The sequence below is a fragment of the Streptomyces sp. NPDC051173 genome (assembly GCF_040689515.1).
GTDB lineage: Bacteria > Actinomycetota > Actinomycetes > Streptomycetales > Streptomycetaceae > Streptomyces.
Genome location: NZ_JBFBBD010000059.1, coordinates 1 through 44,376, shown reverse-complemented (window position 1 = coordinate 44,376; position 44,376 = coordinate 1). Strand labels below are relative to the sequence as shown.

Below are 44,376 nucleotides of genomic sequence, written 5' to 3'. Positions count from 1 at the left end.
GCAGCCTGTTGGCGATCCTCGTCGCTTCGCCGGCCAGGTCGTCGTCGAAACCCACGATCATCTCCATCTCCGCGACCGCCTCGTCGGCAAGCTCGCCCCCAGTTTCGGGAAGGGGCGGGGCTGGGGAACAAAGCCCGCCGCTGGGGGCACCTCCCAGCGGTAGCTGGGGGAGCAACGGACCCGCAGCCGGAAGGCCAAGGCGGAGCCAACGGCAAAGTCATGACCGTCATTCGATACGCACATGACACCGCCCCACCCACACCGCTACCTTCACAAGCGTCGCCGCAACACCCAGGAGCCGCCCGTGAAGACCGCCGAGAACGAGACCCGCACCGGCCTGCTGTGCAGCGTCGCCGCCTACACGATCTGGGGGCTCTTCCCCCTCTACTGGCCCCTGTTGGAGCCGGCCGGAGCCGGTGAGATCCTCGCCCACCGCATGGTGTGGTCGCTCGCGACCGTGCTCGTCGTGCTCACCGTGACCAAGCGCTGGGACTGGATACGGCCGCTGCTCCGGCAGCCGAAGCGGCTCGGGATGATCGCGCTCGGCGCGGGCCTGATATCCGTGAACTGGGGCGTCTACATCTGGGGCGTCAACTCCGGGCACGTCGTCGAGACGTCGATGGGCTACTTCTTCAACCCCCTGGTCAGCATCGCCTTCGGCGTCCTCGTGCTGCGCGAGCGGCTGCGGTCCCTGCAGTGGGTGGCGGTCGGGGTCGGCGCGGCCGCGGTCGTGGTCATGGCCGTCGCGTACGGGAAGCCGCCGTGGATCGCGCTGACGCTGGCCATCTCCTTCAGCACCTACGGCCTGGTCAAGAAGAAGGTCGGGCTGGGCGGCCTGGAGTCGATGGCGGCCGAGACGGCCGTGCAGTTCCTGCCCGCCCTCGGCTTCCTGCTGTTCCTGGGCGGAAGCGGCGGCAGCACGTACGCGAGCGAGGGCACCGGACACGCCCTGCTGCTGATGGGCACCGGCGCGATCACCGCCCTGCCGCTCATCTGCTTCGGCATCGCCGCCGTGCGGCTGCCGCTGTCGGTGATGGGGATGGTGCAGTACCTCGCGCCGGTCTTCCAGTTCGCCCTGGGCCTGCTGGTCTTCCACGAGTCGATGCCCGCGGAGCGGTGGGCGGGCTTCGCCCTGATCTGGCTGGCGCTGGCGCTGCTCACCTGGGACGCGCTGCGTACGGCCCGTACCGCCCGGGTCGCGCTGCGGGCCGCGCGGCGGAAGGCGGCGGCCAACGTTCACACAGAAATCACAGACGCCACACAGGCAACAGAAACACCTGAAGCCACAGCTCAGGGCCGGTAGGGCACGCCCGATATCCGGAAAGCGGTGTTCGGTGTCCGAAATCCGCCCTTGACTCCCCTCACAGGGGCCCCCAACATCATGGCCACGTCAAATGAGTCGGGAGCCCCCCATGCTTGAACTCCACGGACCGACCCGCAGACGCCGCGCCGTAGCCCTCCTGGCCACCGGCGCGGCCCTCGCCGCCACCCTCCTCGGCACGGCCTCCGGCGCGGCCGACGCGGTCCCCACCACCGCGACCGTCGCCGGAAGCACCTTCAGGACGAAGGCCGCCGCGCCCACCATCCCCGTCGCCAACGTCAAGGCCCACCTCAACCAGCTCCAGTCGATAGCCAACGCCAACAACGGCAACCGCGCGCACGGCCGCAGCGGCTACAAGGCGTCGCTCGACTATGTGAAGGGCAAGCTGGACGCCGCCGGATTCACCACCACCGTGCAGCAGTTCAGCGCCAACGGCGCCACCGGCTACAACCTCATCGCCGACTGGCCCGGTGGCGACACCGACCACGTCGTCTTCGCCGGCTCGCACCTGGACTCCGTCTCCGCGGGCCCCGGCATCAACGACAACGGCTCCGGCTCGGCCGGTGTCCTCGAAGTCGCCCTCGCCGTCGCCCGCGAGGGCTACAAGCCCGACAAGCACCTGCGGTTCGGCTGGTGGGGCGCCGAGGAGCTCGGCATGGTCGGGTCGCAGAACTACGTCGACAAGCTGTCCTCCGCCGACCGGTCAAAGATCGACGCCTATCTGAACTTCGACATGATCGGCTCGCCCAACCCCGGCTACTACGTCTACGGCTACGACTCCGGCCTCCAGAGCCTCTTCGAGAAGTGGTTCGCCGCGAAGAACATCGCCACCGAGGTCGACCACGAGGGCGACGGCCGCTCGGACCACGCGCCGTTCCAGAACGTCGGCATACCCGTCGGCGGGCTCTTCAGCGGGGCCGACTACATCAAGACCGACGACCAGGCGCAGAAGTGGGGCGGCACGGCGGGGCAGGCGTTCGACGCGTGCTATCACCGGTCGTGCGACACGTTTGCGAATCTGGACGACACGGCGCTCGGGACGAACACGGATGCGATCGCCGGGGCGGTCTGGTCTTTGAGCGGCTCGTAGGCAGCCGCCTGCGGCGGGCTTTTTCCCCTACCCGCCCCTTCCCGAACTGGGGGCAAGCCCCCAGACCCCGAAGCACGCTTCGCGCGCTGTCCTCAAGCGCCGGACGGGCTGGATATGCGGGCTACGGTCCGCACCATCCAGCCCGTCCGGCGTTTGAGGACACGCGGCGCAGCCGCGTTGGGGTCCGGGGTCTCCCCGGTTTCGGGAAGGGGCGGGGCTGGGGAAAAACCCGCCGCAGGCGCAAGCCGACCCGCTCACACCGCCACGTCACGCGCCGTGAACCTCGCCCAAGCCGCCGAGCCGAACACCGCCGCGTACAGCGCCTGAAGCCGCAGATTGTCCAGCAACTGGTCCCAGTACACCGGCTCCCGCAACAGATCCGAGAAGCTCAGCCAGTAGTGCGGGAAGAGATACGGCTGCACCGCGTGCAGCTGCGGGAACTGGTCGAGGATCTGGACCGTGATCAGCAGACCCACCGTCGTGGCCATGGCCGCGATGCCGCTGTTGGTGAGCGTGGAGACGAACAGGCCGACTGCCGCGACCCCGATCAGCGACAGCGCGACGACCCCGGCGATGGCCAGCGCGCGCAGCATCCCCTCCCCGAAGGACACGGTCGTCCCGCTGATGAGGGTGACCTCGCCCAGAGGGAAGAGCAGCGCCCCCACCGCCAGCGCGGAGAGGGTGACGATGAGGGTGGCCGCGAGGCAGAAGACCAGTGTCGACGCGTACTTGGCGCACAGCAGCCGGGTGCGTCCGGCGGGGGCGACGAGGAGATAGCGCAGGGTGCCCGAGTTCGCCTCCCCGGCTATGGAGTCGCCCGCGACCACGCCTATCGCCATCGGCAGGAAGAACGGCAGGGTCGCGGCGAGCGAGGTGAAGACGAGGAAGAGGCCGTTGTTGGTGACCTGGTTGATGAACGCCGGGCCGCCCCCGCCGCCCTCGTGACCGACCGTGCCACCGCCCCTGGTCTCGATCTTCACGGCGATGCCGACGAGCACCGGCACGGCCGCGAGCACGCCCAGCAGGGCGATCGTCCGCCACCGCCGGAACACCGTCCCCACCTCGCTGCGGAAGAGGGACAGCTGCCACAGCGGACTCACCGCCCGGGGCCCGGCCGCCGTCATGGTGTCAGCCCGCGACATCGAAGCCCTCCCCGGTGAGCGCCACGAACGCGTCCTCCAGCGAGGCGCGTTCGGTACCGAAGGCCCGGACCCGCACCCGGGCGTGGACGAGCGCGGCGCTGAGGTCCGCGAGGTCGGGCGGCGGGGTGCCCTCGGGCGGCTCCCCGGTGGGGAGTTCGCCGGTGACGCGGTCGTCCACGACGACGAGATCGGTCACGCCGTGCTCCTTGAGGACGCGCACGGCGTCCGCGGTGTCGGGGGTGGTGATGGCCAGCCGGCCACGCGTCGAGGAGGCGAGGTCCGCGACCGTGCCCTGGGTGAGCAGCCGCCCCTGGGCCATGACGGCGGCGTGAGTGCAGACCTGCTCGATCTCGTCCAGGAGGTGCGAGGAGAGGAAGATCGTGGTGCCCTCGGCGGCGAGCTCCCTGACGAGCCCACGGATCTCCCGCATGCCCTGCGGGTCCAGGCCGTTGGTCGGCTCGTCCAGGACGAGCAGTTCGCGCGGCTGGAGCAGGGCCGCGGCCAGCCCGAGGCGCTGCTTCATGCCCAGGGAGTACGCGCGTGCCTTCTTGCCGGCCGCGGCGACGAGCCCCACCCGGTCGAGCGCCGCGTCCACCCGGGCGGCACGGGTACGGGGATCGGCGGTCGGGTCGGCGGCGTCGAAGCGCACGAGGTTGTCGCGCCCGGACAGGAAGCCGTAGAGCGCCGGGCCCTCGATCAGCGCGCCCACCCGGGGCAGCACGCGGCGGGCGGCGCGCGGCATCGGCTCCCCCAGCACCTCGGCCGAGCCGGAGGTCGGCTCGATGAGCCCCATGAGCATGCGGATGGTGGTGGTCTTCCCCGAGCCGTTGGGCCCGAGGAAGCCGAAGACGCTCCCGCGCGGCACGGTGAGGTCGAGCCCGTCCACGGCGAGCTGGCCGCCGCGGTAGCGCTTGGTCAGGGAGCGGGTGTGGACGGCGGCGTCCGAAGACGCACGCCCGGAAGATCCTGGCACCCGTTCTCCTCTCGTCACACCGGTGCCGAGCACCCGCGGCCGGCCCCGTGGGACCGGCCGCGGGCCGTGCCTACTTCGCGGCCTTGATGAGCGCTTCCTTCGTCACCGCGCCCGCGTACACGTGGCCGTCGTCCGTCATCAGGACGTTGACGAGGCGGGTGCTGAAGACGTGGCCCGAGCCGAAGGGGCCCGAGACCTTGGTGCCGAGGGTGTCCAGGAGGGCACCGGCACCGCCGGCGTTCTTGCCGAGACCGCCCTTCGCGCCCTTGGCGTCCTTGACGCCCTTGGTCTCGCCGGCCGGCATCTTGAACTGGGCGATGGACGTCCAGCTCTTGCCCACCACGTCGAGGCCCGACAGCTCGGCCGGGGTGCCCTTGTGGTCCCGCTGCTGTCCCGCGCCCTCGGCCTTGTCCTCGGTGACCTTGGCGCCCTTGGGCGGCGTGAAGTCGAAGGTCTTCGCACCCGGTTTGGCGAAGTCCACCTTGGTGAAGGCCGCGTCGATCGCCGCCTTGCCGCCTCCCTTCGGAGAGAGCGTGAACTTCAGCGGCACACCGGTCTTGGCGTCCACCGCGATCCGGACCGCGTCCACCGTCGACTCCTGGGCCTTCGGCTTGACGACCAGCTGATAGGCGTCCCGCCCGGCCACCTTGGCCGTGCCGTCGACCGAGACCGCCGTCGAGTCGTCCACGGCGGCGAGGGCCTTCTTGGCCAGCTCCTGCGGCGACGCGCCCTTCAGCTCCGCCGGGCCCCCGTGTACCCCTTCATGGCCGCCGTCGCCCTTGCCGCGCGGGGCGGTGGAGTGGTGGACGGTGTTGCTGCCGCTGTCGTACGCCCAGACCTGGTCGCCGTTGCGGATCACGCTGTACTCCGCCGCGGACTCGACGATCGACACGCGCTGCTTGTCGGGGCCGTCGACGGCGACCCGCAGCGTGTGCGAACCCGAGGCGAGCTCGGTGAGCTTGGCCTGCGGGGAGACGTCCGCGCCGCCCGCCTTCCCGCCATGGCCCGCGCCCAGGGAGCCGAGCGAGGCGCCGCCCGGCAGCGACGGCAGGCCCAGGTCGGTGGTCACCTTCACCGAGCCGGACATCTGCTGCACGTCCGACTTGGCGACCTTGGCTATCAGGTCCTCCGCGCTGATCTTCGGCAGATCGGGGTCACCGCTCTTGGCCAGCGCCGGGACGAGCCCGATCGTGGCCGCCGCGAGGCCCGCCACCGCGACCGGAACGGCGTAGCGGACCGCTTTGCGGCGCCCCGGCGAGCGGGGGCCTTCCGGGCTCTCGGTGCCCTGGGTCGGTTCATTCCGTGCCATCAGCCATTACCTCCGTCGTCGGCGCCCCCCGGGCCGCTTCTCATTGTGGCCCTGCCGCTGGTTGGTGGAGCAGTGTCAATTCTGCTCAATGCGCTGCGGTCCGGCATCAGCCGACGGGAGCAACTCCGCGTACCTCTTGGGTATGACGGGGTGTTGGTGCGGGTTGCTGGCGCCTGCGGCGGGCTTTGTTCCCCAGCCCCGCCCCTTCCCGAAACTGGGGGCAAGCCCCCAGACCCCGAAGCACGCTTCGCGCGCTGTCCTCAAACTCCCCCAGCTACCGCTGGGAGGTGCCCCCAACGGGCTGGGCATGCGGGCTACGGTCCGCACCATCCAGCCCGTCCGGCGATTGAGGACGCGCCCGCAGGGCGCTCCCGCCGCAGGCGGCAGCGAACCCGCACCCAACCCCGGTCAACCAGCCCGGTGCACGACCGCGTCGCAGAGGTCTTCCAGAGCCGACTTCGCGAAACCCTCCGGCAGGGGGGCCAGGATCGCGCGGGCCTCCTCCGCGTAGCGCACCGTGTCGCGTCGCGCCTGCTCCAGCGCCGGGTGGGCGCGCAGGCGGCGCAGCACCTCGGCGTGCACGGCGTCGTCGGTGAGGTCGCCGTCGAGGAGCTCGCACAGCCGGCGGTCCTCCGCCGAGCCGCTCGCGGCCGCCTGGGCACGCAGGTGCAGCACCGGCAGCGTGGGGATGCCCTCGCGCAGGTCCGTGCCGGGCGTCTTGCCGGACTCGTGGGAGTCGCTGGCGATGTCGAGGACGTCGTCGGCGAGCTGGAAGGCGATGCCGAGCCGCTCGCCGTAGTGGGTGAGGATGTCGACGGTGTGCTCGTCGGCGCCGGACATCATCGCGCCGTACCGCCCGGAGACGGCGATCAGCGAGCCGGTCTTGCCCGCGAGCACGTCGAGGTAGTGCTCGATGGGGTCGCGGCCGTCGCGCGGACCGGCCGTCTCCAGGATCTGACCGGTGACCAGCCGCTCGAACGCCTCGGCCTGGATGCGGACGGCCTCCGGGCCCAGGTCGGCGAGGATGTACGAGGCCCTGGAGAAGAGGAAGTCCCCGGTGAGGACGGCCACGGAGTTGCCCCAGCGGGCGTTGGCGCTGTCGACGCCGCGCCGCACCTCCGCCTCGTCCATGACGTCGTCGTGGTAGAGCGTGGCCAGGTGGGTGAGCTCGGCGACGACGGCCGAGGGCACGATGCCCGGGGCGTGCGGGTCGCCGAACTGCGCGGCGAGCATCACCAGCAGCGGGCGGAACCGCTTGCCGCCGGCCCGGACGAGGTGCTGGGCCGCCTCGGTGATGAAGGGCACGTCGCTCTTGGTGGCCTCCAGGAGGCCCTCCTCGACGGCGGCCAAACCGGCCTGGACATCGGCTTCAAGAGCCTGGTCCCGCACGTTCAGCCCAAAAGGCCCGACGACGGTCACGAGGGGTACTCCTGTCTGCCTGCGAACACGGGGATTGTCGATGTGTCGCTGTCTCCACCGAAAGTCAGCGTATCCGGTCGGCTGTCGATCACCGTGGGCGCCTTCCCGGTCGACCGGACGTGTGCCCCGTTATGTACTCGCTCATCCCCCGGCGGCGGGCCTCCCGGCCCCTTGACACGGGCCCCTGCCGCGACCCGGCCACCCGTCGTCCGGCGACGGAAGGGTCCGGTTCCGGCCACTCCCGGAACCGGACCCGTCCGGCGGCGCGACCCCGCCTCACGAAAGGGCGCCCACCGCCTTCGCCAGCCGTGGCGACGCGTACTCCGTGCCGCAGACGAACCGCATCACCGGCCCGTAGCTCGCCGCCGCCGGGAGGCCCGTGAAGAACAGGCCCGGGACCGACGAGTGGTAGCCGGGGCCCAGCCGGGGGCCGCCCGCGCCGACCGCGAGCCTGGTCCGCAGGCCGTGGCCGAGGAAGTCGAGGGCGGCCAGGTCGACGTGATAGCCGGTCGCCGCGAGGACGTGGTCCGCGGCGAGCTCCCCCTCGGTGGACCCGTCGGGCCCGGCGAGGGCCAGCACCGGACGGCCGTCCTCCACCCTGGCCCTGACGATGTTCTTGCCCTCCGTGACCCGCACCCGGCCGATGAAGCGGTCCCGCAGCCACCAGGCGCCGAGCGGCCCGAGCACCCGCTGGACGAGGTATTTCCGGGCCGGCGCCGGGAGCTTGCGGAAGCCGTCCGCGTAGTACGAGAACGCGTACAGCGACCAGGCCCGCCCGAACGGGGTGTCCGGCTTCAGCGGCGACTGCCCGTCCGGCGCCGCCCCGAAGCGCACCGCGCCCCGGCGCCGCGCGAGCACCCGCACCGACGCGGCCCCGCCGTCCGCCAGCAGCACGGCGCTCTCCAGCGCCGACTGCCCGGCGCCGACGACCACGACGTCGCGCCCGGCGAACCGCGAGAGGTCCTCGTGCTGCGAGCTGTGCGAGACGGGGCCGCTCGCCGACGGGCCGTCCGGCACGGCCGCGGCCAGCTCGGCCGGCAGCCGCGCGAACCCGCTGAGCCCGGTCGCGACGACCACGGCGCGGGCCGCGAACTGCTCGCCGGAGTCCAGCTTCAGCTCGAAGCCGCTGGACCGGCGGTCCACGGACACCACCCGCACCTGCTCCAGGTCCGGCACCAGGCGCTCCTGGAACCACAGGCCGTAGCGGGCGAAGGTCTCGACCGGGATGGCGTCCCAGTCCGATTCGTACCGCCGCTCCCCCACGTCACGGCAGAAGTCGAGCAGCGTGTGCCCCGGTTGGGGCGCGTCGATGCTCGACGCCACCGGGGTGGACTTCAGCAGCATTCCGGCGGGCATGTGCTCCCGCCAGCTCACCATCGGCGAACCGAAGACACGGGTCGCTATGCCGTGTGCCCTCAGGTGGGCGGCGGTCGACAGTCCGTACGGACCGGCACCGATCACTACAACGGGAAGTGTCACGAGTCCCCTCCCAGGGCGTTGCTTGCTCGACTTGCTCGACTTACTCGGAGAGAGCGGCGGCACGCCTGGAGCGCCACAGCTGCCAGAGGTGCCGAACGCCCGGCCTGACGAACCGGGCGAGCATGGTGAAGAACGGCTTCATGTCGTCCCGGGCGGCCCAGGCCAGCTCCGTGCCGCTCGCCCGCGCGGGCGCGTGCGGGGTGGTGTAGCCGCTGCGGCGGTAGGCGGCGAGGGCCGGCAGGTCGATGTTCTCGACGACGAACCGGCGGCCCGCGAGCTGCTCCCCCTCGGGGACCTTGAGCCCGGTCAGGTCGAGGTGCTGGGCGCGGACGACGTCCACGCCCGCCTCGCTCTCGAAGAGGCGGAACTGGGCGCCCATCCGGGGGTTGAAGTCCAGGAGTTTGTAGCGGCCGTCACGCCGGTCGAAGCGCCAGTCCAGGTCGATGATCCCGCTGAAGCCGATCTGTTTGATGAACTGGGCCGCCATATCGGCCAGTTCGGGGTTGTCGACGACGTACGCGTTGGCCGTCATGCCCGCGTGCGGCGGCCAGGAGCGCACCTTGACGCCGGTGAACATCGCGAGCGGGGTGCTCTCCGCGTCGAAATACGCGTGCACGATCCAGTCCTCGGCCTGCTCGCGGGGGAGGTATTCCTGGAGGATCACCCCGGGCGAGGGGCCCCAGCCGCGCGCCAGGGCCAGCAGTTCGCGGGGGCCGGCGATCCGGGTGGTGCCGTGCACGGCGGGCCTGCGGCGCCGCTCGAACGCCTCGCGGTTCTTCGCCACCAGCGGGAAGCGGGCGCGCGCCGCGTACTCCTCGATCTCCTCGTACGAGGAGGGGAAGAGGGCCTCCGGGGAGGGCACCCCGTGCTCCACGCAGAGCTCGTGCAGCCCCTGCTTGCTCGCGAGACGGCGGGGCAACTCCCGGTCCACCGACGGGAAGAGGAAGCTCTCCGACAACTGCTCGGCGTGCTCGGCGACGAGGACGGCCGCCTCCTCGTCGGTGGGCAGCAGCACGGCGGGGCGGCCGATGGACCGGCCGATGTCCAGCAGCCCCTCGACGAGCTCCTCGGGGCGCTCGCGACCCGTGGTCGGCCAGACGAAACCACCACGCAGATAACGGGATACGGCGGCGGGGGTCCAGCGGTCCTCGGTGATGGCGTACATCGGGATCCCGAGTCTGCCGAGGCTGCGGATGGCGCCGACCCCGCCGTGGTGCAGGGGGTAGTCGCCGATCTTCATGATGAGCCCCGGAACGGACCGGTCCGCCGCGATGGGCGTGTGCCTGCTCGCCACCAGCATCCCCCTTGGCCACTCAGCCGCAGCGGCCCCCCACTGTGCGTGACCTGATTAAGGACGCTACTTCGGAATTACCGCTTCCAGCAAGGAATTACCGGACATTGCTCGCCCTTTAGTGAGCGGTCGGACAGCGGTTCGGGCGCGCTCGCCGGAGGCCGTTCCGAGCCGGTGCGGACGGCGTTCGAAGCGGTGCTCACCCCCTGTCCGCGCGCGCGGCGCGCACGCCCCTCACCACCCCTTTCGGTCACCCCTTGCCTGGTGGCCGCCAGCACGTAATGTGGGCACGGACGGTCACCAGACGTCCTGGAGAGAGCGAGGCAGCGTCCCATGCCCCAGCACAGCCCCCGCGAGCTTCCCGAAGGCGACCCCTTCGGCGCGGCCACCCTCCCGTACGGCGTCTTCACGACGCCCGACGCCCCGGAGCGCCGCCGGATCGGCGTCCGCCACGGCGCACACGTCCTCGACGCCGCCGCGGCCGCCGCCGCGCACGGCTCGGCGTACGCGGAGCTGCTGGACCGGCCGACGCTCAACCCCCTGCTCGCCGCGGGCCGCTCCGCGTGGCAGGGCGTCCGCGCGGAGATCCGCGGCTGGCTGGACGGGGAGCACTTCCACCCGCTGGACGAGGTGACGCTGCACCTGCCCTTCGAGGTCGCCGACTACGTCGACTTCTACGCCAGCGAGCACCACGCCACCAACGTCGGCCGCATCTTCCGGCCCGACGGCGACCCGCTCACCCCCAACTGGAAGCACCTGCCGATCGGTTACCACGGCCGGGCCGGCACGGTCGTGGTCTCCGGCACCGACGTGATCCGCCCCCAGGGGCAGCGGCGGACGCCGGACGGGCCGGTGTTCGGACCGTCGACGCGCCTCGACATCGAGGCCGAGGTCGGCTTCGTCGTCGGCACGCCCGCGCCGCCGAACACCCCGGTGCCCCTCGGCGACTTCCGCGAGCACGTCTTCGGCGTGTGCCTGGTCAACGACTGGTCGGCGCGCGACATCCAGGCGTGGGAGTACGTTCCCCTGGGCCCGTTCCTCGGCAAGTCCTTCGCGACGTCCGTCTCGGCCTGGATCACCCCGCTCGACGCCTTCGACGAGGCGCGCACCGCGCCGCCGGAGCGCACCCACCCGCTGCTGCCCTACCTCGACGACTCCGCGGCGGAGCCGGGCGGCATCGACCTGCGCATCGAGGTGACGATCAACGGCGAGACGGTCTCCCGGCCGCCCTTCGCCTCCATGTACTGGACGGCGGCCCAGCAGCTCGCCCATATGACCGTCAACGGCGCCTCGTTGCGCACCGGCGACCTCTTCGCGTCCGGCACGGTCAGCGGGCCCGACCCCGACCAGCGCGGCTGCCTGCTGGAGCTCACCGAGGGCAAGGGCCCCTGGCTGGAGGACGGCGACGAGGTCACCCTCACCGCCTGGGCTCCCGGACCGGACGGCGCCCGCATCGGCCTCGGCGAGGTCACCGGCAGGATCACCCCGGCGCGCACGTCCGGGTCATGACCGGCCGCGCCGCCTCGGACCTCACGCTGCCCGAGGAACTGCTGCTGCTCTCCTTCGATCCGGCCACCGGACGCAGGCTGTGCCGGCATCGCTTCCTCCAGTACGGCGTGGCCGGGGCGGTGCTCGTCGAACTGGAGCTGGCCGGGCGGATAGTGGAGGAGCACGGCCGCCCCACGGTGACCAACCCCGCGCCCCCGCGGGACCCCCTGCTGGCCGCGGCCTTCGCCACGCTGCCCGAGCCCGGCAAGGGCCGGGCCGGCCGGGGGCCCCGGGCGACCTCCTGGGTGCGCCGCACCTCGCGCGGCCTGGAGGAGCCCTGGCTGCGGCGGCTGGTGGAGCGGGGCGCGCTGCGCCCCGAGCGTGTGAAGGTGCTCGGCCTCTTCCCCGGTACGCGCTTCCCCGCGGGGTCCGCCGAGCGGACCACCGAGGCCCGTGAGCACTTGGCCGCGGCCGTCCGTACGGGCTTCGCCGAGCCGCGCGGCCGCGCCCTGGCCGCCCTCCTCGCCGCCACCGGCGCGGCCCGCCGCCTCTGCCCCGGCCCCGGCGGGCGGCCGACGCGCAGGGCGATGCGGCAGCTGGTGCGCGCGGAGTGGCCGGCGTTCGCGGTGTGGCGCAACGTGCAGCGCGACCGGTCCGCGGACGGCGGCTGACGCCCCTCCGGAGCGGTGGATCAGGACTGCTAATTTGTCGTGTCCAGATCCACTACGGAGGAGCGAGCGCACGTGCGCAAGGCAGTACAGATCACGGGGGCGGCGATCATCGCCGCTGTGCTGATGACCGGTTGCGGCAGCCAGAGCGACGACGGGGACAAGAACAAGTCCGCCTCACCGCCGCCTTCCGCGCCGGCCAAGCCCGCGGACCCGGCCGCCCAGGCCCCGGCCAAGGGCGGCACCGTCAAGGCCGCCGACCTCAAGGGTGGCTGGTCGAAGGGGAAGCTGATGGACAAGAGCATGCTGATCCTGTCCTTCTCCGGGAACATGGTGATGCTGAGCGGGAAGACGGCCTGCTCCGGCACCGTCGTCGACAGCACCCAGCCGGTCACCATCGACATCACCCACTGCCAGGACGGCAGCACCGAATACACCAAGGGCACCGTCAAGAGCGTGGACGCCAAGACGCTCACGGTGGCGTGGGCCTCCGGCAAGGAGGACGTCCTCACCAAGGCCGTGGACGCGGACGGCAAGCCCGCCGTCCCGGTGCCGGGCGCACCGGGCAAGCTCGGAGGCTGACACACACCGCTGCCCGGCACCCCCACGGGGTGCCGGGCAGCGCGTCCGCCGCCTCCGGCGGCTACCGCACGAACACCCCCGCCTGGCCCGCCAGATCGAGGAAGTACTGCGGGGCGACACCGAGGACGAGCGTGACCGCCACCCCGACTGCGATCGCCGTCGAAGTGAGGGCGCTGGGCACGGCCACGGTCGGCCCGTCGGCCTTCGGCTCGCTGAAGAACATCAGCACGATCACCCGGATGTAGAAGAACGCGGCGATCGCCGAGGACAGCACACCGACGATGACCAGCGGCGCCGCGCCGCCCTGCGCCGCCGCCTTGAAGACCGCGAACTTCCCGGTGAAGCCGCTGGTCAGCGGGATGCCCGCGAAGGCGAGCAGGAAGACCGCGAAGACGGCCGCGACCAGGGGCGAACGGCGGCCGAGACCGGCCCACTTGGACAGGTGCGTCGCCTCGCCGCCCGCGTCGCGCACCAGCGTCACCACCGCGAAGGCGCCCAGGGTCACGAAGGAGTACGCCGCCAGATAGAAGAGGACGGAGGAGACCCCGTCCGGGCTGACGGCGATGACACCGGCGAGGATGAACCCGGCGTGCGCGATCGAGGAGTAGGCGAGGAGCCGCTTCACATCCGTCTGGGTGACGGCGACGATCGCGCCCACCAGCATGGTGATGATCGCGACGCCCCACATCACCGGGCGCCAGTCCCAGCGCAGCCCCGGCAGGACCACGTACAGCAGGCGCAGCAGCGCGCCGAAGGCGGCGACCTTGGTGGCGGCGGCCATGAAGCCCGTCACCGGTGTGGGGGCGCCCTGATAGACGTCGGGGGTCCACATGTGGAAGGGCACCGCGCCCACCTTGAACAGCAGCCCCATCAGCACCAGCGCCCCGCCGATCAGCAGCAGCGCGTCGTTGCCCGTGGTCGAGGCGAGGGCGGGGTCGACCGTCCTGACCGTGCCGTCGATCACGTCGGCGATCCCGGCGTACGTGACGGTGCCTGCGTAGCCGTAGAGCAGCGCCACCCCGAACAGCAGGAAGGCCGAGGAGAAGGCGCCGAGCAGGAAGTACTTGACCGCCGCCTCCTGGGACAGCAGCCGCTGGCGGCGGGCGAGCGCGCACAGCACGTACAGCGGGAGGGAGAAGACCTCCAGCGCGATGAAGAGGGTCAGCAGGTCGTTCGCGGCGGGGAAGACGAGCATGCCCGCGACCGCGAAGAGCGCGACGGGGAAGATCTCGGTGGTGGTGAACCCCGCCTTGACGGCGGCCTGTTCGGCCTCGCCGCCCGGCACGGCGGCGCCCTGCGCGACGAAGGAGTCGACGTGCCTGCCGTGCGCCTTCGGGTCCAGCCGCCGCTCGGCGAAGGTGAACACCGCGATCAGCGAGACCAGGAGAATGGTCCCCTGGAGGAACAGCGCCGGGCCGTCGACGGCGACGGCGCCCATGGCGGCGGCGTGCGCCTTGCCGGTGCCGTAGCCTCCGGCGGCCAGGGCGACGACGGCGGCGAACGCGGCGACGAGGCCGAGGGCGCTCAGCACGGTCTGCGCCGGATAGCGCAGGCGGCGCGGCAGGAACGCCTCCACGAGGACGCCGAGGACGGCGGCGCCGAGGACGATCAGCGTCGGTGACAGCTGGGCGTACTCGATATGGGGAGCCGGGATCTTCTTCGCCGGGTCGGCCGACATCGTCCACAGGCTGTGGACGAATGCTGCGTGACTCACTTCGCGGCCTCCACATCGTTCGTCGGGGAAGTCGGCACTTGGGGCTTGGGATCGACCTTGTGCACCTGCGACATCGTCCGGCCGACCGCCGGGTCGATGATCTGCGTCAGCGGCTTGGGGTAGACGCCGAGGAAGAGCAGCAGGGCGATCAGCGGGCCGACGACGACCAGTTCGCGCACCTTGAGGTCCGGCATGCCCCTGACGGGCTCCCGCACCGGGCCGGTCATCGTGCGCTGGTAGAGCACCAGGACGTACAGCGCGGCGAGGACGATGCCCAGCGTCGCGACGATCCCGGCCGCCGGATAGCGGCTGAAGGTGCCGACCAGGACCAGGAATTCGGAGACGAAGGGCGCGAGGCCCGGCAGCGAGAGCGTGGCCAGGCCGCCCACCAGGAACGTCCCCGCGAGGACGGGCGCGACCTTCTGCACCCCGCCGTAGTCGGCGATGAGCCGGGACCCGCGGCGGGAGATCAGGAAGCCCGCGACCAGCATCAACGCGGCTGTGGAGATGCCGTGGTTGACCATGTAGAGCGTCGCGCCGCCCTGGCCCTGGGTGGTCATCGCGAAGATGCCGAGGATGATGAAGCCGAAGTGCGAGATCGACGCGTAGGCGATCAGCCGCTTGATGTCCCGCTGGCCGACCGCGAGCAGCGCCCCGTAGAGGATGCCGATCACCGACAGCACGATGATCACCGGGGTCGCCCACTTCGACGCCTCGGGGAACAGCTGGAGGCAGAAGCGGAGCATCGCGAAGGTGCCGACCTTGTCGACCACCGCGGTGATCAGCACGGCGACGGGCGCGGTGGCCTCGCCCATGGCGTTGGGCAGCCAGGTGTGCAGCGGCCACAGCGGGGCCTTCACCGCGAAGGCGAAGAAGAAGCCGAGGAACAGGGCCCGTTCGGTGACGGTCGCGATGTGCAGCCTGCCGTCCGCCCGCGCCTGGACGATCTCCTGGAGGGAGAAGGTGCCGGTGCCGAGCTGGTGCGCGGTGACGGCGTAGAGCCCGATGACGGCGGCCAGCATGATGAGCCCGCCGACGAGGTTGTAGAGCAGGAACTTCACGGCCGCGTACGAGCGCTGGGCCGCCGTCTCCTCCTCGGTCCGGCCGCCCGCCCGGTCGCCGAAGCCGCCGATGAGGAAGTACATCGGGATCAGCATGGCTTCGAAGAAGATGTAGAAGAGGAAGACGTCGGTGGCCTCGAAGGAGATCACCACCATCGCCTCGACCATCAGGATCAGCGCGAAGAAGCCCTGGGTGGGCCGCCAGCGCCGGTTGGGCGAGGGCCCTTCGAGCGGGTCGGCGTCATGCCAGCCGGCCAGCATCACGAAGGGGATCAGCAGCGCGGCCAGGGCGATCAGCACCACGGCGATGCCGTCGACGCCGAGGTCGTAGCGCACCCCGAAGTCCTTGATCCAGGCGTGCGACTCGGTCAGCTGGAACGGCTTCCCGGAGTCCGGGTCGAACCGGGCCAGTTGCACACCCGCCAGCGCGAGCGTGGCCAGCGCGAAGCCCAGCGCGAGCCATTTGGCGGCCGTGCGGCGCGCGGCCGGGACGGCGGCGGTCACGACCGCGCCGGCCGCGGGCACCGCGGCCGTGACCGTCAGCAGGGGAAAAGACATGATCAGACCGCCCTCATCAGCAGGGTCGCGGCGATGAGCAGGGCCGCACCGCCGAACATCGAGACCGCGTACGACCGCGCGTAGCCGTTCTGGAGCCTGCGCATCCGGCCCGAGAGCCCGCCCACGGAGGCGGCCGTGCCGTTGACCACGCCGTCGACCAGCGTGTGGTCGGCGTAGACCAGGCTGCGGGTGAGGTGCTCACCGCCGCGGACCAGCACGACGTGGTTGAAGTCGTCCTGGAGCAGGTCGCGCCGGGCGGCCCGGGTGAGCACGTTCCCGCGGGGTGCCGTGACGGGGACGGGCCCGCGTCCGTACTGCGCCCAGGCGAGCGCCACCCCGAGGACGAGGACGGCCATGGTGCCGATCGTGACGGTGAGCGCGCTGACGGGGGAATGGCCCTCCGCGTGCCCGGTGACCGGCTCCAGCCACTTCAGGAAGGTGTCGTTGATGCTGAACAGCCCACCGGCGAAGACCGATCCGACAGCCAGGATCACCATGGGGATCGTCATGGTGCGCGGCGACTCGTGCGGGTGCGGGGCGTTGCCCTCCGCGTCTGGCTGCCAGCGCTTCTCGCCGAAGAAGGTCAGGATCATCACGCGCGTCATGTAGTACGCCGTGATGGCCGCGCCCAGCAGGGCCGCGCCGCCGAGGATCCAGCCCTCGGTGCCGCCCTTGGCGAAGGCGGCCTCGATGATCTTGTCCTTGGAGAAGAAGCCGGACAGGCCGGGGAAGCCGATGATGGCCAGATAGCCGAGGCCGAAGGTGACGAAGGTGACCGGCATGTACTTCCGCAGGCCGCCGTAACGCCGCATGTCGACCTCGTCGTTCATGCCGTGCATCACCGATCCGGCGCCGAGGAAGAGCCCCGCCTTGAAGAAGCCGTGGGTCACCAGGTGCATGATCGCGAAGACATAGCCGACGGGGCCGAGCCCGGCGGCGAGGATCATGTAGCCGATCTGGGACATCGTCGAGCCCGCCAGGGCCTTCTTGATGTCGTCCTTCGCGCAACCGACGATCGCACCGAAGAGGAGCGTCACCGCGCCCACCGTGACGACCGCGGTCTGGGCGTCCGGCGCCGCGTTGAAGATCGCGCCGGAGCGGGTGATCAGATAGACGCCCGCGGTCACCATCGTCGCCGCGTGGATGAGGGCCGAGACCGGTGTCGGGCCCTCCATCGCGTCGCCGAGCCAGGACTGGAGCGGCACCTGGGCGGACTTGCCGCACGCGGCGAGCAGCAGCATCAGCCCGACGGCCGTCAGCTTGCCCTCCCCCGCGCCCGCCGCGTGCCCGAGGACCGGGCCGAAGGCGAAGGAGCCGAACGTGGTGAACATCAGCATGATCGCGATGGACAGGCCCATGTCGCCGACGCGGTTGACGAGGAACGCCTTCTTGGCGGCGGTGGCCGCGCTCGGCTTGTGCTGCCAGAAGCCGATCAGCAGATACGACGCGAGGCCGACGCCCTCCCAGCCGACGTACAGCAGGAGGTAGTTGTCGGCGAGGACGAGCAGCAGCATCGCGGCGAGGAAGAGGTTCAGATAGCCGAAGAAGCGGCGCCGCCGCTCGTCGTGCTCCATATAGCCGACCGAATAGAGGTGGATCAGCGTGCCCACCCCCGTGATCAGCAGGACGAAGGTCATGGACAGCTGGTCCAGCTGGAAGCCCACGTCCGCGCGGAAGCCGCCGACCGGCACCCAGCTGAAGAGGTGCGAGGTGAGCGTGCGGTCCTCGCGGCCCTTGCCGAGCAGATCGGCGAAGAGCACCACGCCGATGGCGAAGGACACCGCCGCGAGCAGCGTGCCGATCCAGTGCCCGGCGCGGTCCAGCCGGCGGCCGCCGCACAGCAGCAGGCCCGCGCCCAGCAGGGGTGCCGCGACGAGCAGTCCGATGAGGTTCTCCACGTCAGCGTCCCCTTACAGCTTCAGCAGGGCGGCGTCGTCGACCGAGGCCGAATGGCGGGAGCGGAAGACCGACACGATGATCGCGAGGCCGATCACGACCTCGGCGGCGGCCACCACCATCGTGAAGAAGGCGATGATCTGGCCGTCCAGATTGCCGTGCAGCCGGGCGAAGGTGACGAACGCCAGGTTGCAGGCGTTCAGCATCAGCTCGACGCACATGAAGACGACGATCGCGTTCCGCCGGATGAGCACACCGGCGGCACCGATGGTGAACAACACGGCCGCCAGATAGATGTAGTTGACCGGGTTCACTTCCTGGCCTCCTTCGCGTCCTCGCCGCGGCCGCGGCCGACCCACTCCGCGGACCGCTGCTCCAGGGCCGCCAGCTCCTCCAGCGCCTCGCCGGAGACGTCGCGGATCTGGCCGCGGGAGCGCAGCGTCGGATTGACGGTGAGCTCGGCGGGGGTGCCGTCGGGCAGCAGGCCGGGGACGTCCACGGCGTTGTGCCGGGCGTAGACACCGGGGGCGGGCAGCGGCGGCAGCTGCTTGCCCGCGCGCACCCGCTCCTGGGAGCGCTCGCGCTGGCCGGGGGCCTTCTCGGTGCGCTCCCGGTGGGTGAGGACCATCGCCCCGACGGCCGCGGTGATCAGCAGCGCGCCGGTGATCTCGAAGGCGAAGACGTACTTGGTGAAGATGAGCGCCGCGAGCCCCTGCACATTGCCGCCGGAATTGGCCTGGCCGAGCCCGGTGAAGTCCTTCAGTGAGGCGTTGGCGATGCCCGCGACCAGCAGGATGCCGAAGCCGAGCGCGCAGAGTCCGGCGAGCCGGCGCTGGCCCTTGATGGTCTCCTTCAGGGAGTCGGCGGCGGTGACGCCGACGAGCATGACCACGAAGAGGAAGAGCATCATGATGGCGCCGGTGTAGACCACGATCTGGACGACGCCCAGGAAATAGGCGCCGTTGGCGAGATAGAACACCGCGAGCACGATCATGGTGCCGGCGAGCGACAGGGCGCTGTGCACGGCCTTCTTCATCAGCACCGTGGACAGCGCGCCGATGACGGCGACCGTGCCCAGCAGCCAGAACTGCACGGCCTCACCGGTGGAGGCCATGCCCGCGGCGGCGAGGGGGGCGCTCATGCCGTCCCCTCCCCCGACTGCGCGGCGGCGGTCTCCGGCGGCTGCTCGCCCTTGGAGACGGCCACTTGCCGCTCCGTCCCCGGCGCGGCCTCCGTCACCAGACCGCGGTAGTAGTCCTTCTCGGTCATGCCGGGGAAGATCGCGTGGGGGGTGTCGACCATGCGGTCCTCCAGGCCCGCGAGCAGCTCCTCCTTGGTGTAGATGAGCGATTCGCGGCTGGAGTCGGCCAGTTCGTACTCATTGGTCATGGTCAGCGCCCGGGTGGGGCACGCCTCGACGCACAGGCCGCAGAGGATGCAGCGGAGGTAGTTGATCTGATAGACGCGGCCGTAGCGCTCGCCGGGCGAATAGCGCTCCTCGTCGGTGTTGTCCGCGCCCTCGACGTAGATCGCGTCCGCCGGGCAGGCCCAGGCGCACAGCTCGCAGCCGATGCACTTCTCCAGCCCGTCCGGGTGCCGGTTGAGCTGGTGGCGGCCGTGGAAGCGTGGCGCGGTGTGCTTCTTCTCCTCCGGATACTGCTCGGTCAGCCGCTTCTTGAACATGGCCTTGAAGGTCACGCCGAAGCCGGCCACGGGGTTCTGGAAGTCAGGCACCCTCGCCCTCCTTTCCGTCTCGGGGACCGTCACTCACAGTATTGACCCCGCCACTGACAATGAGCTCGCGCTCCTGGCGCGACGGCCTGCGCGGCACGGGCGGCAGGGTCTGGCCGGGCAGCGGGGGCACGGGGAAACCGCCCGCCATCGGGTCGAACTCCCCTTGCGGAGCAGCCCCTTCCGCCTCCTCGGCACCTTCAGCGTCCCGCTCCGCCTTGGCGCCGCGGTCGCGGAAGACGTCGGTCACGAAGGACAGCAGGAGGATCGCGACGACCGCGCCGCCCACGTAGAGCACGATGCGCTGGAAGTCGTAGTGCTCGTTGCGCATGGCCCGGACGGCGGCGACGAGCATCAGCCACACCATCGAGACCGGGATGAGGACCTTCCACCCCAGCTTCATGAACTGGTCGTAGCGCAGCCGCGGCAGGGTGCCGCGCAGCCAGATGAAGAAGAACAGCAGCAGCTGGAGCTTGACGACGAACCACAGCATCGGCCACCAGCCGTGGTTCGCCCCCTCCCAGAACGCCGAGACGGGGTACGGGGCCCGCCAGCCGCCCAGGAACAGCGTCACCGCGACGGCCGAGACCGTGACCATGTTGACGTACTCGGCGAGCATGAACATCGCGAACTTGATGGAGGAGTACTCGGTGTTGAAGCCGCCGACCAGGTCGCCCTCGGACTCCGGCAGGTCGAACGGCGCCCGGTTGGTCTCCCCGACCATCGCCACGATGTAGATGATGAACGAGACCGGCAGCAGCAGGACGTACCACCGGTCGTGCTGCGCGTCCACGATCGCCGAGGTCGACATCGACCCGGAGTAGAGGAAGACCGCCGCGAAGGAGACGCCCATCGCGATCTCGTACGAGATCATCTGGGCGCACGACCGCAGGCCGCCGAGCAGCGGATAGGTCGAGCCGGAGGACCAGCCCGCGAGGACGATGCCGTAGATGCCCACCGACGCGGTGGCGAGGATGTAGAGCACGCCGATCGGCAGGTCGGTGAGCTGCATCGTGGTGCGGTGGCCGAAGATCGAGATCTCGTTGCCCGCCGGGCCGAAGGGGATCACGGCGATCGCCATGAAGGCCGGGATCGCCGCGACCACGGGCGCCAGGATGTAGACGACCTTGTCGGCCCGCTTGACGACCACGTCCTCCTTGAGCATCAGCTTGATGCCGTCCGCGAGGGACTGGAGCATGCCCCAGGGGCCGTGCCGGTTGGGGCCGATGCGCAGCTGCATCCACGCGACGACCTTGCGTTCCCAGACGATCGAGAACAGCACCGTCAGCATGACGAACGCGAAGCAGAAGACGGCCTTGACGACGATCAGCCACCACGGGTCCCGGCCGAACATCGACAGGTCCTCGGCGGCCAGTGCGTATGCCTTCACTACCGTGCCTCCGGTGTCTCGGTTCCGGTGCCGTCACCGGCGGCAGCGGCGATGCGTACGAGCTCGCCGGGGCGGGCGCCGGTGCCGTCGGTGACCCCGGTTCCCACGGAGTTGAGCGGGAGCCACACCACCCGGTCCGGCATGGGGGTGATCAGCAACGGCAGCCGCACGCTCCCGGCCGGGCCGGTCACGGCCAGCACGTCGCCGTCGCGCGCCCCCGCCTCGGCGGCGGTCGCGGCGGAGAGCCGGGCGACCGCGGCGTGCCGCGTACCGGCGAGCGCCTCGTCGCCCTCCTGGAGGCGCCCCTGGTCGAGGAGCAGCCGGTGGCCCGCGAGCACGGCCTCACCGGCGCCGGGCGGCGACAGCGGGCGCCCCGGCTCGGCGGGGTCGGCCGCGTGGGCGCCGTCCCAGGGGCCGAGGCGGTCCAGCTCCGTCCGCGCGGCGTCGACGTCCGGCAGGGCGAGGGCCACGCCCATCGCGTCGGCCAGCATGTGCAGCACCCGGACGTCCGGCGGCACATGATGACGCGTCAGCTGATCGAGCTTGATGGCGACCTCGAAGGGGCGGGCACGGCCCTCCCAGTTGAGGAACGTGCCCGCCTTCTCCTCGACCGCCGCGACCGGCAGCACCACGTCCGCCCGTTCCGTCACCTCGCTCGGCCGCTGCTCCAGGCTCACCAGGAAGCCGATGCCGTCCAGCGCGGCACGCGCGCGTGCCGGGTCCGGCAGGTCCGCGACCTCCACCCCGCCCACCAGCAGGGCGCCCAGCTCGCCGGTGGCCGCGGCCTCGACGATCTGGCCGGTGTCCCGGCCGGTGCCGCGCGGCAGGCCGGCCACCCCCCAGGCGGCCGCCGTCTCCTCGCGCGCCCGCGGGTCGGTGGCCGGGCGGCCGCCGGGCAGCAGGCCGGGCAGCGCGCCCGCCTCGATCGCGCCCCGCTCGCCGGCCCGGCGCGGGATCCACACCAGGCGCGCCCCGGTGGCACCCGCGGCCGCCAGGGCCGCGGTCAGCGCGCCCGGCACGGCCGCCAGCCGCTCGCCGACGACGATCACCGAGCCGTCCGCGCGCAGCGCCCCGGCCGCCGCCTGCCCGGCGGCATCCAGCCCGGTGGCGTCCGCCAGCGCCCGCAGCCACTCCGGCTCCGTGCCCGGCGCGGCGGGCAGCAGCGTGCCACCCGCCTTCAGCAGACCGGGAGTTGTGTGCGTGGCGAGGGAGAAGACGCGCTGCCCATGCTTGCGGTGCGCCTTGCGCAGCCGCAGGAAGACGCCGGGCGCCTCCTCCTCCGCCTCGAACCCGGCGAGCAGCACGGCGGGCGCCTGCTCCAGCGTCCGGTACGTGACCCCCGTGCCGTCCAGGTCCCGGCCCCGCCCGGCGACCCGCGCCGCGAGGAAGTCGGCCTCCTCGGCGCTGTGCGTACGCGCCCGGAAGTCCACGTCGTGCGTGTCGAGGGCGACGCGCGCGAACTTGGCGTAGGCGTAGGCGTCCTCGACCGTCAGCCGCCCGCCCGTCAGCACGCCCGCCCGGCCGCGCGCGGCGGCCAGCCCACGGGCCGCCGCCGCCAGCGCCTCGGGCCAGCTCGCGGGCTCCAGGGTGCCCCCGGCGCCGCGCACCAGCGGGGTGGTGAGCCGGTCCGGGCGCCGCGCGTAACGGAACGCGAAGCGGCCCTTGTCGCACACCCACTCCTCGTTGACCTCCGGATCGTCGGCCGCGAGGCGGCGCATCACCTTGCCGCGCCGGTGGTCCGTGCGCGTCGCGCAGCCGCCCGCGCAGTGCTCGCACACCGACGGCGAGGAGACGAGGTCGAAGGGCCGGGAGCGGAAGCGGTACGCCGCCGAGGTGAGCGCGCCCACCGGGCAGATCTGGATGGTGTTGCCGGAGAAGTACGACTGGAACGGCACGTCCTCGCCGGTGCCCACCTGCTGGAGCGCGCCCCGCTCCAGCAGCTCGATCATCGGGTCGCCCGCGATCTGCTGGGAGAAGCGGGTGCAGCGCGCGCACAGCACGCAGCGCTCGCGGTCGAGGAGCACCTGGGTGGAGATCGGCACCGGCTTCTCGAAGGTCCGCTTGCGGCCCTCGAAGCGGGAGTCGGCCTGTCCGGCGGACATCGCCTGGTTCTGCAGCGGGCACTCGCCGCCCTTGTCGCAGACGGGGCAGTCGAGCGGGTGGTTGATGAGCAGCAGCTCCATCACGCCGCGCTGCGCCTTCTCGGCGACGGGCGAGGTGAGCTGGGTCCGTACGACCATGCCGTCGGTGCAGGTGATGGTGCAGGACGCCATCGGCTTGCGCTGGCCCTCGACCTCGACGATGCACTGCCGGCAGGCCCCGGCGGGGTCGAGCAGCGGGTGGTCGCAGAACCGCGGGATCTCGATGCCGACGAGCTCGGCGGCGCGGATGACCAGCGTCCCCTTGGGCACGGAGAGCGCGATGCCGTCGATGGTGACGGAGACCAGGTCGTCCGGGGGCACCGCCGCGTTCCCTCCCCCGGAGGAAGCCGGCGTGGTGACGGTCATGCGGATACCTCCTGGTGGTTCCCGTCCGCCCACGCCGTGGACTTCGCGGGGTCGAAGGGGCAGCCCTTCCCCTTGATGTGCTGTTCGTACTCCGCGCGGAAGTACTTCAGCGAGGAGAAGATCGGGCTCGCGGCGCCGTCACCGAGCGCGCAGAAGGACTTGCCGTTGATGTTGTCGGCGATGTCGGACAGCTTGTCCAGGTCCGTCATGCGGCCCCGCCCGGCCTCGATGTCACGGAGCAACTGCACGAGCCAGTACGTGCCTTCGCGGCAGGGCGTGCACTTGCCGCAGGACTCGTGGGCGTAGAACTCGGTCCACCGGGTGACGGCCCGCACCACGCAGGTCGTCTCGTCGAAGCACTGGAGCGCCTTGGTGCCGAGCATGGATCCGGCGGCACCCACCCCCTCGTAGTCCAGGGGGACGTCGAGGTGCTCCTCGGTGAGCAGCGGGGTCGAGGAGCCGCCCGGGGTCCAGAACTTGAGCCGGTGGCCGGGGCGCATGCCGCCGCTGATGTCGAGGAGCTGGCGCAGGGTGATGCCGAGCGGCGCCTCGTACTGCCCGGGGCCCGCGACATGGCCGCTGAGGGAGTAGAGCGTGAAGCCCGGGGACTTCTCGCTGCCCATCGAACGGAACCATTCCTTGCCCCGGTTGAGGATCGCGGGAACCGACGCGATGGACTCGACGTTGTTCACCACAGTGGGGCAGGCGTAGAGACCCGCCACCGCGGGGAAGGGGGGCCGCAGCCGGGGCTGGCCGCGCCGCCCTTCGAGGGAGTCGAGGAGGGCCGTCTCCTCACCGCAGATGTAGGCGCCCGCCCCCGCGTGCACGGTGACGTCGAGGTCGAGCCCGCTGCCGAGGACGTCCCGGCCGAGGTAGCCCGCGTCGTACGCCTCGCGCACGGCCTCGTGCAGCCGCCGCAGCACGGGGACGGTCTCGCCGCGCAGATAGATGAAGGCGTGCTGGGAGCGGATCGCGTAACAGGCGATCAGCATGCCCTCGATGAGGGCGTGCGGATTGGCGAAGAGGAGGGGGATGTCCTTGCAGGTGCCCGGTTCCGACTCGTCCGCGTTGACGACGAGGTAGTGCGGCTTGCCGTCGCCCTGGGGGATGAACTGCCACTTCATCCCGGTCGGGAAGCCCGCGCCGCCCCTGCCGCGCAGCCCGGAGTCCTTCACATAGGCGATCACGTCGTCGGGGGTCATCGCCAGGGCCTTGCGCGCGCCCGCGTAGCCCTCGTGCCGCAGATAGGTGTCCAGCGTCCAGGACCGCGGCTGGTCCCAGAAGGCGCTGAGCACGGGCGCGAGCAGCTTCTCGGGGTCGGCCCCTCCCCCGGCCGTGGGCCGGGGGGTCCCACCGTTCGCGGGTGCCATGGTCATTCCTCCCCCTCCTCGGTGTGCTCCGCGGGCCCCGGCCCGTGCGCGGCTCCGTCCGGCGCGGGCGCTCCGCGCGGCGGGCCGACGTGGGCGGCCGGGGCTCCGCCCCTGGCCAGGCGCAGGCCCGCGAGGGTGGCGGGCCCGGCGGCACCGGACGCCTCCACGGCGCCCGGTCGCGGATCGGGGAAGCCGGCCAGGATGCGGGCCGTCTCCTTGTAGGTGCACAGGGGCGCGCCGCGGGTCGGCTCCACCCGGCGCCCGGCACGCAGGTCGTCGACGAGGGCCTTGGCGCTCTGAGGGGTCTGGTTGTCGAAGAACTCCCAGTTGACCATCACCACGGGCGCGAAGTCGCAGGCCGCGTTGCACTCGATGTGTTCGAGGGTGACCTTGCCGTCGTCCGTGGTGCCGCCGTTGTCGACGCCCAGGTGGCGGCGCAGGGCGTCGAAGATGGCGTCACCGCCCAGCACCGCGCACAGCGTGTTGGTGCAGACGCCGACCTGGTAGTCGCCGCTCGGCCCGCGGCGGTACATCGAGTAGAAGGTCGACACCGCCGTGACCTCGGCGACGGTCAGTTCGAGCACCTCGGCGCAGAAGCGCAGGCCGGTGCGGGTGACGTGCCCCTCCTCGGCCTGGACGAGGTGCAGCAGGGGCAGCAGCGCGCTGCGGCTGTCGGGATAGCGGGCGATCACCTCCTTGGCATCGGCCTCCAGCCGGGCCCGTACATCGGCGGGGTAATCGGGAGCGGGGAGTTGTGGCATCCCCAACTGGACGTCACTCACTGCTGCACCCCCTCGTTCTCCCCCAGAGCTGACGCCTGGGCGGTACCCCCACCGCCCACGCGGCGCAGAGGTGCGGCCTTCGCGGTCGTCCGCGGCCCGGCGGCCGCGTGTGCGTCGCTCACCGGTCGACGCCTCCCATCACAGGGTCGATCGACGCCACCGCGACGATGACGTCGGCCACTTGGCCGCCCTCGCACATCGCCGCCATGGCCTGGAGGTTGGTGAAGGACGGGTCGCGGAAGTGGACCCGGTGGGGACGGGTGCCGCCGTCGCTCACCACGTGGACGCCGAGCTCGCCCTTGGGGGACTCCACCGCCGCGTACGCCTGGCCCGGCGGCACCCGGAAGCCCTCCGTCACCAGCTTGAAGTGGTGGATCAGGGCCTCCATCGAGGTGCCCATGATCTTCTTGATGTGGTCGAGGGAGTTGCCGAGGCCGTCCGGGCCGAGGGCCAGCTGGGCGGGCCAGGCGATCTTCTTGTCGCCGACCATGACCGGGCCGGGCGCCAGCCGGTCCAGGCACTGCTCGACGATCCGCAGCGACTGCCGCATCTCCTCCAGGCGGATGAGGAAGCGCCCGTACGCGTCGCAGGTGTCGGCGGTCGGCACGTCGAAGTCGTAGGTGTCGTAGCCGCAGTAGGGCTGCGCCTTGCGGAGGTCGTGCGGGAGGCCGGCGGCACGCAGGATGGGGCCGGTCGCGCCGAGCGCGAGGCAGCCGGCGAGGTCCAGATAACCGACGTCCTGCATCCGGGCCTTGAAGATGGGGTTGCCGGTGGCGAGCTTGTCGTACTCCGGCAGGTTCCTGCGCATCTTCTTCACGAACTCGCGCACCGCGTCCACCGCGCCCGGCGGCAGGTCCTGCGCGAGCCCGCCGGGGCGGATGTACGCGTGGTTCATCCGCAGGCCGGTGATGAGCTCGTAGAGGTCCAGGACCATCTCGCGGTCCCGGAAGCCGTAGATCATGATCGTGGTGGCGCCGAGCTCCATGCCACCGGTGGCGATGCACACCAGGTGGGAGGAGAGACGGTTCAGCTCCATCAGAAGCACGCGGACGACCGTGGCCCGGTCCGGGATCTGCTCCTCGATGCCCAGCAGCCGCTCCACGCCCAGGCAGTACGCCGTCTCGTTGTAGAACGACGTGAGGTAGTCCATGCGCGTGACGAAGGTGGTGCCCTGGGTCCAGTTCCGGTATTCGAGGTTCTTCTCGATGCCGGTGTGGAGATAGCCGATGCCGCAGCGGGCCTCGGTGACGGTCTCGCCGTCGATCTCCAGGATCAGCCGGAGCACTCCGTGGGTGGAGGGGTGCTGGGGACCCATGTTGACGATGATGCGCTCGTCGTCGGCCCGTTTCGCGGCCGTGGCGATCTCGTCCCAGTCGCCGCCGGTGACCGTGTAGACGGTGCCCTCGGTGGTGTCGCGCGGGCTTGCGGGGGGAGTGCTCATCAGTTGTACGACCTCCGCTGGTCCGGAGCCGGGATCTGGGCGCCCTTGTATTCGACGGGGATGCCGCCGAGGGGGTAGTCCTTGCGCTGCGGGAAGCCCTGCCAGTCGTCCGGCATCATGATCCGCGTGAGCGCCGGGTGGCCGTCGAAGACGAGGCCGAAGAAGTCGTACGTCTCGCGCTCGTGCCAGTCGTTGGTGGGATAGACGTCCACGATCGAGGGCACGTGCGGATCGGCGTCGGGGGCGCTCACCTCCAGCCGGAGCAGCCGGTTGTGGGTGATCGAGCGCAGGTGGTAGACCGCGCGCAGCTCCCGCCCCTTGTCCTCGGGGAAGTGGACGCCGCTGACGCCGGTGCACAGCTCGAAGCGCAGCGCCGGGTCGTCGCGGAGCGTGCGGGCGACGCGCGGCAGGTGCTCGCGGGCGATGTGGAAGGTGAGCTCGCCGCGGTCGACGACGGTCTTCTCGATGGCGTTCTCCGGGAGCAGCCCCTGCTCCTCCAGCGCCCCTTCGAGCTCGTCGGCGACCTCGTCGAACCAGCCGCCGTACGGCCGGGACGTCCCGCCCGGCAGCCGTACGGTCCGGACGAGCCCGCCGTAGCCGGTGGTGTCGCCGCCGTTGCGGGTGCCGAACATGCCGCGCTGGACGCGGATGGCCTCGCCCGTGTCACCGCGCTGGCCGGGGAGGTTCTGGGCGTTGACGTCCTTGTCGGGATTCACGCCGTTCTTCGGATCGCTCACCGCAGCAGACCCTTCATCTCGATCAGCGGCAGGGCCTTGAGGGCCGCCTCCTCCGCCTCGCGGGCGGCCTCCTCGCGGTTCACGCCGAGCTTCTCGCCCTGGATCTTCTTGTGCAGCTTCAAGATCGCGTCCAGCAGCATCTCGGGGCGCGGCGGGCAGCCGGGCAGGTAGATGTCGACCGGCACGACGTGGTCGACGCCCTGGACGATCGCGTAGTTGTTGAACATGCCGCCGCTGGAGGCGCAGACGCCCATGGAGATCACCCATTTCGGGTTGGGCATCTGGTCGTAGACCTGACGCAGCACCGGCGCCATCTTCTGGCTGACCCGGCCGGCCACGATCATCAGGTCCGCCTGGCGCGGTGAGCCGCGGAAGACCTCCATGCCGAAGCGGGCGAGGTCGTAGCGCCCGGCGCCGGTGGTCATCATCTCGATGGCGCAGCAGGCGAGTCCGAAGGTGGCCGGGAAGACGGACGCCTTGCGCACCCACCCGGCGGCCTGTTCGACGGTGGTCAGCGCGAAACCGCTGGGCAGCTTCTCTTCGAGTCCCATGGTGTGGTGCCCCCTAGTCCCATTCCAGGCCGCCGCGGCGCCAGACGTAGGCGTAGGCGACGAAGACGGTGAGCACGAAGAGCAGCATCTCGACGAGCCCGAACAGCCCCAGGGCGTCGAAGGTGACGGCCCAGGGGTAGAGGAAGACGATCTCGATGTCGAAGACGATGAAGAGCATCGCCGTCAGGTAGTACTTGATCGGGAAGCGCCCGCCCCCGGCGGGCTGCGGGGTGGGCTCGATGCCGCATTCGTAGGCCTCGAGCTTGGCGCGGTTGTACCTCTTGGGCCCGATGAGCGAGGCCATGACCACGGAGAAGATCGCGAAGCCTGCTCCGAGGGCTCCCAGTACGAGGATGGGCGCGTAGGCGTTCACCGCTCCTCGCTCCTTCCAGTCGACTTCCGACAGACGCTGACTGCTGGCTGACCGGACCCCGGCGGGCGCGCCGCCCCTGGGGGTCACCGCGAAGATCACCCCTATGTGAGGCAGTTCACAAGCCCGGGTCGCCTGCATCCTATGCCCGCCGGTCTGTGATCTGCGACACGGGGTACGCGCCCGCGTTTGTGATCTCCACCACCTGACGAACGATCATCAAGTCGGATGAGCACCGATCTTCGTACACGAAGCGGTCGAGTGATCACGAGAGGTGACAATTGACGGCCGCAGCGCTGGTCGGAGGGGTGTGGCTTTATCAAGCCGTGGCCACTGCACGCAAATTGGCATCAGTGATCGTCAGCTGATATAGGGATGCCGTCCGCTGAGCCGGCGACAGTCGACGGGGCGTCGGCCGCCGCTCCGCGCCCCGGTTCACGAGCGCGCGGCCGGGGGCGGGTGGGGCGTGACCTGCGCCACGCTCCGGGAGGTTCGGGACCCCGTTTCCGCGGGTAGCCTCGACACGCGAGTCGTAAAGGTGATATGCCCGCCGTCGATCATCCCCGGCGGCCAAACCCCGTGCTGAGGCGGCTGTTCACGCCCGGCGCGCCGCGGGCCGCCGTGACTTCGCCGTGATCAAATGCCCGAATTATGGTCGCGGGCATGCCAATTGTGACGCACGTCACCTTTATTGAACTCAACCTGCGCGGCCTGATAGTCCGTTGTCCCATGTCCCCGAACGCGCATATAACCAGCCACCGGAAGCCCCGCCGTACGGCCACCCAGTCGTGGGTCGTGCGCACGGGTGTTGCCGGTGGCGTCCTCAGCACCCTGGCCGTGGCCGGCGCCGGTTCCGCCACCGCCGTCGAGAAGCCCACCGAGGCCACGATGGAGATGCCGGCGATCAACGCGACGATCTCCTCCTCCATCGCACAGAGCGCCGCTGCCACCCAGCAGACCGCTTTCGGCTACCAGGAGAGCGCGCAGCAGGACAAGGCCGCCGACACCGCCAAGGACGCCTCCAAGCAGGCCAAGGACGAGGCCCAGCGCATCGCCGACGCCGCGGAGAAGAAGGCCGCCGCGGAGAAGGAGAAGCGCGAGCAGGAGGAGGCCCGTGCCTCCCGCGCCACCGAGCGCAAGAGCCTCAGCACCAAGTCCGCCACGGGCTCCTCGGACGAGGCCGCCTCCGCCGCGTCGTCCTCCTCCTCGACGTCCACCGGCAGCGGCAGCACGGCCACGCTGATCTCCTTCCTCCAGGCGCAGCTGGGCAAGGCGTACGTGATGGGCGCCACCGGCTCGTCCTCGTACGACTGCTCCGGCCTGGTCATGACCGCGTACGCGCAGATCGGCATCGACCTGCCGCGCGTCTCCCAGGACCAGTCGGCGCACGGCACCCAGGTCTCGCTGAGCAACCTGCAGCCGGGCGACATCCTCTACTGGGGCGCCTCCGGCAGCGCGTACCACGTCGCCGTCTACATCGGCGGTGGCAAGTTCATCGGCGCGCAGAACCCGAGCTCGGGTGTCGTCGAGCGCGACCTCAGCTACGACATGCCCACGGGCGCGGTGCGCGTGCTGTAGTCAACGGGCTGCTTCCGGAAGGGCCGTCACTCCCCACCGCTCGGGGAGGACGGCCCTTTCGCATGCCCCCGGACGCGCGGACCGCCCGCCGTACGGGGGCTGTGGCGCACGGCGAGCGGTTGCTTGCCCTTATTTTTCCGCCAAGCGGACACGCCGAAACGGCGCGATACCCACCTGAAAGGGTGAATTCCTCCGTGCCTTGGCCTAGCCGATGGGCTAGGGGTGCCCACGGGCACGCCGTCGCCACCATCGGAACGACGACCAGGCGCGGCGACGCGGCCGACGGACACCCTCGGGCCTCGGCCACACGTGTAAGCCGAGCCGGTCCGCGAAGTCGTACACGAGCTCCGCGGCCAGGGGTTCGGGGATCTCGACCAGGGTGCTGGAGTTGAAGCAGAGCCAGTACTCGGCGTTTCCGCCCAGCCGCCCGATGCGGCCGAGGGCGTAGTACGTCGCCTTGATCACCGCCGCACCACCGTTCCGTTGCCGGTGGTACGGGGTCTGCGCGGGACGGTTCTCATACGTCGCCTCCCAACAGTGGGGTGGTCGCACCTCACGCCCGTCCGTGGCCTGGCCATCCTCCGGAGCGCCCCAACGGGCGTGCAGATGGCTGCACTTCGGGTCTTCCCGGCGTGCGGTGCGGTGTTGGGAGGACCATAGGGCAAGCCGTCGACCTCCTGCTACCCAAACGGTAGAACTGGTTCGACCTCTCCTGTCGCTCACCCCGCCAACGTGACAGCATGAGCACGTACTTGAGGAGGGGGCATGCCGCCGAGGACAGCACCAACCGCTCGACAACAGCGCCTGGGCACCGAGCTGCGAAAGCTTCGGGAGCACGCGGGGATGACCGCCCCGCACGCCGCGGAGCAACTGGGCACCAACCGGACCGGTATCAGCAATATCGAAGCGGGCCGTTTCGGCGTGAGCCCGGAACGCGTGAGAGCTCTTGCACGGATCTACGCGTGCGCCGATCAATCCTATGTCGATGCATTGGCCCGTATGGCAGAGGAACGTGGCAAAGGCTGGTGGGAGGAGTACCGGGGCGCCGTATCAGTGGGTGCCCTCGACCTTGCGGAGCTTGAGCATCACACGATCAGCCTGCGCACCGTTCAGATTCTCCACATGCCGGGCCTCCTGCAAACCGAGGACTACGCCAAGGCCGTCTTTTCGACGGCGATGCCCAGGCCCACACCCGCAGACCTGCGACGCAGGCTGTCCTATCGAATGCGGCGACGGGACGTTCTCGACAAGCCCACCCCGCCGACCTGCACGTTCCTGATCCACGAGGCCGCCATGCGCGCGGAATTCGGCGGGCCGAAAGTCGCGCGACGCCAGCTTGAGCACGCCATAGAGGCTTCGGAGCGGGACAACATCACCGTGCGCGCCATCCCATTTTCCGCCGGAGGAATTCCAAGCGCCGGGCTGTCGACCGTGTACGCGGCCGGACCGGTACCCCAGCTCGATACGGTGCACCTTGACGTCGCTCACGGCAGTGCTTTGCTGGATGCGGAAGCCCATCTCGCAAACTATCGTGCGATCTTGGATCGCACGGAAGAGATTTCCCTCAGCACCGAAGGCACGCGCGACCTGTTGCACGCAATCGCTCAACGACTTTAAAGGCGAAGCATGTCGGATATACAGTGGCAGAAGTCCTCATTCTCCACCGAGGGGAATGACTGCATGGAAATCGCCAGATCGGCCGAGGCGATCCTCATGCGCGAGAGTGACACGCCCGACCTCATCGTCACCACGAGCCCTCAGAAGCTCAGGGCGTTCCTCCTCGGCGCAAAAGCCGGGGAATTCGATCACCTGATCTAGCGAAGCGGCGACCGACAGAGGCTCCCACCACACCAGTGGGAGCCTCCGCGCATTCCGTCGCACCCGTTCGACGTAGAACCCTTGCGACGCCTCGCGGCGCAGCGCTACGTTCTCCCCGCAACCGCTCGGACGTGGCTCGTCGGGTACAGCCACGCCCGGACTCTGTTGCGCAACTCCCCTTGCCTGTCTCCTCGTTGCAGGGGGGTGCTTCCCGAGGCGCCGCGCCCCTCCCCCACCCCGGAGGGGCGCGGCGCCCCCACTCACGCGAGATTGCGCAGGGCTGCTGATGACACTGAACACAGCGCGCGTCGCGCCACCTGGAACCCGCGTTCGCGGGCTGGCGCGCATCACCGACGAGAACGGTCGACTGCTGTACCTGATCCGCACCGACGAGCCGGAATGGACCCTCCCCGGAGGGCTCGGGCTCCCGGGGGAACCGGCGGTCGACGCGCTCGCTTATCACGTACGCCACGCACTCGGGGTGCAGGTAACCCCCAGAGCCCTACTGGCACTTGAGTCAAGCGGACAGCCCGGCGAATCCTCGTACCTGATCGACTGCGGCACGCTGAGCGCGGAGGAAATCCGCACCCTCCAGTTGCCCCTCACCACAAGGACGGCAACCCGCGAGTACGCGGCCTACGGCTTTGCCGAACCGGCCGAACTCGCGACTCGCCTACACCCGTCCCACCGCCGCCTCCTGGACGCGGCCACCACCTGCACGACATAGCCGGCCAGGCCAACCAGGCCCGGCCACAGCCACAGCCACAGCCACAGCCACAGCCACAGCCACACAACGATGGGGCCGCCAGGGTCCTCCGTGACCCGGCCGCCCCATCGTGGCCGCCACCCCCACCCTCATGGATGCGCCCGCGAGAGAAGGCCCGGATCCGCCAAGCCGAATACGGCGCGGACTGCTCGATCGCAGTTGCGAATCGGACGCACGCGCGGGTGTATCCGTTCTCGACGAGCCGCGCCGAATAACAAAAGTTTTGTTAATCTGGGCCGTATGGCGACCTCCCCCACCCCCGGCGAAGGACCCGTCCGGCCGGTGTCCGTCTCCCTGCACGAGGGCACCATCGCGGCGCTCAAAGCACGCACCGGCAAGCGCGGCATGTCCGCCTATGTCGAGGCCCTCATCCAGCGCCAGTTGGAGCGCGACCGCTTGCGTGAGCTGATCGAAGACGCGGAAGCCCAGCACGGCCCGGTCGACCAGGCGGCTGTCGAGGCGAAGCGAGCGATCTTGCGTGGCGGGACGGCTGCCCCGGCGGACGCCGCGTGAGCGGGACGCTCGTCCTGGACTGCGAGGGACTGTCCAAAGTCGTACGTCGCAGCCCCGAACTCACGGAGTGGCTGGTCGCGGCCGAAACCGAGGACATCCGCGTGGTCACCAGCTCCGTCACCCTCGTCGAAGCACGCGATCCCAGGGTCAGCCAGGCCCGGTTCGACCAGGCCGTCTCACGCGTGAACATCGTCCCGCCCACCGAGGCCATCGCCCGCCGGGCCAGCAAGCTTCTCGCCACAGCCGGGTTGCACGGGCACAAGTACGCGCTGGACGCGATCGTCGCCGCCACTGCCCTTGCCTCGCCCGGCCCGGTCACCGTCCTGACATCGGATCCCGAAGACCTCCTGACGCTCTGCGGCCCGGGCATCAACGTGATCAAGGTCTGACCCACGGCGGCGGGCGGCCGGGGCAGGCGCCCGCCGACAGGGTGGGTCACGCCGTCACGACCGCGGAGCCACCTTGCTCAGCCCATTGATGATCCGGTCCATCGCGTCGCCGCCCGTCGGATCCGTCAGGTTCGCCAGCATCTTCAGCGTGAACTTCATCAGCAGCGGGTGCGTCAGGCCGCGCTGCGTGGCGATCTGCATGACCTTCGGGTTGCCGATGAGCTTCACGAAGGCGCGGCCGAGCGTGTAGTAGCCGCCGTAGGTGTCCTTGAGGATCTTCGGGTAGCGCTGGAGGGCCAGCTCGCGCTGGGCGTACGAGGCGCGGGCGTGCGCCTGCACGATGACGTCCGCGGCGATCTGGCCGGACTCCATGGCATAGGCGATGCCCTCGCCGTTGAACGGATTGACCAGCCCGCCCGCGTCACCGACCAGCAGCAGGCCACGCGTGTAGTGCGGCTGACGGTTGAAGGCCATCGGGAGGGCGGCGCCGCGGATGGGGCCCGTCATGTTCTCCGGGGTGTAGCCCCAGTCCTCCGGCATCGAGGCGCACCACGCCTTGAGGACCTCGCGCCAGTCCAGCTCCTTGAAGGAGTCGGAGGTGTTGAGGACGCCGAGGCCGACGTTGCTCGTGCCGTCGCCCATGCCGAAGATCCAGCCGTAGCCGGGCAGCAGCCGGTCCTGCGGGCCACGCCGGTCCCACAGCTCCAGCCACGACTCCAGGTAGTCGTCGTCGTGCCGGGGCGAGGTGAAGTACGTACGGACCGCCACGCCCATCGGGCGGTCCTCGCGCCGGTGCAGGCCCATCCCGAGCGACAGGCGCGTGGAGTTGCCGTCGGCGGCGACGACGAGCGGGGCGTGGAAGGTGACCGGGGTCTTGTCCTCGCCGAGCTTGGCGTGCACCCCGGTGATCCGGCCCGTGCGGTCGTCGATGATCGGCGCGCCGACGTTGCACCGCTCGTGGAGCCGGGCGCCCGCCTTCTCCGCGTTCCGCGCGAGCTGCTCGTCGAAGTCGTCGCGCTTGCGGACGAGTCCGTAGTCGGGGAACGAGGCGAGCTCCGGCCAGTCCAGCTGGAGGCGCACGCCACCGCCGATGATGCGGAGGCCCTTGTTGCGCAGCCAGCCGGCTTCCTCGGAGATGTCGATGCCCATCGAGACGAGCTGCTTGGTCGCGCGCGGCGTCAGGCCGTCACCGCAGACCTTCTCGCGCGGGAACGCCGTCTTCTCCAGCAGCAGCACGTCCAGCCCGGCCTTGGCCAGGTGATACGCGGTGGCGGAGCCGGCCGGGCCTGCACCGACGACGATCACGTCGGCGGTGTGTGCGGTGGGGGACTCGGTCACGGTCGGCTCTCCGTTCGGCGAAGGACTCGGTCCCCCGAGTCTATGAGCCGGTCCTCGGCGAACGAGCCCCGGCCTCGGCGCCTATGGAGTGGCGCGCCCCAAAGGGGCGCGGGGAACTGCGCGACAAGCCCCCACCGGACCCGCGGACGAAAGGGGCGAAGCCCTGGAGAAGGCAGGCCGTACCCCGCCCCCGGTCACCCCAAAGGCTTGGTGCCCCGGTGCAGGGCCACCACGCCGCCCGTGAGGTTGCGCCAGGCGACGTCCGTCCAGCCCGCCCGCTGGAGGCTCGCGGCCAGCGCCGGCTGGTCGGGCCAGGCGCGGATCGACTCGGCGAGGTAGACGTACGCGTCCGGGTTGCTGCTCACGGCCCGGGCGACCGGCGGCAGCGCGCGCATCAGGTACTCGGTGTAGACCGTGCGGAACGGCGCCCAAGTGGGCTGGCTGAACTCGCAGATCACCACGCGCCCGCCCGGCTTCGTGACCCGCAGCATCTCGCGCAGCGCGACCTCGGTCTCCTGCACGTTGCGCAGGCCGAAGGAGATGGTGACGGCGTCGAACACGCCGTCCGCGAACGGCAGCCGGGTCGCGTCACCGGCGGTGAACGGCAGCCACTCGGTGCGCTTCTTGCCCTCGCGGAGCATGCCGACGGAGAAGTCGCACGGGACGACGTACGCGCCCGCGGCGGCGAACGGCATGGAGGAGGTGCCCGTACCGGCCGCGAGGTCCAGCACCTTCTCGCCCGGACGGGCGTGCACGGCCTGGGCGACGGCCTTGCGCCACAGGCGGGCCTGGCCGAGTGACAGCACGTCGTTGGTCAGGTCGTATTTGGCCGCCACGTCGTCGAACATCGCGGCGACTTCGTGCGGCTGCTTCTCCAGGGATGCTCGGGTCACGCACCCCATTCTTCACCGCGCGCCGTGGAGCTGCCGCGCGGGGTTCTCGCGTGCGCCGCGCCTGCGGCGGGAGCGGCTTACCGAGGATCCGCCAAAAGAGCTGGACGGGGACGGCTCGCGGACGGCCGACGCCAGCGACGCGGTCCCGGAGACCCCCGCCCCCCGGAACCCTCAGGAAACCCCCCGGTCCCTGCGGTTCACGCCGCGAGACAGCCGCAACGGCCGCCCCCGCGCCACCCATCCTGCCGGGCACAAGGGGAGTGATCACTTCCGTTAACACCGTCCTGACGTGCGGCGCGACCGAATTTACGGATCACTGACGGCCGATTCCAGCCCGGGCCGAGAGCCACACGATCCCCTTCAGAGCTCGACCAGGGCGGCCAGGTCGATCGCGATGGGGAAGGGCCGGTCGGTCTCCAGCTTTCCCACGTGACATGGGCGCTCGGGGCACGGGATGTACTCGCCCCGCTCCCGGTGGAGCCAGTACTCGTGCACTTCGGGGAGGCCGCCCTCGCCCCGCTCCACTCGCCAGTAGTACGGGACGCCGGCCGCCGCGTACATGGCCGGTTTACGGACACGGTCATCCTGACGCGAGCCTGGAGACACCACCTCGACCAAGAGGACGGCCTTCTCCACGGGGATGCACTTGGTCTCGAAGAGGTCGAGGCCACGCTTGTCATAGACGACGATGTCAGGAACCGGCGGGTTGTACTTGTCGATCAGCACACACTGCTCGGAGTCGGCCAGATAGGGCTCGCGCAGAGCATCGTCCAGACACCTCTCGATCCTCCCACGCACCCGGTTGTGCCACCACACCGTCCTCCCCCGAACCACGACCACTCCGTCCACGAGTTCCCAGTCGAACGGCAGCTCCAGGTCTTCGACCTGGTCGACCGTCCAGCCCTCTTCGGGCGGGAACATCCAGTTCTCAGGGGTGGCCTTGTCCAGCCGTTCTGCGATCATCACTGCTCCCATGGACGCAAGCGTGGACGCCGGTACGGATCGCGGTCCTACATACGACGGTAGCGTCACCCGAAGTAATGAACGGCCTTCCCCGGGAGAACCGCGGTCAAGCCCGACGATGCACCAGTCGCCCGCCCACCACCGTGGCGACGCACCGGCCGTCCTCGGTGAACGCGGCGAGGTCCGCGCGCCCGCCCTCGGTGACGGCCACCGAACGGGCCCGGTCGAGGACCGCGACGCCGTTCCGCGCGGCGGCCGCCCGCAGCTCGGGGCCGTCCGCATGCTCGGCCAGCACCGCGGCGGCACCCCGCTTCAGCACCTCGTGGACGCGCTCGCGCGGGCTGGGTGCCTGCGGCAGCGGGCCCTCGTGCACCAGCGCGGGGCCCAGCGTGCCCGGCCACGTCCGCACCCGCGCGTCCGGGAACCACTCCCGGATCTCCGTGAGCGGGCCGACCGCCACGATCCGGTCACCCTCGACGGCAATGCCGCCGTCGGCGACCGGCTCCGCGTCCCACGTACGGCGCACGGCCGACGCCGCGTGGATCGTCAGCACGACATCTCCGGTTCAGCTCGTCGCGACGATCTTCAGCTCGGGGTGTGCGGTGCCCCCCGCGATCGCCGTGGACGACAGGTGCGAGACCACACGGTCGTCGACCGGGTCGTTCGCCGGGTCGTCGTGCACCAGCAGGTGCTCGTACGTCGTCGCACGCTGCGCCGGGACCCGCCCCGCCTTACGGATCAGATCGATGATCTCCATCCGGTTCGAACGGTGCTTCGCACCCGCCGAGGAGACCACGTTCTCCTCCAGCATGATCGAGCCGAGGTCGTCCGCGCCGTAGTGCAGCGACAGCTGGCCGACCTCCTTGCCCGTCGTCAGCCACGAACCCTGGATATGCGCCACGTTGTCCAGGAACAGCCGGGCGATCGCGATCATCCGCAGATACTCGAACAGCGTCGCCTGCGTCCGGCCCTTGAGATGGTTGTTCTCCGGCTGGTACGTGTACGGGATGAACGCCCGGAAACCACCCGTGCGGTCCTGCACCTCACGGATCATCCGCAGGTGCTCGATCCGCTCCGCGTTCGTCTCACCGGTGCCCATCAGCATGGTGGAGGTGGACTCGACACCCAGGGTGTGGGCGAGCTCCATGATCTCCAGCCAGCGCTCACCCGACTCCTTCAGCGGCGCGATCGCCGTCCGCGGCCGCGCCGGAAGCAGCTCCGCACCCGCACCCGCGAAAGAATCCAGACCCGCCGCGTGGATCCGGCGGATCGCCTCCTCCGCACTCACCCCGGAGATCCGCGCCATGTGATCCACCTCGGACGCACCCAGGGAGTGGATCACCAGCTGCGGGAACGCCTTCTTGATCGCCGCGAAGTGCTCCTCGTAGTACTCCACCCCGTAATCCGGGTGATGCCCGCCCTGGAACATGATCTGCGTGCCGCCCAGCTCCACGGTCTCCGCGCAGCGGCGCAGGATGTCGTCCATCCCCCGCGTCCAGACCTTGTCACTCTTCGGCGGGGCGTAGAACGCACAGAACTTGCACGCTGTCACGCACGCGTTCGTGTAGTTGATGTTCCGCTCGATGATGTACGTCGCGATGTGCTCCACACCCGCGTACCGCCGACGCCGCACCGCATCCGCCGCCGCACCCAACGCATGCAACGGCGCCGAACGGTACAGCTCCAGCGCCTCCCCCGCACTGATCCGGCCACCCGCAGCGGCACGCTCGAGGACGGACTGAAGGTCGGCGTTCTCGGTCACCGGGCGTCCCTTCGGAGGGGGTTTGACACGACCGGGCCAGCGTACGCCAGCGCTGTGACAGAGCCGATGGCGGCCGCCGACGGTCACCCTCCGCGCCCGGTGCGTGTCGCACCGGGACCTTCGTCCCCCTGCGCGGGGACCGATGACTCCGATTTTCAGCCTATGACTCAATTCACGAGGTCTCCGAGGAACCCCGACGCCGCTATTGCCCATCCACCAGGACGGAACAAACCGTCATGTCCTTCGGGGCAGCAGCATCATCCGGAGCGACGAGATGACGCACTCACCCAACGGGGCCTACCGGTCCCACGGCCACCGCCGAGCCTCCCGCGCCAAACGATGGATCATCGTCGTGGCGTCCATAGCCGTGCTCGGGCTGATCGCCTGGCCCGTCATGAGCTATTTCGAGATCCCGCCCTTCACGGACAAGGGCAAGCCCGTCAGCTTCGGCCAGGTGCCGAGCGGCGGCGGGCAGGCCGGCGGGACCGGCGGCGACCAGCCCGCGGACTCCAAGGTGTCGATGCCCACGGGCCCGGCCGCCGACTTCAAGATCGCCAGCACGCTGAGCAACGGCACGCACGTCGGCGTCGTCTCGTACGACGGCAAGAAGTCCGGCTTCAAGGGCAAGGTCTGGGTCTGGGCGCCCAAGGAGTACGAGGACCCGAAGTTCGCCAAGAGCGGCTTCCCGGTCCTGGTCGCCCTCCCCGGCGGCCCCGGCTTCCCGGCCAACTACTGGATGGACGACAACCTCAAGCTGGAGTCGTCGATCTCCAAGTGGTACTCCGAGGGCAAGAGCAAGCCCTTCCTCCTCGCGATGCCCGTCCTCAACCCCAAGCCGGACGACGGCGGGCTCTACTGGGACGGCAGTGACATCCCCGGCCAGCCGAAGATGGGCACCTGGCTCACCGAGGACGTCCCGGACCTGATGAAGCAGAACTTCCGGACGATCAACTCGCGCGACGGCTGGGCCTTCATGGGCTCCTCCTCCGGCGGCTTCTCCGGCCTGAAGGCCGTGCTCAAGCACCCGGACAAGTTCAAGGCCGTGATCGCCTCCGGCCCGGACATCGTCCCGGACTCCCCGCTGTGGAAGGGCCACGAGCAGGAGAAGAACGAGAACAACCCCGAGCTGCTGGCCAAGGCCCTGATCGCCGCCAACAAGCCGGGCCAGGACGTCTATCTCGCCTTCCAGTACGGAACGCTGGAGAAGAGCGTCATCCCGAAGGTGGACCAGTTCATCAAGACCTACGGCAACAAGGGTCCGATCCACACCCGCCTCCAGGTCATCCAGGGCGGCAAGCACGACGCCAAGACCTATGTCGAGGGCATGGGCGAGGGCAGCATGCAGTGGATCAGTGAGCACCTGGAAGGCCCGGTGCCCTCCTCCTGACGACACCGGCCCGCGGGCCCCGGCCGTTCCACCGGGGCCCGCGGGCCCGAGGCCGCTACGCGAAGCCCTGACCCCGATCCCGGGGTCAGGGCTTCAGCAGTTCCACCCGGACGTCGGCGGGGAAGCCCGTCGTCGGTCCCGTACGTCGGGCGAACTCGGTGACGCCCGCGAGCTGCTCCGGCCCGAAGCGGAAGTCGAGGGTCGTGAAGTAGCGCTCCAGCAGCTCCGCGTCGAACGCCTCCCAGCGCGCGGCCTGCTCGGCGACCTTGCCGACCTCCTCCAGGGAGAGGTCACGGGAGGCGAGGAACGCCTCGTGGACGTCGGCGACGATGTGCGGCGCGCGGGCCAGGTAGTCCTTGCGCACGGCCCAGACCGCGAAGACGAACGGCAGCCCCGTCCAGTCCTTCCACATCTGCCCCAGGTCGTGGACCTCCAGACCGAGCCGCGGCGCGTCGTGCAGCGAGGCCCGCAGCGCGGCGTCCCCGATCAGCACGGCGGCGTCCGCCTCCTGCATCATCAGGCTCAGGTCGGGCGGGCAGGTGTAGTAGTCGGGCCGCACGCCGTACTGCTCGGCCAGCAGCAGCTGCGCCAGCCGCACCGAGGTGCGCGACGTGGAGCCCAGCGCGACCCGGGCGCCGTCCAGCTCGGCCAGCGGCACCTGGGAGACGATCACGCAGGACATCACCGGGCCGTCGCAGCCCACCGCGATGTCGGGCAGGGCCACCAGCTCGCCGGCGTTGCGGAGGTACTCGACGAGGGTGACGGGCCCGATGTCCAGATCGCCGCGGACCAGCCGCTCGCTGAGCTTCTCCGGGGTGTCCTTGGTGAGGTCCAGGTCGAGCAGCGTGCCCGTGCGGGCGAGCCCCCAGTAGAGGGGCAGGCAGTTGAGGAACTGGATATGGCCGACGCGGGGGCGGCCGCCGTGCCGGCCCGAGGCTGAGTCCGAGGATGAATTGTCCACATCCGGAGGCTAGCCCCGTGCCGCCGGAAGGGGCGGGGCGGGGGGCCTCTCGGCAGGTGCCCGACCGTCGATCTTTTCCGGCTGCCACGCCCGGAAAACCATCCAACAGCGTGATCTTCCACTCTTTCGCAGCAAGAACCTCGCGTGCTAGGCTCGCCGCAAGTTGCAGTTTGGTTTCCCTTGCAGTACAGAGCCTGCGGAGCATGTGACCCCGCAGGCTTTTGTAGTTTTCAGACTTCTCGCAGGTTCTGGAGCAGGGCAACCCTTTGGCCCAAGGAGGGCTTATGGCTACCGGAACCGTGAAGTGGTTCAACGCTGAAAAGGGCTTTGGCTTCATCGCCCAGGACGGCGGGGGCCCCGACGTCTTCGTCCACTACTCCGCGATCAACGCCGCTGGCTTCCGCTCCCTCGAGGAGAACCAGCAGGTCACCTTCGACGTCACGCAGGGCCCGAAGGGTCCGCAGGCGGAGAACGTCACCCCGGCCTAAGTCCTCGGATCTCCTGATCCGGCGGCTTGACCGTCCGACCGATCGCGGTCGCTATTCGCAGTACCCAAGGAGCCTTGTCCGCTTCCGTTCCGACGGAAGGGGGCAGGGCTCCTGCCTTTTGCCCCCCTGCCCTGATTTTTTCGATTCAGCTTTTCTTTTGCACTCTTTCTTTCGTTTTTGTTCATCCTGATGTCTTGGGCGTGCCCTCTCCCGCCGGACCGGCTTGAATTACCCCATGAGTCGCACGATCACCGTGCACCACGTCAAGGCCGCTCTCGGCGGAGCCCGACGGCTCGGCATCGACACCGTTCCCCTGCTGAACAGCGCGCGGATCCCGCCTCCCCTCCTCGCCGACGAACGGGCCCGGGTGACCCCCGAGCAGTTCACCCTGCTGCTCAAGGAGCTGCGGCGGGCCACCGGTGACGAGTTCCTCGGCCTCGGCCCCGCCCCCAGCAGGCCGGGCACGTTCGCGATGATGTGCTACGCCTGTTCCGGCTGCCGCGACCTCGGCACGGCCACGGAGCGCGGCATCCGCTTCTACGGGCTCTTCCCCGGCGGCCCGGACCTCGCGCTGGAGCGGCGGCCCGGGGAGGCCGTCCTCACGGTCCGCAGCGATCTGCGGCACATCCCCGAGAGCGGCTTCCTCGCCGAGTCCCTGATGGTCGTCTGGCACCGGATGGCCGCCTGGCTGACCGGCCGGCGGATCACCCTGCGCTGGGCGGAGTTCGCCCACCCCGCCCCGCCGTACGCCCGGGAGTACGACCTCCTCTTCGGCTGCCCCGTCCGCTTCGGCGCGCACCGCACCGGCACCGGCTTCGACCCGTGCTGGCTGACCGCCCCCGTCGTGCAGGACGAGGCGGGCCTGGAGGCCCTGCTCCGGCGCGCGCCCGCCGACCTGCTCGGCCGGCGCGAGTACGGCACGACGGTCGCCGAGCAGGTGCGGCGCTCCCTGGCGCGGGCGCTGCGCGAGGGCCGGGCCGTCCGGCTGCCTGAGGTGGCGCAGACAGCGGCCCGGCTGGCGGTGAGCCCGGCGACGCTGCGCCGCCGGCTCCAGGACGAGGGCACCTCGTACCGCGGGCTGAAGGACCAGGTGCGGCGGGAGGCCGCGGTGCGCAGCCTGGCGGAGGGGCGGGAGCCGATCGCGCAGCTGGCGGCGCGGCTGGGCTTCTCGGAGTACACCGCCTTCCACCGGGCGTTCCGCCGCTGGACGGGTACGACCCCCGGCGCGTACCGCCTCCTGGGGCCAGGGGTGCGGCCGGGTCAGCAAAGCTGAGCTCCCGGGTCACCGCGTCACTGACCCGTCGGTCACTACGGTCGCCACAACTGACCCGGCACCACCGACAGTCGGGAGAGTCCGCATGCACCTGCGTTCCACCGCCCTCGCCGCGGTCGCCGCGCTGTCCTTCTCGCTCGGCCTCACGGGCACGGGCACGGCGGCGGACGGGCCCGGGGCCGCGTCCCCGGGCGACGTCGTCAGCTCCGCGCCCACCTCCTTCCACCCGCTGCCCGGCCAGCCCACCGACACCAGGGCCTGGCACATCACCTACCGCTCCACCACCGCCAAGGGCACCCCCAACGTCGTCTCCGGCACGGTGATCGTGCCCCAGGACGGCAGAACGGGGCCGCGCCCGCTCGTCTCCTACGCGGTGGGCACCGTGGGGATGGCCGACGAGTGCGCGCCCTCGGCGGGCTTCCCCGACGGCACCACCGCCGAGGCCAACCTCATCCAGCAGCTCACCCTGCGCGGCTGGGCCGTCGCCGTCACCGACTACGAGGGGCTGGGCACCCCCGGCGACCACACCTACGCCGTCGGCCGCTCCGAGGGCCACGCCGTCCTCGACGCGGCCCGCGCCGCCCTGCGGCTGCCCGGGACGGGGCTCGCCGCGAACTCGCCCGTGGGCATCATGGGCTACTCCCAAGGCGGCCAGGCCAGCAGCTGGGCCGCCGAGCTGCACGACTCGTACGCCCCCGAGCTCAACCTCAAGGGCACCGCGACCGGCGGGGTCCCCGCCGATCTGATCAGGACCGCCGAGCACAACGACGGCAACATCGGCGCCGGCCTCGTCCTCATGGCGGCCGTCGGCCAGAACGCGGCCTACCCGGAACTCCGGCTCGACAAGTACCTCAACGACCGCGGGCGGCACTACGTCGAATTCCTCAAACACCACTGCGTGACCGTCAACACGGTCGCCGGCCTCTTCAAGCGGATCTCCGACGTGACGGTCAGGAACCCGCTCGACGCACCGGACTGGCAGCGCGTGCTGCACGCCTCGGACCTCGGCTCGCACGCGCCCGACCGGCCCGTCTACCTCTACCACGGGGTGATCGACGAGCTGATCCCGTACGCGATCGGGCAGAAGCTGCGCGCCGACTGGTGCGGGAAGGGGGTGCCGGTGCAGTGGCACGGGCTGCCGCTGGGCGAGCATGTGCTGGGCGCGATCACGGAGTCGGTGCCGGCGGCGAACTGGCTGGCGTCACGCTTCGCGGGGACGCCGGCGGTGGGTAACTGCTATCACCGCGGCCAGGTGGCCTCGCGGGTCGTAGTCGAAGCGCAGCGCCGTCACGTCCGGCAGCCCGTCGCCCAGGACCACCAGCTCGGTGACCCGGCCGCCCCGGGTCCGCAAGCGGTAGCGCCGCCCGGCGTGGCGCC

The 44,376-nt window shown here is 70.7% G+C and carries 43 protein-coding genes; 15 read left to right on the top strand and 28 right to left on the bottom strand.

Annotated features, from left to right (window positions below; translation table 11 throughout):
* Positions 1-304: 304 nt before the first annotated feature.
* Both rarD and AB0435_RS25715 read left to right on the top strand, forming a co-directional pair.
* A complete protein-coding gene (gene rarD / locus AB0435_RS25720; protein WP_366428057.1) occupies positions 305-1,303 on the top strand; it encodes an EamA family transporter RarD in 999 nt (332 codons plus the stop codon).
* Positions 1,304-1,412: 109 nt separating this feature from the next.
* Positions 1,413-2,411 carry a M28 family metallopeptidase gene (locus AB0435_RS25715; protein ID WP_366005352.1) on the top strand — a complete coding sequence of 333 codons (999 nt, stop codon included), beginning with the start codon at positions 1,413-1,415 and terminating at the stop codon, positions 2,409-2,411.
* A 254-nt stretch (positions 2,412-2,665) separates the two neighbouring features.
* Here the strand turns inward: AB0435_RS25715 and AB0435_RS25710 are convergent, their stop codons facing one another.
* The 6 genes from AB0435_RS25710 to AB0435_RS25685 all read right to left on the bottom strand — a co-directional run bounded on the left by AB0435_RS25710 (position 2,666) and on the right by AB0435_RS25685 (position 9,973).
* Positions 2,666-3,553 carry an ABC transporter permease gene (locus AB0435_RS25710; protein WP_366005353.1) on the bottom strand — a complete coding sequence of 296 codons (888 nt, stop codon included), beginning with the start codon at positions 3,551-3,553 and terminating at the stop codon, positions 2,666-2,668.
* Entirely contained in the window at positions 3,540-4,526 is a 987-nt protein-coding gene (locus AB0435_RS25705) for an ABC transporter ATP-binding protein (RefSeq protein WP_366005354.1), read from the bottom strand. The genes AB0435_RS25710 and AB0435_RS25705 overlap by 14 nt, the downstream gene beginning before the upstream one ends.
* Positions 4,527-4,596: 70 nt before the next feature.
* Positions 4,597-5,835 (bottom strand): DUF2092 domain-containing protein, encoded by a 1,239-nt coding sequence (locus AB0435_RS25700; RefSeq protein WP_366005355.1) that lies wholly within the window; start codon positions 5,833-5,835, stop codon positions 4,597-4,599.
* A 408-nt stretch (positions 5,836-6,243) separates the two neighbouring features.
* Positions 6,244-7,254: a polyprenyl synthetase family protein gene (locus AB0435_RS25695; protein WP_366006536.1), complete on the bottom strand. Its 1,011-nt coding sequence runs from the start codon at positions 7,252-7,254 to the stop codon at positions 6,244-6,246.
* Between the two features lie 276 nt (positions 7,255-7,530).
* On the bottom strand, positions 7,531-8,733 hold the full coding sequence (locus AB0435_RS25690) for an NAD(P)-binding domain-containing protein (RefSeq protein WP_366428056.1): 1,203 nt from the start codon (positions 8,731-8,733) through the stop codon (positions 7,531-7,533).
* 40 nt (positions 8,734-8,773) lie between these two features.
* The gene (locus tag AB0435_RS25685; protein ID WP_366006540.1) at positions 8,774-9,973 is read right to left on the bottom strand and encodes an ATP-grasp domain-containing protein; all 1,200 of its coding nucleotides are present in this window, start codon (positions 9,971-9,973) and stop codon (positions 8,774-8,776) included.
* A 384-nt stretch (positions 9,974-10,357) separates the two neighbouring features.
* Here AB0435_RS25685 and fahA point away from each other — a divergent pair, with 384 nt between their 5' ends.
* The 3 genes from fahA to AB0435_RS25670 all read left to right on the top strand — a co-directional run bounded on the left by fahA (position 10,358) and on the right by AB0435_RS25670 (position 12,762).
* The gene (gene fahA / locus AB0435_RS25680; protein WP_366428055.1) at positions 10,358-11,533 is read left to right on the top strand and encodes a fumarylacetoacetase; all 1,176 of its coding nucleotides are present in this window, start codon (positions 10,358-10,360) and stop codon (positions 11,531-11,533) included.
* A complete protein-coding gene (locus AB0435_RS25675; RefSeq protein WP_366428054.1) occupies positions 11,530-12,183 on the top strand; it encodes a GPP34 family phosphoprotein in 654 nt (217 codons plus the stop codon). Before fahA ends, AB0435_RS25675 begins: the two co-directional genes overlap by 4 nt.
* Positions 12,184-12,255: 72 nt before the next feature.
* Complete coding sequence (locus tag AB0435_RS25670) at positions 12,256-12,762, top strand: hypothetical protein (RefSeq protein WP_366428053.1); 507 nt, start codon at positions 12,256-12,258, stop codon at positions 12,760-12,762.
* A 61-nt stretch (positions 12,763-12,823) separates the two neighbouring features.
* On the opposite strand, the gene nuoN is transcribed toward AB0435_RS25670, so the two are convergent.
* Genes nuoN through AB0435_RS25595 form a run of 15 tightly spaced genes read right to left on the bottom strand, consistent with a single transcriptional unit; the run spans position 12,824 to position 28,873 of the window.
* Positions 12,824-14,476, bottom strand: a complete 1,653-nt coding sequence (gene nuoN, locus AB0435_RS25665) for an NADH-quinone oxidoreductase subunit NuoN (RefSeq protein WP_366006531.1) — start codon at positions 14,474-14,476, stop codon at positions 12,824-12,826.
* Positions 14,473-16,095, bottom strand: a complete 1,623-nt coding sequence (locus AB0435_RS25660) for an NADH-quinone oxidoreductase subunit M (protein WP_366428052.1) — start codon at positions 16,093-16,095, stop codon at positions 14,473-14,475. Before AB0435_RS25660 ends, nuoN begins: the two co-directional genes overlap by 4 nt.
* A gap of 2 nt (positions 16,096-16,097) precedes the next feature.
* Complete coding sequence (nuoL, locus tag AB0435_RS25655; RefSeq protein WP_366428051.1) at positions 16,098-17,993, bottom strand: NADH-quinone oxidoreductase subunit L; 1,896 nt, start codon at positions 17,991-17,993, stop codon at positions 16,098-16,100.
* Positions 17,994-18,005: 12 nt separating this feature from the next.
* Positions 18,006-18,305 carry an NADH-quinone oxidoreductase subunit NuoK gene (nuoK, locus tag AB0435_RS25650; protein ID WP_361526258.1) on the bottom strand — a complete coding sequence of 100 codons (300 nt, stop codon included), beginning with the start codon at positions 18,303-18,305 and terminating at the stop codon, positions 18,006-18,008.
* Positions 18,302-19,132: an NADH-quinone oxidoreductase subunit J gene (locus AB0435_RS25645; RefSeq protein WP_366006528.1), complete on the bottom strand. Its 831-nt coding sequence runs from the start codon at positions 19,130-19,132 to the stop codon at positions 18,302-18,304. Before AB0435_RS25645 ends, nuoK begins: the two co-directional genes overlap by 4 nt.
* On the bottom strand, positions 19,129-19,725 hold the full coding sequence (gene nuoI / locus AB0435_RS25640; protein ID WP_366428050.1) for an NADH-quinone oxidoreductase subunit NuoI: 597 nt from the start codon (positions 19,723-19,725) through the stop codon (positions 19,129-19,131). Before nuoI ends, AB0435_RS25645 begins: the two co-directional genes overlap by 4 nt.
* Complete coding sequence (gene nuoH, locus AB0435_RS25635; protein ID WP_366428058.1) at positions 19,718-21,076, bottom strand: NADH-quinone oxidoreductase subunit NuoH; 1,359 nt, start codon at positions 21,074-21,076, stop codon at positions 19,718-19,720. Before nuoH ends, nuoI begins: the two co-directional genes overlap by 8 nt.
* 35 nt (positions 21,077-21,111) lie before the next feature.
* Entirely contained in the window at positions 21,112-23,619 is a 2,508-nt protein-coding gene (locus AB0435_RS25630; protein ID WP_366428049.1) for an NADH-quinone oxidoreductase subunit G, read from the bottom strand.
* Positions 23,616-24,995, bottom strand: a complete 1,380-nt coding sequence (nuoF, locus tag AB0435_RS25625) for an NADH-quinone oxidoreductase subunit NuoF (RefSeq protein WP_366428048.1) — start codon at positions 24,993-24,995, stop codon at positions 23,616-23,618. The genes AB0435_RS25630 and nuoF overlap by 4 nt, the downstream gene beginning before the upstream one ends.
* Positions 24,992-25,750, bottom strand: a complete 759-nt coding sequence (gene nuoE, locus AB0435_RS25620; RefSeq protein ID WP_366006538.1) for an NADH-quinone oxidoreductase subunit NuoE — start codon at positions 25,748-25,750, stop codon at positions 24,992-24,994. Before nuoE ends, nuoF begins: the two co-directional genes overlap by 4 nt.
* Positions 25,751-25,767: 17 nt before the next feature.
* Entirely contained in the window at positions 25,768-25,893 is a 126-nt protein-coding gene (locus AB0435_RS25615; RefSeq protein ID WP_366006523.1) for a hypothetical protein, read from the bottom strand.
* Positions 25,890-27,212 (bottom strand): NADH-quinone oxidoreductase subunit D, encoded by a 1,323-nt coding sequence (locus AB0435_RS25610; RefSeq protein ID WP_366006522.1) that lies wholly within the window; start codon positions 27,210-27,212, stop codon positions 25,890-25,892. The genes AB0435_RS25615 and AB0435_RS25610 overlap by 4 nt, the downstream gene beginning before the upstream one ends.
* Positions 27,212-27,949 carry an NADH-quinone oxidoreductase subunit C gene (locus tag AB0435_RS25605; protein ID WP_366006521.1) on the bottom strand — a complete coding sequence of 246 codons (738 nt, stop codon included), beginning with the start codon at positions 27,947-27,949 and terminating at the stop codon, positions 27,212-27,214. Before AB0435_RS25605 ends, AB0435_RS25610 begins: the two co-directional genes overlap by 1 nt.
* Positions 27,946-28,500, bottom strand: a complete 555-nt coding sequence (locus AB0435_RS25600; protein ID WP_366006520.1) for an NADH-quinone oxidoreductase subunit B family protein — start codon at positions 28,498-28,500, stop codon at positions 27,946-27,948. The genes AB0435_RS25605 and AB0435_RS25600 overlap by 4 nt, the downstream gene beginning before the upstream one ends.
* 13 nt (positions 28,501-28,513) lie before the next feature.
* A complete protein-coding gene (locus tag AB0435_RS25595) occupies positions 28,514-28,873 on the bottom strand; it encodes an NADH-quinone oxidoreductase subunit A (RefSeq protein ID WP_058047631.1) in 360 nt (119 codons plus the stop codon).
* A gap of 726 nt (positions 28,874-29,599) precedes the next feature.
* On the opposite strand from AB0435_RS25595, the gene AB0435_RS25590 reads away from it, so the two are divergent.
* Entirely contained in the window at positions 29,600-30,448 is an 849-nt protein-coding gene (locus AB0435_RS25590; protein WP_366006537.1) for an NlpC/P60 family protein, read from the top strand.
* 216 nt (positions 30,449-30,664) lie between these two features.
* Here AB0435_RS25590 and AB0435_RS25585 read toward each other — a convergent pair whose 3' ends face one another.
* Positions 30,665-30,913, bottom strand: a complete 249-nt coding sequence (locus tag AB0435_RS25585; protein ID WP_366006519.1) for a hypothetical protein — start codon at positions 30,911-30,913, stop codon at positions 30,665-30,667.
* A gap of 300 nt (positions 30,914-31,213) precedes the next feature.
* Here AB0435_RS25585 and AB0435_RS25580 point away from each other — a divergent pair, with 300 nt between their 5' ends.
* The 5 genes from AB0435_RS25580 (at position 31,214) to AB0435_RS25560 (ending at position 33,934) form a co-directional block, all read left to right on the top strand.
* Positions 31,214-32,065, top strand: coding sequence for a Scr1 family TA system antitoxin-like transcriptional regulator (locus tag AB0435_RS25580; RefSeq protein ID WP_366006518.1), 852 nt, complete (start codon positions 31,214-31,216; stop codon positions 32,063-32,065).
* 9 nt (positions 32,066-32,074) lie between these two features.
* Complete coding sequence (locus AB0435_RS25575) at positions 32,075-32,266, top strand: DUF397 domain-containing protein (RefSeq protein ID WP_366006517.1); 192 nt, start codon at positions 32,075-32,077, stop codon at positions 32,264-32,266.
* 286 nt (positions 32,267-32,552) lie between these two features.
* Positions 32,553-32,993 (top strand): NUDIX domain-containing protein, encoded by a 441-nt coding sequence (locus AB0435_RS25570; RefSeq protein ID WP_366006516.1) that lies wholly within the window; start codon positions 32,553-32,555, stop codon positions 32,991-32,993.
* A 279-nt stretch (positions 32,994-33,272) separates the two neighbouring features.
* Positions 33,273-33,545, top strand: coding sequence for a hypothetical protein (locus AB0435_RS25565; RefSeq protein ID WP_366006515.1), 273 nt, complete (start codon positions 33,273-33,275; stop codon positions 33,543-33,545).
* Positions 33,542-33,934 (top strand): PIN domain-containing protein, encoded by a 393-nt coding sequence (locus AB0435_RS25560; protein WP_366428047.1) that lies wholly within the window; start codon positions 33,542-33,544, stop codon positions 33,932-33,934. Before AB0435_RS25565 ends, AB0435_RS25560 begins: the two co-directional genes overlap by 4 nt.
* A gap of 54 nt (positions 33,935-33,988) precedes the next feature.
* Here the strand turns inward: AB0435_RS25560 and AB0435_RS25555 are convergent, their stop codons facing one another.
* The 5 genes from AB0435_RS25555 to mqnC all read right to left on the bottom strand — a co-directional run bounded on the left by AB0435_RS25555 (position 33,989) and on the right by mqnC (position 38,890).
* Positions 33,989-35,272 carry a geranylgeranyl reductase family protein gene (locus tag AB0435_RS25555; RefSeq protein WP_366428046.1) on the bottom strand — a complete coding sequence of 428 codons (1,284 nt, stop codon included), beginning with the start codon at positions 35,270-35,272 and terminating at the stop codon, positions 33,989-33,991.
* A 194-nt stretch (positions 35,273-35,466) separates the two neighbouring features.
* On the bottom strand, positions 35,467-36,165 hold the full coding sequence (locus AB0435_RS25550; RefSeq protein WP_366006512.1) for a demethylmenaquinone methyltransferase: 699 nt from the start codon (positions 36,163-36,165) through the stop codon (positions 35,467-35,469).
* 360 nt (positions 36,166-36,525) lie between these two features.
* Positions 36,526-37,140, bottom strand: coding sequence for a Uma2 family endonuclease (locus AB0435_RS25545; RefSeq protein ID WP_366006511.1), 615 nt, complete (start codon positions 37,138-37,140; stop codon positions 36,526-36,528).
* A 94-nt stretch (positions 37,141-37,234) separates the two neighbouring features.
* Positions 37,235-37,681: a hypothetical protein gene (locus tag AB0435_RS25540; RefSeq protein WP_366006510.1), complete on the bottom strand. Its 447-nt coding sequence runs from the start codon at positions 37,679-37,681 to the stop codon at positions 37,235-37,237.
* Between the two features lie 12 nt (positions 37,682-37,693).
* A complete protein-coding gene (gene mqnC / locus AB0435_RS25535; RefSeq protein ID WP_366428045.1) occupies positions 37,694-38,890 on the bottom strand; it encodes a cyclic dehypoxanthinyl futalosine synthase in 1,197 nt (398 codons plus the stop codon).
* 274 nt (positions 38,891-39,164) lie between these two features.
* Here mqnC and AB0435_RS25530 point away from each other — a divergent pair, with 274 nt between their 5' ends.
* Positions 39,165-40,277 carry an alpha/beta hydrolase-fold protein gene (locus AB0435_RS25530; RefSeq protein WP_366006508.1) on the top strand — a complete coding sequence of 371 codons (1,113 nt, stop codon included), beginning with the start codon at positions 39,165-39,167 and terminating at the stop codon, positions 40,275-40,277.
* An 85-nt stretch (positions 40,278-40,362) separates the two neighbouring features.
* Here AB0435_RS25530 and AB0435_RS25525 read toward each other — a convergent pair whose 3' ends face one another.
* Positions 40,363-41,238, bottom strand: a complete 876-nt coding sequence (locus tag AB0435_RS25525) for a menaquinone biosynthesis protein (RefSeq protein ID WP_366006506.1) — start codon at positions 41,236-41,238, stop codon at positions 40,363-40,365.
* Between the two features lie 284 nt (positions 41,239-41,522).
* On the opposite strand from AB0435_RS25525, the gene AB0435_RS25520 reads away from it, so the two are divergent.
* The 3 genes from AB0435_RS25520 to AB0435_RS25510 all read left to right on the top strand — a co-directional run.
* The gene (locus AB0435_RS25520) at positions 41,523-41,726 is read left to right on the top strand and encodes a cold-shock protein (protein ID WP_030067036.1); all 204 of its coding nucleotides are present in this window, start codon (positions 41,523-41,525) and stop codon (positions 41,724-41,726) included.
* Positions 41,727-41,961: 235 nt separating this feature from the next.
* Positions 41,962-42,999, top strand: a complete 1,038-nt coding sequence (locus AB0435_RS25515; RefSeq protein WP_366006505.1) for an AraC family transcriptional regulator — start codon at positions 41,962-41,964, stop codon at positions 42,997-42,999.
* An 85-nt stretch (positions 43,000-43,084) separates the two neighbouring features.
* Positions 43,085-44,376 (top strand): lipase family protein (locus AB0435_RS25510; RefSeq protein WP_366428044.1); only part of this gene is annotated, 1,292 nt, incomplete at its 3' end.

What these genes read in the sequence shown, in the direction of transcription:
- AB0435_RS25715 (WP_366005352.1), top strand. Translation starts at nt 1,413, where the DNA reads ATGCTTGAACTCCACGGACCGACCCGCAGACGCCGCGCCGTAGCCCTC.
- AB0435_RS25710 (WP_366005353.1), bottom strand. Translation starts at nt 3,553, where the DNA reads ATGTCGCGGGCTGACACCATGACGGCGGCCGGGCCCCGGGCGGTGAGT.
- AB0435_RS25700 (WP_366005355.1), bottom strand. Translation starts at nt 5,835, where the DNA reads ATGGCACGGAATGAACCGACCCAGGGCACCGAGAGCCCGGAAGGCCCC.
- AB0435_RS25685 (WP_366006540.1), bottom strand. Translation starts at nt 9,973, where the DNA reads ATGAAGATCGGCGACTACCCCCTGCACCACGGCGGGGTCGGCGCCATC.
- fahA (WP_366428055.1), top strand. Translation starts at nt 10,358, where the DNA reads ATGCCCCAGCACAGCCCCCGCGAGCTTCCCGAAGGCGACCCCTTCGGC.
- AB0435_RS25675 (WP_366428054.1), top strand. Translation starts at nt 11,530, where the DNA reads ATGACCGGCCGCGCCGCCTCGGACCTCACGCTGCCCGAGGAACTGCTG.
- AB0435_RS25660 (WP_366428052.1), bottom strand. Translation starts at nt 16,095, where the DNA reads ATGTCTTTTCCCCTGCTGACGGTCACGGCCGCGGTGCCCGCGGCCGGC.
- AB0435_RS25645 (WP_366006528.1), bottom strand. Translation starts at nt 19,132, where the DNA reads ATGAGCGCCCCCCTCGCCGCCGCGGGCATGGCCTCCACCGGTGAGGCC.
- nuoH (WP_366428058.1), bottom strand. Translation starts at nt 21,076, where the DNA reads ATGTTCGGCCGGGACCCGTGGTGGCTGATCGTCGTCAAGGCCGTCTTC.
- AB0435_RS25630 (WP_366428049.1), bottom strand. Translation starts at nt 23,619, where the DNA reads ATGACCGTCACCACGCCGGCTTCCTCCGGGGGAGGGAACGCGGCGGTG.
- nuoF (WP_366428048.1), bottom strand. Translation starts at nt 24,995, where the DNA reads ATGACCATGGCACCCGCGAACGGTGGGACCCCCCGGCCCACGGCCGGG.
- nuoE (WP_366006538.1), bottom strand. Translation starts at nt 25,750, where the DNA reads ATGCCACAACTCCCCGCTCCCGATTACCCCGCCGATGTACGGGCCCGG.
- AB0435_RS25610 (WP_366006522.1), bottom strand. Translation starts at nt 27,212, where the DNA reads ATGAGCACTCCCCCCGCAAGCCCGCGCGACACCACCGAGGGCACCGTC.
- AB0435_RS25600 (WP_366006520.1), bottom strand. Translation starts at nt 28,500, where the DNA reads ATGGGACTCGAAGAGAAGCTGCCCAGCGGTTTCGCGCTGACCACCGTC.
- AB0435_RS25590 (WP_366006537.1), top strand. Translation starts at nt 29,600, where the DNA reads ATGTCCCCGAACGCGCATATAACCAGCCACCGGAAGCCCCGCCGTACG.
- AB0435_RS25580 (WP_366006518.1), top strand. Translation starts at nt 31,214, where the DNA reads ATGCCGCCGAGGACAGCACCAACCGCTCGACAACAGCGCCTGGGCACC.
- AB0435_RS25575 (WP_366006517.1), top strand. Translation starts at nt 32,075, where the DNA reads ATGTCGGATATACAGTGGCAGAAGTCCTCATTCTCCACCGAGGGGAAT.
- AB0435_RS25570 (WP_366006516.1), top strand. Translation starts at nt 32,553, where the DNA reads ATGACACTGAACACAGCGCGCGTCGCGCCACCTGGAACCCGCGTTCGC.
- AB0435_RS25565 (WP_366006515.1), top strand. Translation starts at nt 33,273, where the DNA reads ATGGCGACCTCCCCCACCCCCGGCGAAGGACCCGTCCGGCCGGTGTCC.
- AB0435_RS25545 (WP_366006511.1), bottom strand. Translation starts at nt 37,140, where the DNA reads ATGGGAGCAGTGATGATCGCAGAACGGCTGGACAAGGCCACCCCTGAG.
- AB0435_RS25530 (WP_366006508.1), top strand. Translation starts at nt 39,165, where the DNA reads ATGACGCACTCACCCAACGGGGCCTACCGGTCCCACGGCCACCGCCGA.
- AB0435_RS25520 (WP_030067036.1), top strand. Translation starts at nt 41,523, where the DNA reads ATGGCTACCGGAACCGTGAAGTGGTTCAACGCTGAAAAGGGCTTTGGC.
- AB0435_RS25515 (WP_366006505.1), top strand. Translation starts at nt 41,962, where the DNA reads ATGAGTCGCACGATCACCGTGCACCACGTCAAGGCCGCTCTCGGCGGA.